57 protein-coding genes (1 of these 57 running past the window's edge) are annotated in these 53,879 nt (G+C 64.8%); 11 read left to right on the forward strand and 46 right to left on the reverse strand.

Features of this window, described 5'->3' with window-relative positions; genetic code table 11:
* Nucleotides 1-56: 56 nt before the first annotated feature.
* From LCH97_RS12690 to LCH97_RS12715, 6 genes are all read right to left on the reverse strand, one after another.
* Nucleotides 57-296, reverse strand: a complete 240-nt coding sequence (locus tag LCH97_RS12690; RefSeq protein WP_144370579.1) for a hypothetical protein — start codon at nt 294-296, stop codon at nt 57-59.
* Between the two features lie 53 nt (nt 297-349).
* Nucleotides 350-1,273 (reverse strand): AbrB family transcriptional regulator, encoded by a 924-nt coding sequence (locus LCH97_RS12695; RefSeq protein WP_255619339.1) that lies wholly within the window; start codon nt 1,271-1,273, stop codon nt 350-352.
* A gap of 168 nt (nt 1,274-1,441) precedes the next feature.
* Complete coding sequence (locus tag LCH97_RS12700) at nt 1,442-2,947, reverse strand: tripartite tricarboxylate transporter permease (protein ID WP_227302010.1); 1,506 nt, start codon at nt 2,945-2,947, stop codon at nt 1,442-1,444.
* On the reverse strand, nt 2,947-3,462 hold the full coding sequence (locus LCH97_RS12705; RefSeq protein WP_147693058.1) for a tripartite tricarboxylate transporter TctB family protein: 516 nt from the start codon (nt 3,460-3,462) through the stop codon (nt 2,947-2,949). Before LCH97_RS12705 ends, LCH97_RS12700 begins: the two co-directional genes overlap by 1 nt.
* Nucleotides 3,463-3,465: 3 nt before the next feature.
* A complete protein-coding gene (locus LCH97_RS12710; RefSeq protein ID WP_017507667.1) occupies nt 3,466-4,419 on the reverse strand; it encodes a tripartite tricarboxylate transporter substrate binding protein in 954 nt (317 codons plus the stop codon).
* Nucleotides 4,420-4,485: 66 nt separating this feature from the next.
* Nucleotides 4,486-5,547 carry an ABC transporter substrate-binding protein gene (locus LCH97_RS12715; protein ID WP_227302011.1) on the reverse strand — a complete coding sequence of 354 codons (1,062 nt, stop codon included), beginning with the start codon at nt 5,545-5,547 and terminating at the stop codon, nt 4,486-4,488.
* A 226-nt stretch (nt 5,548-5,773) separates the two neighbouring features.
* Between LCH97_RS12715 and LCH97_RS12720 the strand changes: the two genes are divergently transcribed.
* Genes LCH97_RS12720 through LCH97_RS12730 form a run of 3 tightly spaced genes read left to right on the forward strand, consistent with a single transcriptional unit; the run spans nt 5,774 to nt 11,025 of the window.
* Entirely contained in the window at nt 5,774-6,442 is a 669-nt protein-coding gene (locus LCH97_RS12720) for a response regulator (RefSeq protein ID WP_227302012.1), read from the forward strand.
* Nucleotides 6,439-7,848 carry a sensor histidine kinase gene (locus LCH97_RS12725; protein WP_227302013.1) on the forward strand — a complete coding sequence of 470 codons (1,410 nt, stop codon included), beginning with the start codon at nt 6,439-6,441 and terminating at the stop codon, nt 7,846-7,848. The genes LCH97_RS12720 and LCH97_RS12725 overlap by 4 nt, the downstream gene beginning before the upstream one ends.
* Nucleotides 7,849-7,869: 21 nt before the next feature.
* On the forward strand, nt 7,870-11,025 hold the full coding sequence (locus LCH97_RS12730; protein ID WP_227302014.1) for an EAL domain-containing protein: 3,156 nt from the start codon (nt 7,870-7,872) through the stop codon (nt 11,023-11,025).
* A gap of 123 nt (nt 11,026-11,148) precedes the next feature.
* On the opposite strand, the gene pyrI is transcribed toward LCH97_RS12730, so the two are convergent.
* The 3 genes from pyrI to LCH97_RS12745 form a co-directional block, all read right to left on the reverse strand.
* On the reverse strand, nt 11,149-11,616 hold the full coding sequence (gene pyrI, locus LCH97_RS12735; protein ID WP_017507672.1) for an aspartate carbamoyltransferase regulatory subunit: 468 nt from the start codon (nt 11,614-11,616) through the stop codon (nt 11,149-11,151).
* Between the two features lie 11 nt (nt 11,617-11,627).
* Nucleotides 11,628-12,548, reverse strand: a complete 921-nt coding sequence (gene pyrB, locus LCH97_RS12740) for an aspartate carbamoyltransferase (protein WP_017507673.1) — start codon at nt 12,546-12,548, stop codon at nt 11,628-11,630.
* Between the two features lie 462 nt (nt 12,549-13,010).
* Complete coding sequence (locus LCH97_RS12745) at nt 13,011-15,089, reverse strand: methyl-accepting chemotaxis protein (protein ID WP_227302015.1); 2,079 nt, start codon at nt 15,087-15,089, stop codon at nt 13,011-13,013.
* A 390-nt stretch (nt 15,090-15,479) separates the two neighbouring features.
* On the opposite strand from LCH97_RS12745, the gene LCH97_RS12750 reads away from it, so the two are divergent.
* On the forward strand, nt 15,480-16,655 hold the full coding sequence (locus tag LCH97_RS12750; RefSeq protein ID WP_255619213.1) for an HD-GYP domain-containing protein: 1,176 nt from the start codon (nt 15,480-15,482) through the stop codon (nt 16,653-16,655).
* Between the two features lie 73 nt (nt 16,656-16,728).
* Here LCH97_RS12750 and LCH97_RS12755 read toward each other — a convergent pair whose 3' ends face one another.
* From LCH97_RS12755 to LCH97_RS12815, 13 genes are all read right to left on the reverse strand, one after another.
* Nucleotides 16,729-17,664, reverse strand: a complete 936-nt coding sequence (locus LCH97_RS12755; protein ID WP_227302017.1) for a sensor domain-containing diguanylate cyclase — start codon at nt 17,662-17,664, stop codon at nt 16,729-16,731.
* Nucleotides 17,665-17,836: 172 nt separating this feature from the next.
* Nucleotides 17,837-19,741, reverse strand: a complete 1,905-nt coding sequence (locus LCH97_RS12760; protein ID WP_227302018.1) for a bifunctional 2',3'-cyclic-nucleotide 2'-phosphodiesterase/3'-nucleotidase — start codon at nt 19,739-19,741, stop codon at nt 17,837-17,839.
* Between the two features lie 86 nt (nt 19,742-19,827).
* Entirely contained in the window at nt 19,828-20,172 is a 345-nt protein-coding gene (locus LCH97_RS12765; protein ID WP_227302019.1) for a nucleotide pyrophosphohydrolase, read from the reverse strand.
* A 79-nt stretch (nt 20,173-20,251) separates the two neighbouring features.
* Nucleotides 20,252-20,860, reverse strand: a complete 609-nt coding sequence (gene gstA, locus LCH97_RS12770) for a glutathione transferase GstA (protein WP_227302020.1) — start codon at nt 20,858-20,860, stop codon at nt 20,252-20,254.
* A 337-nt stretch (nt 20,861-21,197) separates the two neighbouring features.
* Nucleotides 21,198-21,938, reverse strand: a complete 741-nt coding sequence (locus tag LCH97_RS12775; protein WP_227302021.1) for a siderophore-interacting protein — start codon at nt 21,936-21,938, stop codon at nt 21,198-21,200.
* A 33-nt stretch (nt 21,939-21,971) separates the two neighbouring features.
* The gene (locus LCH97_RS12780) at nt 21,972-22,751 is read right to left on the reverse strand and encodes an ABC transporter ATP-binding protein (RefSeq protein ID WP_227302022.1); all 780 of its coding nucleotides are present in this window, start codon (nt 22,749-22,751) and stop codon (nt 21,972-21,974) included.
* Nucleotides 22,748-23,800 (reverse strand): iron ABC transporter permease, encoded by a 1,053-nt coding sequence (locus LCH97_RS12785; RefSeq protein WP_017507683.1) that lies wholly within the window; start codon nt 23,798-23,800, stop codon nt 22,748-22,750. Before LCH97_RS12785 ends, LCH97_RS12780 begins: the two co-directional genes overlap by 4 nt.
* Nucleotides 23,797-24,912 carry an ABC transporter substrate-binding protein gene (locus LCH97_RS12790; protein WP_227302023.1) on the reverse strand — a complete coding sequence of 372 codons (1,116 nt, stop codon included), beginning with the start codon at nt 24,910-24,912 and terminating at the stop codon, nt 23,797-23,799. Before LCH97_RS12790 ends, LCH97_RS12785 begins: the two co-directional genes overlap by 4 nt.
* Before the next feature lie 146 nt (nt 24,913-25,058).
* On the reverse strand, nt 25,059-27,374 hold the full coding sequence (locus tag LCH97_RS12795; protein ID WP_227302024.1) for a TonB-dependent siderophore receptor: 2,316 nt from the start codon (nt 27,372-27,374) through the stop codon (nt 25,059-25,061).
* Nucleotides 27,375-27,483: 109 nt separating this feature from the next.
* Complete coding sequence (locus LCH97_RS12800; protein WP_227302025.1) at nt 27,484-28,410, reverse strand: FecR domain-containing protein; 927 nt, start codon at nt 28,408-28,410, stop codon at nt 27,484-27,486.
* The gene (locus LCH97_RS12805) at nt 28,407-28,931 is read right to left on the reverse strand and encodes an RNA polymerase sigma factor (protein ID WP_227302026.1); all 525 of its coding nucleotides are present in this window, start codon (nt 28,929-28,931) and stop codon (nt 28,407-28,409) included. The genes LCH97_RS12800 and LCH97_RS12805 overlap by 4 nt, the downstream gene beginning before the upstream one ends.
* 128 nt (nt 28,932-29,059) lie before the next feature.
* Nucleotides 29,060-29,365, reverse strand: coding sequence for a VF530 family DNA-binding protein (locus tag LCH97_RS12810; protein ID WP_227302027.1), 306 nt, complete (start codon nt 29,363-29,365; stop codon nt 29,060-29,062).
* Nucleotides 29,365-29,697: a YkgJ family cysteine cluster protein gene (locus LCH97_RS12815; protein ID WP_370630734.1), complete on the reverse strand. Its 333-nt coding sequence runs from the start codon at nt 29,695-29,697 to the stop codon at nt 29,365-29,367. The genes LCH97_RS12810 and LCH97_RS12815 overlap by 1 nt, the downstream gene beginning before the upstream one ends.
* A gap of 333 nt (nt 29,698-30,030) precedes the next feature.
* Here LCH97_RS12815 and LCH97_RS12820 point away from each other — a divergent pair, with 333 nt between their 5' ends.
* Complete coding sequence (locus LCH97_RS12820; protein WP_227302029.1) at nt 30,031-31,635, forward strand: methyl-accepting chemotaxis protein; 1,605 nt, start codon at nt 30,031-30,033, stop codon at nt 31,633-31,635.
* A 54-nt stretch (nt 31,636-31,689) separates the two neighbouring features.
* Here the strand turns inward: LCH97_RS12820 and LCH97_RS12825 are convergent, their stop codons facing one another.
* The 4 genes from LCH97_RS12825 to LCH97_RS12840 form a co-directional block, all read right to left on the reverse strand.
* Complete coding sequence (locus tag LCH97_RS12825; protein ID WP_255619217.1) at nt 31,690-32,118, reverse strand: GNAT family acetyltransferase; 429 nt, start codon at nt 32,116-32,118, stop codon at nt 31,690-31,692.
* Between the two features lie 60 nt (nt 32,119-32,178).
* Nucleotides 32,179-32,628 carry a DUF3291 domain-containing protein gene (locus LCH97_RS12830; protein ID WP_227302030.1) on the reverse strand — a complete coding sequence of 150 codons (450 nt, stop codon included), beginning with the start codon at nt 32,626-32,628 and terminating at the stop codon, nt 32,179-32,181.
* A 123-nt stretch (nt 32,629-32,751) separates the two neighbouring features.
* On the reverse strand, nt 32,752-33,093 hold the full coding sequence (locus LCH97_RS12835) for an FKBP-type peptidyl-prolyl cis-trans isomerase (protein ID WP_227302031.1): 342 nt from the start codon (nt 33,091-33,093) through the stop codon (nt 32,752-32,754).
* A gap of 52 nt (nt 33,094-33,145) precedes the next feature.
* Complete coding sequence (locus LCH97_RS12840) at nt 33,146-33,553, reverse strand: hypothetical protein (protein WP_227302032.1); 408 nt, start codon at nt 33,551-33,553, stop codon at nt 33,146-33,148.
* A gap of 158 nt (nt 33,554-33,711) precedes the next feature.
* On the opposite strand from LCH97_RS12840, the gene LCH97_RS12845 reads away from it, so the two are divergent.
* Nucleotides 33,712-34,716 (forward strand): cytochrome-c peroxidase, encoded by a 1,005-nt coding sequence (locus LCH97_RS12845; RefSeq protein ID WP_227302033.1) that lies wholly within the window; start codon nt 33,712-33,714, stop codon nt 34,714-34,716.
* A 46-nt stretch (nt 34,717-34,762) separates the two neighbouring features.
* Complete coding sequence (locus LCH97_RS12850) at nt 34,763-35,170, forward strand: Fur family transcriptional regulator (protein WP_017507696.1); 408 nt, start codon at nt 34,763-34,765, stop codon at nt 35,168-35,170.
* Nucleotides 35,171-35,608: 438 nt separating this feature from the next.
* On the opposite strand, the gene LCH97_RS12855 is transcribed toward LCH97_RS12850, so the two are convergent.
* The 7 genes from LCH97_RS12855 to LCH97_RS12885 form a co-directional block, all read right to left on the reverse strand.
* Nucleotides 35,609-35,977, reverse strand: a complete 369-nt coding sequence (locus LCH97_RS12855) for a nuclear transport factor 2 family protein (RefSeq protein ID WP_227302034.1) — start codon at nt 35,975-35,977, stop codon at nt 35,609-35,611.
* A gap of 47 nt (nt 35,978-36,024) precedes the next feature.
* On the reverse strand, nt 36,025-36,534 hold the full coding sequence (locus LCH97_RS12860) for a cupin domain-containing protein (protein WP_227302035.1): 510 nt from the start codon (nt 36,532-36,534) through the stop codon (nt 36,025-36,027).
* A 9-nt stretch (nt 36,535-36,543) separates the two neighbouring features.
* On the reverse strand, nt 36,544-36,951 hold the full coding sequence (locus tag LCH97_RS12865) for a DHCW motif cupin fold protein (protein WP_227302036.1): 408 nt from the start codon (nt 36,949-36,951) through the stop codon (nt 36,544-36,546).
* Complete coding sequence (locus LCH97_RS12870; RefSeq protein ID WP_227302037.1) at nt 36,864-37,280, reverse strand: VOC family protein; 417 nt, start codon at nt 37,278-37,280, stop codon at nt 36,864-36,866. Before LCH97_RS12870 ends, LCH97_RS12865 begins: the two co-directional genes overlap by 88 nt.
* An 81-nt stretch (nt 37,281-37,361) precedes the next feature.
* Complete coding sequence (locus LCH97_RS12875) at nt 37,362-37,526, reverse strand: hypothetical protein (protein WP_227302038.1); 165 nt, start codon at nt 37,524-37,526, stop codon at nt 37,362-37,364.
* Nucleotides 37,526-38,539 carry a hypothetical protein gene (locus LCH97_RS12880; RefSeq protein WP_227302039.1) on the reverse strand — a complete coding sequence of 338 codons (1,014 nt, stop codon included), beginning with the start codon at nt 38,537-38,539 and terminating at the stop codon, nt 37,526-37,528. Before LCH97_RS12880 ends, LCH97_RS12875 begins: the two co-directional genes overlap by 1 nt.
* 125 nt (nt 38,540-38,664) lie before the next feature.
* On the reverse strand, nt 38,665-39,306 hold the full coding sequence (locus tag LCH97_RS12885; RefSeq protein ID WP_227302040.1) for a LysE family transporter: 642 nt from the start codon (nt 39,304-39,306) through the stop codon (nt 38,665-38,667).
* Nucleotides 39,307-39,492: 186 nt separating this feature from the next.
* Here LCH97_RS12885 and LCH97_RS12890 point away from each other — a divergent pair, with 186 nt between their 5' ends.
* Nucleotides 39,493-40,041, forward strand: a complete 549-nt coding sequence (locus LCH97_RS12890) for a glycine zipper family protein (protein WP_227302041.1) — start codon at nt 39,493-39,495, stop codon at nt 40,039-40,041.
* Here LCH97_RS12890 and LCH97_RS12895 read toward each other — a convergent pair.
* Together LCH97_RS12895 and kynU are read right to left on the reverse strand one after the other, a co-directional pair.
* A complete protein-coding gene (locus tag LCH97_RS12895; RefSeq protein ID WP_227302042.1) occupies nt 40,038-40,838 on the reverse strand; it encodes an AraC family transcriptional regulator in 801 nt (266 codons plus the stop codon). The genes LCH97_RS12890 and LCH97_RS12895 overlap by 4 nt on opposite strands.
* Before the next feature lie 85 nt (nt 40,839-40,923).
* A complete protein-coding gene (gene kynU, locus LCH97_RS12900) occupies nt 40,924-42,174 on the reverse strand; it encodes a kynureninase (protein WP_227302043.1) in 1,251 nt (416 codons plus the stop codon).
* Between the two features lie 154 nt (nt 42,175-42,328).
* Between kynU and LCH97_RS12905 the strand changes: the two genes are divergently transcribed.
* Nucleotides 42,329-42,793: an Lrp/AsnC family transcriptional regulator gene (locus LCH97_RS12905; RefSeq protein WP_227302044.1), complete on the forward strand. Its 465-nt coding sequence runs from the start codon at nt 42,329-42,331 to the stop codon at nt 42,791-42,793.
* A 4-nt stretch (nt 42,794-42,797) separates the two neighbouring features.
* Here LCH97_RS12905 and LCH97_RS12910 read toward each other — a convergent pair whose 3' ends face one another.
* Nucleotides 42,798-43,565 (reverse strand): sulfite exporter TauE/SafE family protein, encoded by a 768-nt coding sequence (locus LCH97_RS12910; protein ID WP_227302045.1) that lies wholly within the window; start codon nt 43,563-43,565, stop codon nt 42,798-42,800.
* Nucleotides 43,566-43,663: 98 nt separating this feature from the next.
* Between LCH97_RS12910 and LCH97_RS12915 the strand changes: the two genes are divergently transcribed.
* Nucleotides 43,664-44,563 (forward strand): LysR family transcriptional regulator, encoded by a 900-nt coding sequence (locus tag LCH97_RS12915; RefSeq protein ID WP_227302046.1) that lies wholly within the window; start codon nt 43,664-43,666, stop codon nt 44,561-44,563.
* 93 nt (nt 44,564-44,656) lie between these two features.
* Here the strand turns inward: LCH97_RS12915 and LCH97_RS12920 are convergent, their stop codons facing one another.
* The 5 genes from LCH97_RS12920 to LCH97_RS12935 form a co-directional block, all read right to left on the reverse strand.
* Nucleotides 44,657-45,439 carry an alpha/beta fold hydrolase gene (locus tag LCH97_RS12920; RefSeq protein ID WP_227302047.1) on the reverse strand — a complete coding sequence of 261 codons (783 nt, stop codon included), beginning with the start codon at nt 45,437-45,439 and terminating at the stop codon, nt 44,657-44,659.
* Between the two features lie 85 nt (nt 45,440-45,524).
* The gene (locus LCH97_RS12925) at nt 45,525-46,250 is read right to left on the reverse strand and encodes an AAA family ATPase (RefSeq protein WP_227302048.1); all 726 of its coding nucleotides are present in this window, start codon (nt 46,248-46,250) and stop codon (nt 45,525-45,527) included.
* Nucleotides 46,251-46,384: 134 nt separating this feature from the next.
* Entirely contained in the window at nt 46,385-46,513 is a 129-nt protein-coding gene (locus LCH97_RS18735) for a hypothetical protein (protein WP_255619221.1), read from the reverse strand.
* A 261-nt stretch (nt 46,514-46,774) separates the two neighbouring features.
* Nucleotides 46,775-48,763 (reverse strand): U32 family peptidase, encoded by a 1,989-nt coding sequence (locus tag LCH97_RS12930; RefSeq protein ID WP_227302049.1) that lies wholly within the window; start codon nt 48,761-48,763, stop codon nt 46,775-46,777.
* A 73-nt stretch (nt 48,764-48,836) separates the two neighbouring features.
* Nucleotides 48,837-49,070: a DUF2789 domain-containing protein gene (locus LCH97_RS12935; RefSeq protein WP_227302050.1), complete on the reverse strand. Its 234-nt coding sequence runs from the start codon at nt 49,068-49,070 to the stop codon at nt 48,837-48,839.
* A gap of 116 nt (nt 49,071-49,186) precedes the next feature.
* On the opposite strand from LCH97_RS12935, the gene LCH97_RS12940 reads away from it, so the two are divergent.
* Complete coding sequence (locus LCH97_RS12940; RefSeq protein WP_227302051.1) at nt 49,187-49,528, forward strand: hypothetical protein; 342 nt, start codon at nt 49,187-49,189, stop codon at nt 49,526-49,528.
* Nucleotides 49,529-49,695: 167 nt separating this feature from the next.
* On the opposite strand, the gene LCH97_RS12945 is transcribed toward LCH97_RS12940, so the two are convergent.
* From LCH97_RS12945 to LCH97_RS12960, 5 genes are all read right to left on the reverse strand, one after another.
* A complete protein-coding gene (locus tag LCH97_RS12945; RefSeq protein WP_227302052.1) occupies nt 49,696-50,460 on the reverse strand; it encodes an ABC transporter substrate-binding protein in 765 nt (254 codons plus the stop codon).
* A 137-nt stretch (nt 50,461-50,597) separates the two neighbouring features.
* The gene (locus LCH97_RS12950) at nt 50,598-53,396 is read right to left on the reverse strand and encodes a DNA translocase FtsK (protein ID WP_304956715.1); all 2,799 of its coding nucleotides are present in this window, start codon (nt 53,394-53,396) and stop codon (nt 50,598-50,600) included.
* Entirely contained in the window at nt 53,393-53,515 is a 123-nt protein-coding gene (locus LCH97_RS18740) for a hypothetical protein (RefSeq protein WP_255619223.1), read from the reverse strand. Before LCH97_RS18740 ends, LCH97_RS12950 begins: the two co-directional genes overlap by 4 nt.
* Nucleotides 53,516-53,532: 17 nt before the next feature.
* Nucleotides 53,533-53,718 (reverse strand): Lar family restriction alleviation protein, encoded by a 186-nt coding sequence (locus tag LCH97_RS12955; protein WP_026107748.1) that lies wholly within the window; start codon nt 53,716-53,718, stop codon nt 53,533-53,535.
* Nucleotides 53,719-53,860: 142 nt separating this feature from the next.
* On the reverse strand, nt 53,861-53,879 hold the 3' portion of the coding sequence (locus LCH97_RS12960; protein ID WP_227302053.1) for a TonB family protein. 1,085 nt of this gene lie beyond the right edge of the window; 19 of the gene's 1,104 nt are visible here — the last part of the coding sequence; the start codon falls outside the window, past its right edge; the stop codon is at nt 53,861-53,863.

Raw genomic sequence — 53,879 nt, forward strand, 5'->3', positions numbered from 1 at the left:
GCGCCCCTGTGATGCGGCTCTGCGGCCAACGTTAAACCAGTAAAATACCAGTTATTTCACGACACCTTGCGCGCCGGAAACAGGCTGAGACGACGCGCGTCATCGACGGCTTGTTCCATGTCGCTGGTTTCCTGCTGCCATACCCATACCTTGTGCTGCGGGTCGTAGGTTTCCACCAGCCACAGCTTCTTGCCGCTGCCCAGCGCCACCAGGCGGGCACGGGCGGGTTGCTGGTAGTTGAAGATGACGGCGTCGCTGGTGACGGGGGCTTGTGGCTTGGTAAACAGGCTACGCATGGTGGTGTCCGTGATAGAGGGCTGCCTGGCTCTTTGCAAATGCCATGCCAGCTTCAAACGCGCGCTTGAGCCGGCGCCAGCCAGCGCGACAGCGGCTCGGCCAGCAGCAGCACCATCACCAGCCGGCACAGCTGGAAGCCGATGATGGTGGGCACGTCCAGCCCCATCGCCTTGGCGGTCAGGCACATCTCGGTAATGCCGCCGGGGGCCAGTGCCAGGATAGCCAGCGCTGGTGGCAGGCCGGCAAGCCACGCCAGCAGCCAGGCACCACCCACCGCCAGCAGTAGCAGGCAGGCCAGGCTGGCCAGGAACGCGGCCAGAAAGCGCGGTGCGGCCAACATCTGCTGTCTATCGAAGCGCACACCCAGTGCAATGCCGATCAGCAGCTGCGCCAGCTCTACCCAGCCGCCGGGCAGGCTGCCGTTCACCGTACCGCTGCTGGCCAGTAGCAGGCTGATGGTGAGCGGGCCGATAAACCACGGGTTGGGGATACGGCGCCATTGCAGCAGCGCGCCTAGCGCCAGTGCCGGCAGCAGCCACGGCAAGGCGCTGCTGCCCAGTGGTGCAAGCGTGGTGGCAAACGGTGCAGCGCTGTGCCCAAACAGGGCAAAGGCGCCGGGGTACAGCAGCACGACGATCAGCACGCGCAGGCTCTGGCCCAGCACGATCCACTCGCTTCTGGCGCCACGGCGGGCGCCGATGGCGGTCATTTCCGAGGCGCCGCCAGGCAGCGCTACCAGCCAGGCGGTGAGCGGGTCCAGCCCCGGGCACAGCCGGCGCAGCAGCTGCATGGCCACCCAGGCCAGCAGGAAAGCAAACGCCACCGCCACGGCTATCCAGGGTGCCAGCGTGACGGTACGCAACAGGGCGTCGTGGCTGAAGGTCAGCCCCAGCGCCAGGCCGACAATGGCCTGGCCCAGCTCGCGGCTATGGCGAATGCTGGCCAGCGGCAGCCCCAGCAGGCGGCCGCCCAGCATGGCCAGCAAGGGCCCCAGCAGCCAGGGCAGCGGCCCGCCGGCGGCGTGCCAAAAAAAAACGCCAGCTAGACTGATGACGAGTCCACTGGCGTGTGAGAAGTACAACATCGCTTGTACCGGGAGTACGGGGTGAGCGGCCGCTTCTGACGGCGGCCATCAACATGCGGGTCAGGCGGCTTGCAGCATTTTCTGGCGGCGCTTCATCAGCGGCGGCACGATCAGGATGGCGGCAGTCACCACCAGGATGGCCAGCGAGATCGGGTGCGTCAGGAATACGGTCAGGTCGCCCTGGTGGATGGACATGGCGCGGCGGAAGTGTTTTTCTGCCATCGGGCCCACAATCAGGCCTACCACCAGCGGCACCACCGGGAAGTCGAAGCGGCGCATCATGAAACCCAATACACCAATGATGTACAGCAGCATCAGGTCGAACCAGCTCTGGCGCAGCGCATAAGCACCCATGGTAGCCAGTACCACGATGCCGCCGTACAGCAGCGGGCGCGGTACTTTCAGGAACTGTACCCACAGGCCGACCAGCGGCAGGTTCAGCACCAGCAGCATCACGTTGCCGATATACAGCGAGGCGATCAGGCCCCATACCAGCTCGGGGTTGGTATCAAACAGCAGCGGGCCCGGCACGATGTTGTACTGCTGGAAGGCAGACAGCATGATGGCGGCGGTAGCCGAGGTGGGGATGCCCAGCGTCAGCAGCGGGACCAGGGTGCCGGTTACCGCGGCATTGTTGGCCGCTTCCGGGCCGGCTACGCCTTCGATGGCGCCTTTGCCGAACTCTTTTTGCGCTTCCGGGCTGGCCAGCTTGCGCTCGGCCGAGTACGACAGGAAGGTCGGCATTTCGGTGCCGCCGGCTGGCAGGGTGCCAAACGGGAAGCCGATGGCGGTACCACGCAGCCACGGTTTCCACGAGCGCTTCCAGTCTTCCTTGCTCATCCAGAAGCTGCCTTTGAGCGACTCGATACGACCGGCGATCTTGTTTTCGTAGGTGGCGGTGTACAGCGTTTCGCCGATGGCAAACAGGCCCATGGCCACCACCACGATGTCGATACCGTCGATCAGCGGCATCAGGCCAAAGGTAAAGCGGCTCTGGCCAGACTGCGATTCGATGCCGATCAGGCCCATGGACAGGCCCAGCAGCAAGGCGATAAAGCCTTTCAGCGGTGAGTTGCCCAGCACGGCAGATACGGCGGCAAAGGTCAGCATCATCAGGGAAAAGGTTTCTACCGGGCCCAGCTGCAGGGCAAAGCCGGCAATCACCGGGGCCAGCAGGGTGAGCAGTACGGTGGCAATGCTGCCGGCCACAAACGAACCGATGGCGGCGGTAGACAGCGCCGGGCCGGCGCGGCCGGCCTTGGCCATCTTGTTGCCTTCCAGTGCCGACACGATGGAGCCGGCTTCACCCGGGGTATTCAGCAGGATGGAGGTGGTAGAGCCGCCAAACATGGCGCCGTAGTACACGCCGGCCAGCATGATCAGCGCGCCGGTTGGGTCTACGCTTTGCGTTACCGGCAGCAGCAGCGCCACGGTGACAGCCGGGCCCACGCCGGGCAGCACGCCAATGGCGGTACCCAGGGTACAGCCCAGCAGCGCCCACAGCAGGTTGGCCGGGGTCAGTGCGGTAGCAAAGCCCAGACTGAACAGGGCATTCAACGATTCCATTACAGTACTCCCCCCGGGATCAGCGCCGGCAGGTTAAGGCCCAGCGTCTTGAACAGGTGAAACAGGCCCAGGGCCAGAACAAAAGACAACACCAGGTCCAGCGTAGGGCGGCGGGTGTCCAGTGCACGACAAATACCGAAGCACAGCAAGGTGCCAGCCAGGGTGAAACCCACCAGGCCAATGAGCGCCATATGGGCAATCAGGCTGCCGCTGGCGATGGCGAACATGCGCCAGTCGGCGTCGCCACGGGCAAATTCGTCTTCGGCTTCTACTTCAGCCGCGTCGTTCTCGCCATCGCTGAGGATGGTATCCGGCCCGTTACTGTGGCGACGCTGCATCAGCAACGCGCCACCGGCAACGATCAGACCGGTTACCACCAGCGAAGGAAAGAAGCGCGGCCCGATGCCGGCATAACCGGCATCGTTCGGGATGTCCTGCAGCTGCCAGGCCATGAACAGGCCCAGCAGGATGATCCCGAAGGCGAGCCATTGCTCGCCGGATACGCGCTTGATCATGGCTTAGTTACCCAGCTTCAGTTTCTTGACAGTCACAGCGGTACGCTTGATGTCTTCGTTCAGGAAGGTCTGGAAGCTGTCGCCGCTTTGCAGCATGTCCAGCCACTCGAATTTCTCGGCTTTGGCTTTCCAGGCTGGCGATTTCACCGCGGTTTCCACCATTTTGATCAGCTGGGTTTTCTGTGCGGCGTTGATGCCTGGGGGCGCAAACACACCACGCCAGTTGTACACCACCACGTCGGTGCCCTGTTCGCGGATGGTCGGTACCGGGATGTCCGGGTTACGGGTAGCAGCGGAAATGCCCAGCGCGCGTACCTTGCCTGCCTTGATCAGGTCGGCCAGCTCGCCGTAGCCGCTGATGTAGGCGGCAATCTGGTTACCCAGTACGGCAGCCTTGCCCTCGCCACCGCCGGCAAACGGGATGTAGTTCAGTTTGTCCGGGTCCACGCCGGCTTTTTCCGACATCAGGCTGGCCATGATGTGGTCAATACCACCGGCCGAGCCGCCACCGATGCTTACCGCACCCGGGTTGGCTTTGTAGGCGGCCATCAGGTCCTTGATGGATTTGTACGGCGACGCAGTAGGTACCACGATCACGTTGAACTCGCCCATCAGGCGGGAAATCGGCGTCACCATGCCAAAGTTCACTGGCGACTTGTTGGTTTCCAGCGCGCCTACAGTCACGGCACCGGCTACCAGCAGGGCGTTCGGGTTGCCCTTTTCGTTATTCACGAACTGCGCCATGCCGATGGCACCACCGGCACCGGCCTTGTTTTCCACGACCACGCTTTTGACCTGGCCCGACGCTTGCAGCGCCTCGCCCAGGGTACGGGCGATGGTGTCAAAGCCGCCGCCCGGGTTGGCCGGAGCCATGATCTTGAATTGTTCAACTTGTGCCTGTGCGGCCATCGGCGCCAGGGCTACCAGGCAGGAAACCAGCAGGGTTTTCAGTTTCATGAATCTCTCCAGTGTTGTGGTACAGCGAGTAATACGTCCTCGGGGCGGGACGATGTTTAATCTTGTTCAGTGTGTCGGGCGGGTGGCCGCCGGCAGCTGGTCGCGCCAGCGTTTCAGGAACAGGCTCTTTTTGGCCGTATCCAGATACACCAGCAGCCCGCTGCCTACCTGAATCGGCCTCAGGTTGGCCGCATTGCGTTTCAGGTCGATATTGCCCAGCTGCCGCGGCAGGTCTTCGCGTATGGGCGGCAGCCCGCTGCCTTGCGACAGTACGTGCTGGCCGTCGCGCGACAGCACAAAATCGGTCCACAGTTTGGCCGCTGCGGTATGGCGTGCGGCCTTGTGTATCAGCATCAGCCGGGTTACCACCAGCGCGTAGTCTTGCGGCAATACCCAGCGCACCTGGGGCTGGTGGCGGGTAAAACTCACCGCGTAGGGCCCCAGCACGTTATAGGCAATATCCGCCTCGCCTTGTGACAGCCGGCGCAGCAGGGTCAGGCTGTTGCCTTCCTGAAAGCGCACATTGCGGCCCAGCGCGGCGGCCAGGTCCCAGAACTCGGCGTTATGGCGCGAGTCCTGGCTGAAAAACAGGTAACCGGCACCGGAGGCCTCCACGTCGTAGGTGGCGACCCGCAGCTGGCCGGGCTGCGCCCGCAGCATGCGGCGCAGGTCGGTATGCGTGCGCGGCATGTGGGCTACCCGCTGGCTGTGGTAGGCAAATACCACCGGTTCGAAGGTGGTGCCGTACACTTCATCCCGCCACGAGGCCCAGTCGGGTAGCGCATCTTTTTGCGGCGAGCTGTAGCGCAGGGCGTAGCCATCGTTCACCAGCTTGATCTGCAGATCCATCGCCGAGCTCCACAGCACGTCGCCGCTGGCGGCGTTATTACCCAGCGCGCGGCGGTAAATGTCGGCACTGTTCAGCTCCTGGTACTGCACGCGGATAAACGGGTAACGCTGCTGGAAGGCCTGCAGTAGCGGCGCCACTTGCTCGCGGTCTATGGTGGCGTGCACCAGCAAGGTGCCTTCACGTCGTGCCGCCTCGCCCAAACCGCTTTGCATGCCATTTCCCGCCAGCAACAGCGGGCTGATGGCCAGGCAAAGACAGGTGAGCAGAAAACGGCGCATGTACAACTCCTTACGGTTGCACCAAGTCTAGGCAGGGCTAGCTTTCATTTCCCTTTCACTGTCTGACAGGCGGGCAGCAGTGGTGCAAGAAAGCCGCAACCTGCCCCTGACAGGTGCTTGGCAGGCGGCGATCGGGTGATACGATGAAAAGACAACACAGCAATAAATGCGGCCAACTGCGGGCCAGCACCGCGGGCAGGGCCACAGCCCACAGACAGAGAGCACGATGAGACTGCTGCTAGTAGAAGACAACCACGACATTGCCACCTGGCTGCAAAAAGCCCTGAGCGCGGCCGGCCACGCGGTGGATATTGCACCCGACGGCGTGCAGGCCGACCAGCTGCTGGCCTACGAGCCCTATTCGCTGGTGATTCTGGACATCGGCCTGCCGCGTATGGACGGTTTCGAGGTACTGAAGCGCCTGCGCCGCCGTGGCAACCGTGTGCCGGTGCTGGTGCTCACCGCACAGTCCGGCATCGATGCGCGGGTACACGGCCTGGACCTGGGTGCGGACGATTACCTGGGGAAGCCCTTCGAGCTGGCCGAGCTGGAGGCTCGCGTGCGCGCCCTGCTGCGCCGCGCCCAGGGCAGCGAGGGCGGCGTGCTGCAGTGTGGCGAGCTGGTGTTCGAGCCGGCGCACAAGCGCTTTGCCGTGTGCGGCCAACCTTTGGCGCTGACACCGCGCGAAATGGCGGTGCTGGAAGTGTTGCTGTACCGCCAGGGCAAGCCGGTGAGCAAAGAGGTGCTGGCCGACCAGATCGTGCGGCTGGACCAGGACCTGAGCCCGGATGCCATGGAAATCTACGTGCACCGCCTGCGAAAGAAGCTGGCTGGTAGCGGTGTGGCCATCCTTACCCTGCGCGGGCTGGGTTATATGCTGGACGTGGCCAAATGACACTCTCGCTGCGGCGCCAGCTGGTGCAATGGGTGGTGATCCCGCTGATCCCGCTGGCGGCAGCCACAGCCTGGCTGGCGCAGGACAACGCGCGCGAGGCGGCCAACGCGGCCTTCGACCGCACCTTGCAGGCCTCGGCGCGCAGCATTGCCGAGCGCATCGTGGTGCAGGATGGCGAGCTGGTGGTGGATATCCCGGTGGCGGCGCTGGAAATGTTCGACCCGCACTTCCAGGACCGCGTGTTCTACCGCATCGGCTTTGCCGGCGGTTCTACCATTACCGGCGACGCCGACCTGCCGCTGCCGGCCACCCTGCCCGGTGCCGGCGAGCTGCGTTTTTACGATGCCAGCTTTCGCGACGAAGCCATCCGCAGCGTGGCGCTGGCGGTGCCGCTGTACTACGCCGGCAGCCAGCGCCTGCTGCTGGTGCAGGTAGGCGAGACCACGCTGTCGCGCGCCTCGCTGGCGCGGCGGCTGTTTACCGAATCACTGGCGCAGCAATGGCTGATCGGTGCGGTAGCGGCGCTGTTGGTGGCCATTGGCATCAACCGTGCGTTGCGCCCGCTGGGCCGCCTGCGCAGCACGCTCAAGGCGCGCGCCGGTGACCCGTCGCTGCAGCTGGACGTCGGCAGCGTGCAAAAAGAGCTGCAGCCGCTGGTGATGGCGCTGAACACCGCGCTGTCCGAGCTGGAAAACCAGCTGTCCATCCGCCAGCGCTTTATTGCCGACGCCGCCCACCAGCTACGCACACCGCTTACCCTGCTGAAAACCCAGGCCGAATACACCCAGCGCCAGCCCGACCCCGCCGAGCAGCAAGCCGGGCTGGCGGCGCTGGTGCACTCTACCGACCAGGTGATTCGCCTGGCCAACCAGCTGCTGGCGCTGTCGCGGGCAGAGCCCGGCCCGGCGCAGCACGACACCCGCGAGCTGGACGTGGCCGAGCTGGCGCGCGAAGTCACCATGGACTTTGTCATGGTGGCGCTGGATAAGGCGCTGGACTTGGGCTACGAAGGCGACGATAGCGCCCTGCTGTGCGGCCAACCTTTGTTGCTGCGCGAAATGCTGTCCAACCTGATCGACAACGCCGTGCGCTACACGCCGCCCGGGGGCGAGATAACGATATCCGCCTGGCAGCGCGGTGGCGAAGTCGAGCTGGTGATCAGCGATAGCGGCCCCGGCATTCCGCCAGAAGAGCAATCGCTGGTGTTCGAGCGCTTTTACCGCGGCCAGCAGGCGGGTGGCGATGGTTGCGGCCTGGGGCTGGCCATCGTGCGCGAGATCGTGCGTGGCCATGCCGGACAAATAAGGCTGGAGTCTGGCAGCGTGGGCGGTTTGCGCATTGTCATTACCTTGCCACGCCAGCCGCCGCTACCACCCGGTGACACGTTACACTCCGGCCTGCACTGACCCACGGAACCCCTCAATACCATGCCCCTGCGCCCACGATACCTGCTTGCCACCCTGCCCTTGCTGGCGCGCCCCGGCCTGGCGGCAGAGCGGGGTGTGCACCTGCCCGGGCCGTGGCTGCTCAGTGCCGCGCTGGCGGTACTGGCGGGCGGGTTGTTGTGGCTGGCCTGGCGCCGCCACCGCCATGCCCAGGCACTGCAAGCACAGCACCGGCGCATGCAGAACCAGCAGGCCACCTTGTTGCAAAGCCTGGGGGAAGGCGTGTGGGGCTCGGATATGGACGGGCGCTGCATCTTTGTGAACGACGCGGCACTCTCCATGCTGGGCTATACCCGCCAGGAGCTGGCACAGCGCAGCGCCCACGAGCTGGTACACCACCATTACCCGGATGGCCGCCCCTATCCGGTGGCCGACTGCCCGGTGACGCAAACCATGCTGGACGGCCAGCCGCGCTCTTGTGACGAATACCTGATCTGCAAGGACGGCAGCTTTCTGCCGGTGTGGCTGACGGTAACGGCCCTGTGCGAGGAAGGCTGCCAGACCGGCGTGGTGACCACCTTCAAGAATATCCGTGCCCAGAAAGCGGCCACCCAGCAGATTCACCGCCTCAACCAGGCCTACGCGGCCTTGTCGTTTACCAACCAGACCATTGTGCGCGAGCAAGACCCGCAGCGCCTGTTCGAGCGTATCTGCGAGATTGCCGTACAGCACGGCGGCCAGCGCATGGCGTGGATAGGCCGGCACGATGCCGACGGGCAATACCTGCAGCCTCTGGCTGTGTACGGTAGTGGCGCGGCGTACCTGGACGAGATTACCGTGTGGACTCGCCCGGACAAAACCGAAAGCCGCGGCGCGGCCTCGCGCGCGGTACTCGAGCAGCAGCCGGTGGTGATCCCCAGTTTTCGCGAGCTGGCGCGCCAGCTACTGGCCGGGCAGCCAGACCTGGCCGAGCAATGGGCACAGCGTATCGAGCGTTTTGGCTGGGGCGCGACGGCTGCGTTTCCTATCCGCTACGGGGGGGACGCAGAGCTGGTGCTGGCGGTGTACTACGGTGCCGATTTCGAATTTGACCAACAGCTGGTCGACCTGTTTAGCGAAATGGCCAGCGATATTGGCTACGCGCTGGACCGCATCGCCATGCAGCAAGAGCAGGTACGCAGCCGGCGGCTGGAAGAAACCCGCGCCTTTTTGCTGGAGTGCATGAGCAGCGACCCGCCGCTACTGCAGGGCCTGCAACGGGTGGCCAGCTATCTGCAAACCCTGCTACAGCGCCGTTGTACTTTCCGCCTGCCGGATGATACGGCTCCGCCACCGGCAGGCTGTCTATGCCTGCCAGTTCCTGCGCTGGATGGCCATATGCTGGTCGAGCTGTATATCGAAGGCCAGGCCGACGAAGCACTGGACCCGCACGACGAGCATTTGCTGCACAGCGTATGCCATCTGGTGGCGCTGGCCATAGAGCGCAAGCAGGCGGTGACCCGGCTGCAGTTGGCCGCCAGCGTATTCAGCCACTCCAGCGAAGGCATCATGCTCACCACTCCGCAGGGGCAGATCGTGGAGGTAAACCCGGCGTTCTCGCGCATTACCGGCTACCCGCGGGAAGAGGTGCTGGGGCATAACCCGAATATGCTGTCATCCGGGCGGCACGACGATGACTTTTACCAGCAAATGTGGAAAACCCTGCGCGAGCAAGGCTTGTGGCAAGGCGAGATCTGGAACCGCCGCCGCGACGGCAATAGCTACCCCGAGCTGCTGACTGTGTCGGCCGTGTACGATAGTAGCGGCCAACTTAGCCATTACCTGGGCGTGTTCTCCGATATCTCCTTGCTGAAACAACAAGAAGCCCGCTTGCAAAGAATGGCGTACTACGACGCGCTCACCGAGCTGCCCAACCGCGTGCTGCTGGCCGACCGTATGCAGCAGGCGCTGGCATATACGCGGCGTAGCCAGCATCTCTTGGGCGTCTGCTATCTGGACCTGGATGGCTTCAAGCCGGTAAACGACCGCTACGGCCACCAGATGGGCGACCGCGTGCTGGTGGCGCTGGCCGAGCGCCTGCGCCAGCTGGTACACGGCGGCGATACCGTGGCGCGGCTAGGCGGGGACGAGTTCGTGATTCTGCTTACCGAGCTGGCCAGCCCGGCGCAATGCGAGCACGCACTACAAAGCCTGCTGCACGAAATCGCCCGCCCCTTGCAGCTGGGCGAGCTGCAGTTGCAACTGACCGCCAGCATCGGCGCTACGCTATTCCCCTACGACGACTGCGACGCCGATACCCTGCTGCGCCACGCCGACCAGGCCATGTACCAGGCCAAGCAGCAGGGGCGCCACCGTTACCAGCTGTTTGACAGCCAGCAGGCGCGCCAGCAGCGCAACCACAGCGAACAGCAAGCCCGGGTTGGCGATGCGCTGGCGGGGGGCGAGCTGTGCCTGTATTACCAGCCCAAGGTCAATATGCAGGATGGCCGCATCGTGGGCGCCGAGGCGCTGCTGCGCTGGCAGCACCCGGCGCTGGGTCTGTTGCTGCCGGGGGCATTTTTGCCGCTGATCGAGGACAGCCCCCTGATTGTCAGCGTGGGGCAATGGGTGATCGATACCGCGCTGGCCCAGCTGGCCATGTGGCAGCGCGAAGGCCTGCCGCTGACCGTGAGTGTGAATGTGGCCGCCAGCCAGCTGCAACAGCCCGACTTTGCCGCGCAGCTGGCCCACAGTCTGGCGCGCTACCCGGCGCTGTTACCGCAGTATCTGGAGCTGGAAATCCTGGAAAGCGCGGCCTTGCACGATATGGATCAGGTATCCGAGGTGATGCAGGCTTGCCAGGCGCTGGGCGTGAGCTTTGCGCTGGATGACTTTGGCACCGGCTATTCGTCCCTGACTTACTGCAAACGCTTGCCGGCATCGTTGCTGAAGATAGACCAGTCTTTTGTGCGCGACATGCTGGTAAACAGCGAAGACCGCGCGCTGGTAGAAGGCGTGATCAGCCTGGCGCGTGCCTTTGGCCGTGATGTGATTGCCGAAGGCGTGGAAACCATCGCCCATGCCCACGCGCTGCGCAGCCTGGGCTGCCACCTGGGCCAGGGCTACGGTATTGCCCGGCCCATGCCCGCAGCTGACTTGCCCGGCTGGGCGGCGGCGTGGCCGGCATCGGCAGAATGCCACGCCATGCTGCAAGGCTGAACGCTGCCGGGCCAGGGTTGGCCGCAAAACAAAACGCCACTGCCGGCAGGCAGTGGCGTTCGTCATGTTGTCACCGCTACCGCATCGTGGCGGTAGCTGGTTATCTATTTCCCTCTGTACGACTTAGCGCACGGCGACAACAATATCCTTGCTGAACACCTTTTCGCAATACTTGCACTTCATTTTGGTGTCGTGTTCGGTTACGCGCACGCTGAAATGGCTCTGTACCGGCTCCACATGCGACACGCAGTTGGAGTTGGGGCAGGCAAACAGGTCGGTGACTTCGGCCGGTATCGCCAGCTTCTGTTTGCGCACCACCTCGAAGTTTTCGATCACGCTCACCGTGCACTTGGGGGCCAGCAATGCCAGCTCGTTGGCCTGGCCTTCGGTCAGCACCAGGTTTTCCACCTTGATCAGGTCTTTGTTACCCATGTGGCCGCTGGACAGGTTCAGGCCCACGGTGACGCGCTCGCCGTAGCTGGTCAGCTCGAACAGGTCCAGAATGCGCAGGCCCAGGCCGGCGGGGATATGGTCGATCACGGTGCCGTTTTTCAGCGCCTCGACATTACGGGCGTAGACTTTTTCGCTCATGGTTTTTCCTTTCACACCGTTTCGTTCAGTACCAGCGACAGCAGCGCCTGGCGGGCGTACACGCCGTTTTTCGCCTGTTCGAAGTAGTAGGCGTGCGGGGTAGCGTCCACATCGGTGGCGATCTCGTCCACGCGTGGCAGCGGGTGCAGGATCTTCATATTGGGGCGGGCGTGGCGCAGCATGTCGGCGCGCAGCACGAACTGGCCCTGTATCTTCTGGTACTCGGCCTCGTCAAAGCGCTCGCGCTGTACGCGGGTCATGTACAGGATATCGATGTGCGGGATCACTTCTTCGATGGTGCTGGCAATGGTGTAGCTGATGCCGCGCTCGTCCAGCTCTTCGCACAGGTAGTCCGGCATGGCCAGTGCTTCGGGGCCGACAAAGTAGAACTTGGCGCCGAACAGCGACAGCGCTTGCGCCAGCGAGTGCACGGTGCGGCCGTATTTCAGGTCGCCGACAAAGGCCACGGTCAGGTTGTCCAGGCGGCCCTGGGTTTCGCGCAGGGTAAACAGGTCCAGCAGGGTTTGCGACGGGTGCTGGTTGGCACCGTCGCCGCCATTGATGATGGGCACGGCAGAGAATTCGCTGGCCACGCGGGCGGCGCCCTCTTTCGGGTGACGCATCACGATGGCGTCGGTATAGCTGCTGATGATGCGCACGGTGTCGGCTAGGGTTTCACCCTTCTTGGTAGACGTGCTGGCGGCGTCGGAGAAGCCGATCACGGTGCCGCCCAGGCGCTGCACGGCGGTTTCGAACGACAGGCGGGTGCGGGTGGATGGTTCGAAAAAGCAGGTGGCGATCAGGCGGCCCTGCAGCAGGTCGGCGCGCGGGTTGGCTTTCAGGCGCGCGGCGGTTTCCACCACCAGCTCCATTTCAGCCCGGCTGAAGTCCGGGATGGAGATAATGTGCTTGCGATAAAGCGGGTTGGGCATGGCGGGTCGCTCCGGCAGATGACAAAAACAAGGCTGAAAAAAAAGCCCCTGAGCAATCAGGAGCTTTTTTTACAAAAACGGTCGGGCCCGGCGGCATGTCGATCACGGCCGGCAACGGCAACGCCTCGCGCCAGGGCGACAAAAGCGGCAGTACGTGGGCGGGAAGGAATCATGGCGCGGCTCGCGAACGAAACTGCGGGATTATACGAAATCCTGTGCGGCGTGGGTAGGGGTTAGCCTGTCAGCAGCCGTGCGGCCAACAGCACGAAGCCTGCGGCCAACCATGGCCGCCAGCGCGGCTCCAGCAGTGTGGCCGGCGCGCCGAGCAGCAGTCAGGTGGGCGGGTCAGTCCATGGCAGCTTTCTCCCGGTGGGCGCCGTATGATCATGCATGCCGAGGTCATGAAAAAAGCCACCCGTTGCCGGGTGGCTTTTGATCGGGGTGAAACCCTGCTGCTTGCCCTTACAGCCGGAAGTTGCTCACCAGCCGCTCCAGGTTGCCAGACAGCTCGCGCAGCTGTTCTACCTCGCTGCGTACCTCGCGTGCGATGTCGCTGTTGGTATGCGCCATATTGCTGATGCGCTCTACGTTCTGCGCGATTTCGGTGGTCGCGCTGGATTGCTCGCGTGTGGACGAGGCAATGTCGCCAATCGACATCACCAGGGTGTGGCTCTTTTCCTGCACGGTTTGCATGGCCTGGTTGGCCGCATGGGCAATGTCCACGCTGACGGCGACCAGGTCGCGGCTATGTTTTACGTCGGCCACCGCATCACTGGTTTCGCTGCCGATGGCGTTGACGATACGGCTGATTTGTACGGTGGCTTCGGCGGTGCGCCCGGCCAGGTTGCGTACTTCGTCGGCTACCACGGCAAAGCCCCTGCCCTGCTCGCCGGCACGGGCGGCTTCGATGGCGGCGTTCAGCGCCAGCAGGTTGGTCTGGTCGGCAATGTCCTTGATCACGTTGACGATGGTATTGACCTCTTGCGAGCGCTCGCCCAGCGCGCCCATGCGGTCGGCCAGCGCCTGCATGCTGCTGGTCATGCGCTGGATCTCGTCGGTCACCTGGCCCACGGTAGCGACACTCTTCTCGGTAAGCTGGCCGGTTTCGCGCACGATACCTTCGGCGTCGCTGGCCGAGTTGGCGATGTGCTGTACGCTGACGGTGACCTCCTCTACCCCGGCGGCGGTGGCGCTGGCCGCGTCGGATTGCTGCGCCGAGGCCTGTTCCACCTTGATGGCGCTGTCGGCCAGCTGGCCGGCGCTGCGGCTCACGGCCAGGCTCTGCTCGCGAACGTCGATGAACATCTCGCGCAGGCTATCGATAAAGCGGTTGAAGGCGTCGGCGGTGTGGCCGATTTCATCGCGGTTGCTCACATTGATGCGTACGGTCAGGTCGCCCTTGCCGCTGGCCAGCTGCTCCATGGTGTTGGCCAGGGTATTCAGCGGGCGGGTCAGCGCGCGTACGACGGCAGCCAGTACCAAGAGGATGATGACCAGGGCCACCACGCCGATGATGATGGCCACATTGCGCTGGCTGGCCGCCGACTCGGTAATGGCCGCGGTGGGGATAGCAACGCCTGCCGACCAGAACTGGCCGGTTTCACCCACCTTGATCGGGTAGAAAAAGTGGGTGAAGCCGCCGTCTTCATAAACAAAGCTTTCGCCCTTTTTCACTTGTTCGATATGGCTGCTCAGCACGTCTTCCTTGGCTAGCGGTTTACCCACCAGGCCTGCATCTGGGTTCACCACGTACAGCCCGCCTTCGGACACCATGCGCACAAAGCCGGTTTCATACAGTTTCACACTGCCGTATTTCTTCTGCAGGGTGTCCAGTGCCAGGTCGGCCGCTGCCACGCCCAGGAATTTGCCGGATTTATCCTTGATGGCAACGGCCAGCGAGCTTTCCAGTACCTGTTTGCCCTGTACTTCGTAGAAGAAAGGCTCGGTAATGGTGTCGCGGCCACGGGTTTTCGGTACGTAGTAGAAGTCACCCCAGCCTGGCTTGTCGTAGTCGGGCACGTATTCGGTCAGTTTGTCTTTCCACTCGGGGAATTTTTCCACCCGGTCTTTGGACATCATCACGTCTTGTGCCGCTTTGCCATCGCTGCCGCGTGTCATGTACGGGCTGTAACGGCCGGAGGGGTCGTGACGCGGCCAGTCCAGGCGGAAGGCATCGTCTTTGCCGTCCAGGGCATTGGGTTCGTACAGCATCCACATGCCGATGATCTGGGGCTCGGCATCCAGCAGGTTGAGAATGGTGTTGTCGATGACCTTGCGGTCTACCACGCCGGCGCGCTGCATGCCCGCCACCGCATCAGCCAGGTGCTTGGGCGTGGCAAAGCCACGGCTGAGGTCACCCGTTACCGCATCGGCAAAACGCCCGGCCTGCTCTGATGCCAGCTGGTAGCCCTGTTCCTTGGCCGAGTCATAGCTTTGCTTGGCGATCAGGCCGATCATGCTGCTGAATCCCACCGCAATGGCTACGCCAGCCACCACAATAATGCGGTTACCCAGGTGTCCCCACTTGGCTGTTTTTCCCATTTTGCATTCCTTGTGCTGAGTCAGGGCGGTGCTTCGCTTGAAGGATAGAAGCCCGCCATCCGTATTTCTACGTATCGTTTTATTAAAGACATTACGCCCGGCAGGGGCTAATGAATAGAAAATGATCAAACCTGCGGCGCCTTGGGCGGGAGCTGCACGTGAAATACAACAGACCACTTGGCTGGGTACACGAGTGGGTTTACGTTTGGTAATAAATGGGGCTTGGCATTGTGCTGGTATGGCTTCGATAATGAATTGCCAAGATACCTGTGTCCGTTTCGGTTTATTGCCTGTAGCCTTGCTCGTCCGGTTTGTGCGGCGCCACCCCTTTATATAGCTTTCAGTAATTAAATGATTAAGTGTATAGATGTCTCTGATCTAAAAGTCGGCATGTTCGTGCATGACCTGAATTGCGACTGGGCTTCTCACCCGTTCTTTCGCAAGAGCTTCTTGCTGAAGCAAGACAGTGAGATTGCCAAGATTGTCGAGGCCGGCATTCATGAGGTGTACATCGACACCCAGAAGGGGCTGGACGTTCGGCACGCCCGTACCGAACAGGAGGTGAAGGAAACACTGCAGCAAGAGATGCTGGAGATTGCCAGCAAAGAACCCTCGCCCATTATCCAGGTATCGTTTGCCGACGAGATGGGGCGTGCCGCCCGCATCAAGAACCAGGCGCAGACGCTGGTAAAAACCGTGATGCAGGATGTACGGCTGGGCAAGGCGGTAGAGCTGGAGCAGGTGGACCCGATGATCGAGTCCATTACCGAATCGGTGCTGCGCAACGGCGGCGCACTGACCACGCTGCTGCGCATCAAGAACAAGGACGACTATACCTTTTTGCACTCGGTCAGCGTCGGTACGCTGATGATTGCTTTCTGCCGCTCGGTAGGCATGGACCGCGAGGCGATCCGCCAGGCGGGCTTGGGCGGTTTGCTGCACGATACCGGCAAGGCGCTGGTGCCGGACGAGATCCTGAACAAGCCGGGGCGGCTCACTGACGAAGAATTCGACATCATCCGCCGCCACCCTGGCGACGGCCACGAGATTTTGCTGAAAACCCCGGGCATTGGCGAGATCCCGCTGGACATCACCCTGCACCATCACGAGCGCGTGGATGGTAGCGGTTACCCGCACAAGCTGCCGGGCGAGCAGATCACCACCATGGCCAAAATGGCGGCCATTGTGGATGTGTATGACGCCATTACCGCCGACCGTTGCTATCACAAGGGCTTGTCGGCTACCGACGGCCTGCGCAAGCTGTACGAGTGGAGCAAATACCACTTCGACCCCAAGCTGGTACAAGCTTTCATGCGCTGCGTGGGGATTTACCCGGTGGGCACGCTGGTATTGCTGGAGTCGGGCAAGCTGGGCGTGGTGATAGAGCAGAACGAGGGCAACTTGCTACAGCCTACCGTGAAGACGTTTTTCAGTACCAAGAGCGGCGTTTACCTGAGCCCCGAAATCGTCAACCTGGCCAAGCCGCTGGGTTTTGGTGGCGGCGACAAGATTGTCAGCCATGAAGACCCGGCAAAGTGGAAGGTCAACCCGCTGCGTTTCTTGTAAGCGCGAGAATGTTTGCCAAATGAATGCGGCCAACCCTGGTGCCAGGGTTGGCCGCATTGTCTTGGTGCGGTGCTTAGAGTTTAACCAGCTCGCGGTCGTTACCGCCGCGGCGTTTGGCGCGGTACATGGCGCTGTCGGCCTGGGTAAGGATATCGCGAGGCATTACGCTGCCGCTGGTAAACAGGGTAATGCCCACCGAGGCGCTGACGCTGTTGGGCAGGCTCAGCCCGTCTACCGGGCTGGACAGCGTGGCGATGATCTTGTTGGCAACGGCACGGGCACCGCTTTCATTGGTGCTTTCCAGCAGCACGGCAAACTCGTCACCGCCCACGCGGATCAACAGGTCGCTGGTGCGTACCACGCCGCGCAGGCGCGCCGCCATGGTAGACAGTACGCGGTCGCCAATCACATGGCCGTGTACGTCGTTAATGGCCTTGAAACGGTCCAGATCCAGAAACAGCAAGGCACACAGCCGTGCGGTGTTGTCCTTGGCCAGGTTGTCCAGCTTCAGCTCCAGATAGCGGCGGTTGGCCAGGCCGGTCAGCGAGTCGCGGTGCGCCAGCTCGGTAAGGTGGCCTTGCAGCAGCTGCAGGCGCTGCGCTTCCTGGCGGCGGGTGGTGACATCGTGGTGGGTTTCCAGCAGGCCATCCAGCTCGCCCTGGGCGTTGAATAGCGGTGCCAGGGTAATTTCGTAAAAGCGCTGCTGGCCAAAGCTGTCGGTGCAGGTTTGCTCGCTGGTGACGGGCTTGCGCCACTCGATAACCTGCTGCCGCGGGCAGGGTTTGTCGTCTTCGCAAGGCTGGCTGCTGCCGTGGATGTAGTGGTGGCACGGCCCGTGCTTTGGCTCGCCGTACTGGCGGCGCGCTTCGGCATTGGCGTATTCCACGGTATGGTCTGGCCGGAACAACATGACGGGGTGGGGCAGCAAATCCAGGATTTGCTGCAATCGTGCGGCATCCGGGTGTGCGTGGCCGGTTTGCGGGGTAAGCGAGTGGTCAGATAGCGTCATGTCCGCTCAAGTGGCTGTCTACAAAAAGAAATAGGTTAACAGTTGCTTGAAATCGTCATGACTTGTGTTTTAAATTTAATGACAATTAGCAATACAATGCTAATAAGTTAAGGTATGTTTCTATAAAAAAGGCTGGTCAATTGACCAGCCTTTTGTCATTTATGCAACACTGCTATTTGATCAGCTCGATACTGAGCGAGCCGTCGCCGTTATCGCGTACCACGCTAAATTCCGGGTGGCGCGCCAGTACAGAGCGGGCTCCGCTACCGGTGCTGAAGCGCAGGCCGACACCGGCTACCGGCAGGATGCGCCAGTTGTTGTCGCGGCTTGGGTTTACCGAGCCTTTGCTGGCCAGGTAGCGCGCCAGCGCCTCGCGGTTTTCGTCCGGCGCATCGATGACAATCTGCTTGCCATTGAGGCCGGCAAAGTTGCCGCCGCCGCTGGCGCGGTAGTTGTTGGTGGCCACCAGGAAGGTCTGGCTGTCATCCAGCGGTTTGCCGTCGTAACGCAGGTTCACGATGCGGTGCGCGGCCGCGTTGGCCAGCTTGCCGTCCATGTCGTAGCGCGAGGGCTGCGTCACGTCGATGTCGTAGCTGACGCCATCGATGGTGTCGAAGTTGTAGGAGCGGAAGTCGGGGTTGATCAGCTCTTGCGCCGCCGGGCCTTGCGGGTCGATGCGGTTGAACTGGCCGGCCGAGCGTTCCAGCCATTCACGCACGTCGCTGCCTTTTACCTTCACCACTTTCAGGGTGTTGGGGTAGATGTACAGGTCGGCCAGGTTCTTGATGGCCAGCGGGCCGGCCGGAATATCGGTGTAGTAGCCCCAGCCCTGGCGGCCACCAGCCTTGAACGGCGCGGCGGCAGACAGCAGCGGCAGCTTCTCGTATTCGGTGCCGCGCACGGCGTTTTGCACGTACCACAGCTGTGCTTGCGACACGATCTGTACTGACGGGTCATCGGCTACCTGGGCAAAGTAGCTGTAGATCGGCGCGGTGCTTTGCGCTACCTGGCCGCGCACGTAGCTCAGCGTATCGTCGTGTACGTGGCCGATCAGCTCGCGCACCAGCGGGTCGGCGTCCACGGTAGGCTTTTTGGCTTTCTTGTCGAAGATGGGGCGCAGGCTGGCTTGCTGGTCGATTACTTTCCAGCTGCGGCCAACCTTGTCCACCGTCAGGTCGATCACACCCAGGTGGTCGCCCCAGCGGCCGGGCATGGTGGCGGCCACACCGTTGATGGTGCCCTTGTCGATATTCACTTTCGGGTAGTCGGCAAACGCCTTGGACGGAAACTCGGCGTGGGCGTGGCCGAACAGGATGGCGTCAATGCCCGCCACCTCGGCCAGGCCGGCTACCGAGTTTTCGGCAAAGCGCGGCTGTTCGCCCTTCTCGAAGCCGGAGTGCGCCACCGCTACCACGATGTCGGCGCCTTTTTTCTTCATTTCCGGCACGTAGCGGCGGGCGCTTTCCAGGATGTCCTGCGCCTGCACGCGGCCTTCCAGGTTGGCTTTGTCCCACATCAGGATTTGCGGCGGCACGAAGCCGATCACGCCGATGGTGAGCGTGTGCGTCTTGCCGTCTTCGTCCTGCACCTTGCGCTTGAGCAGGGTGTAGGGCTGTACCAGCGGCTTGCCGGTTTTGGCGTCGGTGACGTTGGCCGACACATAAGGGAAGGCGGCACCCTGCAGCGCTTGCTTCAGGAACGGCAGGCCGAAGTTGAATTCGTGGTTGCCGATATTGCCGGCGTCGTAGCGCAGCGCGTTCATCACGGTATAGGCCGGGTGGGTTTCACCCTTTTTCAGCGGTTTTACTTTTGCCACCAGGTCGCCCATCGGGCTGCCTTGCAGCAGGTCGCCGTTATCGATCAGCACGCTGTTTTTGGCTTCGGCGCGGGCGGTCTTGATCAGGCTGACGGTTTTGGCCAGGCCAAAATCATCGGTGGCTTTGTCCTGGTAGTAGTCGTAGTTCACCAGGTTCATGTGGATGTCGCTGGTTTCCAGCAGGCGCAGCTTGACCGGGGCGGCCCAGGCGCTGCTAACGGCAACGGCCAGCAAGCTGGCGGCAAACAGTTGGCGTGTCATGGTGTGCTTACTCGTGTTGGTAGCCGGTCGGGTGCCGGCTGATGGCGCGAGTGTGCAATAAATGCCGCCCGCCTGACAACGCAGGCTTAGCCCAGTGCGCGGCTGCCGTCTGCCGGGTACTTGCGGGCGTTCTTCTGCAGCTTGTCGGCCACGGCGGCGTTCAGGTCCACGCCTGTCACATCGGCCAGTCGCACCAGGTACATCAGCACGTCGGCCAGCTCTTCCTGCAAGTGGGTGTACTCGGCCGGGTTGGCCGCAAGGTTGGCGGCCTCGGCGTCGGTCTTCCACTGGAAGATCTCGGCCAGCTCGCCCACTTCGCCGGTTAGCGCCAGCATCAGGTTGCGCGGGGTGTGAAACGGTTGCCACTGGCGGGCGGCGGCAAATTCGCGCTGGGCGGCGATCAGGCCGTCTACGTTCACAAGGTGGGTCATGCGGTGTCCTTTATCGGGCGGGTACAAGGCAAAACGCCCTGCACAGGCAGGGCGTGGTGGTAGCGGGCAAGTTGGCCGCTTACAGCAGGCCTTCTTCCTTCATGGCCTGTTGCACCGCCGGGCGGGCAAAGATGCGGGTGCTAAAGGCCTGCAGTGCCGGCCAGGCGTCCAGGCTGCGGCCAACGTATTTGCTCCACGACAGGCACACGAACAGGTAGCCGTCGGCCACGGTGTAGCTATCGCCCAGCAGGTAGTCCTGCTGGCCCAGCGTGCTGTTGAGCGCATCAAAGCGCGTGGTCAGGCGCTGCCAGGCGGCGTCTTTTACCGCCTCGTCCTGGCTGTGGAACAGCGGCGAGAAGCCCTTGTGCACTTCGGTGGAGATGAAGTTCAGCGCTTCTTGCAGGCGGTAGCGAGCCAGCGTACCGTTGGCCGGGGCCAGGTTTTTCTCGGGTGCCTGGTCGGCAATGTACTGCACCAGCGCCGGGCCTTCGGTAAGGATCTCGCCGTTATCCAGCTGCAGCGCCGGTACGTAGCCCTTGCTGTTGATGGCGCGGAAGTCGGCGCCGCTTTCGGTGAGGCGCGGCTCGGCGCGCAGGTTCACTTTTTCGAACTGGTACGGCAGGCCGCTTTCTGCCAGGGCAATGTGCGGGGACAGCGAGCAGGCACCGGGGGAGTAGAACAGTTTCATCTTGTATCCTCAACGAAGGGGGCCGTATTGCCAGCCAGGTCGGGCTGGCGATGGACTAGGGCCTGTTAACACTATTTATTGCTGCGGCGCAGGCTCGAGAAGTTTTCCAATGCCAGGCGGAGGGCGATGCGCTGGGTGGTTCCCAGCGCAAGCCTGACAACGCCGCAGTGGGAAGCTTATCGGGCCTGCCCTTCGGGGCGCGCGCCATGCGGGGCACTGCTTTGTCAAACCCTGCTGCGCCCGGTTTTTCGTGCATTGCCGCCGCCTGACAAGCGCCGCCGCATCAAAAATAGCGTTAACAGGCCCTAAGCCATCATGGTGATGGCTGCGGCGGATTTCAAGCCTCGTCCATTTCTACGTGGCGCAGGTCGTGGTACTCGTGCTCGGCCAGGCCCTGTTTCCAGTAGCCCACCAGCCGGGTGCGCGCGCGGCTGCTGCGGCCGGCGGCGATGAAGCGCGCGCGGATGGCTTTTACCACGCCGGACTCGGCGGCGGCCCACAGGTAGGCGTCTTGCCATTGGCTGGCCGGCAGCGCGTCCAGCGCCGGCAGCAAGGCATCCACCGCATCGGCCACTATCCATTGCACGTTGACGCCGGCCGGGTGTTGCAGCGGGATGATTTCGTCGGCCGCCGGCACCGCCAGCAGCGCGTGGCCGCAGGTATCGGCGGGCAGGCTTTCCAGCAGCGCGCTGGCGGCGGGCAGTGCGCACAGGTCGGCCAGCAGCAGTAGCTGCCGTTCGCCGGCCACATCCAGCGGTGCACGCGGGCCCATTACCGCCAGCGGGTCGCCGGGCTGGGCGTGGCGCGCCCACAGCGAGGCGGCGCCGTCCGGCTCGTGCAGCAGGAAGTCGATGTCCAGCTCCAGCGCGTCGCGGCGGAAGTGGCGCACGGTGTAGGCGCGCGAGGCGCGGCCGCCATCGGGCAGCGGAAAGTACAGCTTGATATTGGGGCCGTTTTCCACGTGGAACACGGCAAGCTCGGGGCAGCTCACCGTGATGCGGCGCATGCGCGGGGTGAGCTGGGTGGCGCGAACCACGCGGGTGTCGAAGTGGTACAGGCGGTCGGTGGGGCGGCTCATGGCGGGCTCCTGATGCGTTCTGGGCAGGGTGGTTCAGGCGATGACGCCGTCGATCAGTACATTGAGGCGGCCGCGCGAGCAGGCTTCGACGCGGCTTTGCACGCCGTAGACGCTGGCCAGCGTGGCCGGGGTAATCACGTTGGCAGGTTGGCCGCAGGCCAGCACGGCGCCTTGTTTCAGTAATAGCGCACGGTGGCAGTGGTGCAGGGCAATGTTGAGGTCGTGCAGCACCACCAGCGTCACCATGCGGCGGCGGCGGGTTTCCTCGGCCACCAGCTGCATCACGTGGCACTGGTGGTTGAGGTCCAGCGCCGACAGCGGTTCGTCCAGCAGCAGCACGTCGGGCTGGCGGATCAGCGCCTGCGCCAGGCCTACCAGCTGCTTCTGGCCGCCGGACAGCTCGTCCAGGTAGCGCATGCCCAGCTCGGCAATGCCCAGCCGCGCCAGCAGGGTGTCGATGTCGGCGGCGGCGTGGCGGCTGGCCAGCCCCAGGCCGGTGGCGTTGGCCGCCACCATCACCGATTCCACCACCCGCAGGTGCAGCGCCGGTGGCAGGCTTTGCGGCAGGTACACCACGTGGCGCGCCCGCGCTTCCAGCGGCAGCGCTCCCAGCGCCTGGCCGTCCAGCGTTACGCTGCCGTGCAGCGGCAAGAGGCCGGCCAGCGTTTTCAGCAGCGTGGACTTGCCACAGCCGTTGGGGCCGAGCACCGCGGCCACTTCGCCGCGCAGCAGCGGCGGGCAGCTGATGTCGGCCAGGATCTGGCGGCGGCCGTAGCTGGCGGCCACGCCTTGCAGTAACAGGCCGTCGTTCATGCGCGTTCTCCGTGGCGGAACACCACTGATACGAAAAAGGGAATACCCACCAGCGCGGTGACCACGCCTACCGGGATGATGATGCCGGGCAGCAGGTTTTTCGACGCCAGCGACGCCCACGACAGCACCGCGCCGCCGATCAGCATCGAAGCCGGCAGGTAAAAGCGGTGATCTTCGCCGAACAGGCGGCGGGCGATGTGCGGGGCGATCAGGCCGATAAAGCCGATGGTGCCGGCAAAGGCCACCGCCAGGCCGGTGAGCAGGCTGACGCGCAGCAGGCTGGCCAGGCGCAGGCGGCGCACGTCGATGCCGAAACTCTGCGCCCGGTCTTCGCCCAGCCGCAGCGCGGTCAGGCGCCAGGCGCTACGCAGCGACAGCGGCAGCACCAGCAGCAGCGCGGCGGCCACCAGGCCCAGTACCGGCCAGTTGGCGCGCGACAGGCTGCCCATGGTCCAGAACACCATGCTTTGCAGCGCCTCCGGGCTGGCCACGAACTGCAGCAGCGACACCAGCGCGTTGAAGCTGAACAGCATGGCAATGCCCAGCAGCACCACGCCGTTGCCGGACAGCCGCGCGCGGCGCGCCACCGCGTCCAGCAGCAGTGCGCTGCCCATGGCAAACACGAAGGCGTTGGCCGACACCATCCACGGCCCGCTGACGCCGGGCAGGCTGGCCTGCAGCACGATGGCCAGCGACGCGCCCAGCGCAGCGGCCTGGTCCAGCCCCAGCGTGAACGGGCTGGCCAGCGGGTTGTGCAGCACGGTTTGCGTTTCGGCGCCGGCCAGGCCCAGTGCCATGCCCACCAGTACCGCCATCAGCGCGTACGGCAGGCGGATGTCCCACACGATGATCTGGTTGGTGGCGTCGCCCTGCTGCCACAGCGCCTGCCACAGCTCGCCCAGGCTCAGCGCCGCCGGCCCCAGCGTAAAGTCGGCCAGCAGCGACAGCACGATGACGCCGGCCCAGAGCGCCAGCCACAGCAGGCGCTGCCACTGCAGCGCCTGGTAGGCCGGTGCGTAGCCGGCCAGGCTTGCCTGCCCTGCCCTCATCGGCTGCCCACCCAGTAGGTGCCGGCCGGGGTGAAGGCGGCAAAGCGCTGATGCATGTCCTGCCAGCTACGCGCCGGGTCTACGTCTTTGAACTGCGCCGGGTGCAGCCATTTGGCCATGGCCTCGGCCAGGATGATGTGCTGCGGCATGATGTAGAACATGTGCCAGCCGGCAAAGGTGTTGCTGCCACGCGCGGCAGGCAGGCCCTTGAGCTGTTCGCGCTGGCCCATGGCCGCCAGCGAGGCCAGCGCGTCGGCACGGCTGACGGCCGCGCCGAACTTCACGCCGGTCTTGTCACCGGGGCCGGCCGCGCCGGAGGCAAAGTAATGAGTGGGTTTCTGTACCAGCACGTGCTCGGGGTTTACCTGGCCCAGCGGCGCGTCCAGCAGTGCGCTGCCCAGGTTGCGGCCGCCGGCCAGCTCTACCAGCTCGCCAAAGCTGCCTTTGCCGGCGGTGGTCAGCTCCTCGATGGTACCGGCGCGCACGTCGGCAAATACCAGCGGGCGCTGCGCGGCCGGTACCGCTGCCAGGCGGCGCTGGATGGTGTTGCGTTTGTCTTCATAGAAGCGGATGAAGCTTTCCGCCTGCTGGCTGCGCCCCAGCGCCTTGCCCATCAGGCGCAGACTGGGCACGGTGTGCTCCAGCGGTTTGTCGCGGAAATCGACAAAGATCACCGCCACCCCGGCCTGAGTCAGCTGCTGCACGATGGGGTTGTCCAGGCTTGGGCCGTGGCCGGAGGTACTGAAAATGGCCAGGTCCGGGCGCAGGGTCAGTACTTTTTCCGGGCTGATGCTGGCTTCGCTGGTTTTGCCGATCAGCGGGATCTTGTCGATCTCGGGAAAGTGCTGGCGGTACTCGGCGTAGCCTTGCGGGTCCAGCATGCGGAAGTCGCCCTGCCAGCCGGCTATGCGCGCCAGCGGTTTTTTGCCTTCCAGCAGCGACAGCGCGTAGAACAGCCGCCCTTCGCCCAGCAGCACGCGCTCTACCTTGTCCGGCACGTTGACGCTGCGGCCGGCGATGTCTTTCACCACCACGGCGGCGGCGTGCTGGCTGGCCAGCAAGGCCAGCAGGGAAAGCCCGAGGCGGGCGGTGCGGGGTACGGAGGCGATCATGGCTCGTTCCTGAGAATGATTTGCAACAAAGCGGCAGTATTTCACTGCCGCGGGCAGGGGGCGTTTGCGAAACGCGCAATCTGCTTTGTGGTGGGGGCAAGCTGTGCGGCCAACCTTGCCGTGCTGGCGAAGGTTGGCCGCAGCGCTTACCAGCGGTAGGCCAGCGACGCTTTCATGGCGCGGCCAAAGCCCGGCGCGCAGAAGGTGCCGTCGCACAGCGTCAGGTAGTGCTGGTCGAACACGTTGCTCACGTTCAGCGCGGCGCGCCAGCTGCGGTTTTCCCACGCCAGCATGGCGTCTACCAGGGTGTAGGCGTCGTTGAGGCTGCTGCCGCCGCCTTGCGACGCGGCGGCGTGGCGCACGCCGACGGCGCTGCTGGTACCTTGCAGCGCGCCGGCAAAGCGGTACTTGGCCCACAGTGCGGCTTGCCAGTCGGGCACCATTTCCACCCGGCGGCCTACTTCATTGGCCTTGTTGCTGCGGGTAATGGCGGTATCGGTATGGCTTAGCGCGGCCAGCATGTCCCACTGCCGCGCCAGGCGCAGGCTGGCTTCCAGCTCCACGCCACGGGCGCGCACCTGGCCGGTCTGCACGTTGCCGCTGAACGGTGCCGGCGCGGTGGTGGTGACGTTGTCGCGCAGCAGCTGGTACACGCTGGCTGCCAGCGTGGTGTCGCTGTCTTCCGGCTGGTAGCGCACGCCGGCTTCCCACTGCTCGCCCTGCTCCGGTTTCATGCGCTGGCCGTAGGCGTCGTTGCCGCTGATGGCCTGGAACGAGGTGCTGTAGCTGAGGTACGGCGCCAGGCCGTTAGCGGCCAGGTACACCACGCCCAGGCGACCGGTGGTGGCGCTGCTGCGGTCGGTGGTGGTGAGCTTGGCAGCCAGCTGTTCGTTGGTGTCACGCACCTTGTCGTGGCGCAGGCCGGCGGTGAACGCCCAGCGCTCGCCCAGCTTGACCTGGTCTTGCAGGTAGAGACCCAGTTGGCGCGAGGTGTCCTTGTCGTCCCACAGCAGCGGCAGGTTCTGCCAGGCGGGCACGGTGAACGCCGGGTTGAAAATGTTCACCGCGTTGGCCGCACCGCGATAGGTGGGCTGGCGGAAGGTGCTGTGGCGCCAGTCCACGCCGGCCAGCAGCGTGTGCTGCACGTCGCCGTGCTGCAGCCGGCTTTCCAGCTGGGTGTCGGCCGCCAGCGAGGTTTCCTGGTTCAGGCGGTACCAGGCGCGGCGGCTGAGGGTGCGGCCGTCGGCGGCCAGCGCTAGCGGGCGTACCTCGCGCCGGGTGTTGTCGCCGTCCAGGTAGCGCACGTTCTGGCGCAGCGTCAGCGCCGGGCTGAAGGCGTGGCTGAACTGGTAGCCCAGCATGCTGCCTTTCTTGTCGTGCAGCGTGTCCGGGCCTTGCAGGTTGGTGCTGGCATCCGGTTGGCCGGCGCTGCCGGGTTTCACCAGCTGGTTGGGCACGGCCCAGCCGTTTTCGTCGTGCTGGTACTGCGCCTGCAGCAGCAGGCTGGTGGCGTCGCTGGGTTGCCAGCTCAGTGCGGCCGCCAGGTAGCGGCGGTTGTCGGGCAGGTATTGCCACTGGGTGTCGCTGTCGCGGCCCAGCGCGGTAAGGCGGTAGCGCAGCGTGCCGGCGTCGTCCAGTTGGCCGCCGATGTCAGCGGCCAGCTGGCGGTGGCCGTCGCTGCCGCTTTCTACCACCACTTCGTTCTGCATGCCGGCGCGCGGCTGCTTGCTCACCATGTTCACCATGCCACCGGGGGTGGCGCGGCCGTACAGCACCGACGCCGGGCCGCGCACCACCTCCACCCGCTCCAGGCCGTAGGGCTCGCTGCGGCTGATGAAGGCGTTGTGGTACAGGCGCAGGCCGTCGCGGTACAGGCCGTCTTTGGATACGCCAAAACCGCGCAGGATCACGTCGTCGTCGGTGAGCGCGGTGGGGTACACCGCCACGCCGGGGGTATAGCTCACCGCCTCGGCCACGGTGGCGGCGCGCTGGTCTTGCAGCTGCAGCGCGTTTACCACGCTGACCGCCTGCGGCACTTCTACCAGCGGGGTGCGCGTCTTGCTGCCGCTGCGGGCGGCGCGGTTCTGGTAGCTGGCCGGCAGGCCGGGGTTGGCCGCCGTGTCGGCGGTCACCTGCACCGTGGGCAGCGTGGTGGCGGTTTGTGCGGCGCGGGCGGCGGGCAGAACGGTGACGGTATTGCCGTCTACGCGCAGCTGCAAGCCGCTGCCGGCCAGCAGTTGTTGCAGGGCGGCCTGCCAGCTCATCTGGCCTTTTACGGCCGGGGCTTGCTTGCCGGCCAGCAGGCTGCTGGCCACGATCAGGGTAATGCCGGCCTGGCGCGCCAGTTGCTGCAGGCTGCTGGCCAGCGGCTGGCGGGCTTGGTCCAGCTGCAGCTCGGCGGCCTGCACGCTGGCGAAGGCGGCGGCCAGCGCGGCCGCCAGCAGGGTGTGGCGAGGTGTCATGCGTGTGCTCCATTCAGGGTGGGGGCATCTGATGGCGGCGGCTACAGGTGCTTGTCCTGTGTCTGACGCTTGGGCTGCGCTTTTCCCTGATGTGCAGGCGGCAAAATTTTTAACGGCGCGGGCGCAGCACGGTGGCGCTGTCGGTTTCGGCTACCACTACGGGCAAGGCCTGTGGCAGGCGCTGCAGGAAGGCGGACAGGTCGCGCAGCTGTACCACGGCGGTGAGGCGCAGCGAGGCGTTGCCTTCTACCCGCAGCGGTTTGCGGCGGTACGGCGCTAGCGTGGCGGCTACTTGCTGCAGCGTGGCGTTGTGGAAAGCCAGCGTGCCCTGCGCCCACAGGAAGGGGTCTACCGCCGGCGCCGGCGTGCGCGCGGCACCATCCGGCCCCAGCGTCAGGTAATCGCCGGCTTGCAGTACGGCCAGGCTATCGCCGGCGTGGCGGCCAACCTTTACCCGGCCGCTGGCCACCGCCACGTGCAGCTGCTGGCCGTCCAGCTGCACGGCAAAGCGGGTGCCCAGCACGGTGATCTGGCCTAGCGGGGTGCTGACCACAAACGGCCGCTCGCTGTCGCGCTGCACGTCAAACAGCGCCCGGCCAGCGTCCAGCTGCACGTGGCGCATGGCGGCCAGGTAGCGCACGCTGGCGCGGCTGGCGGCGTTCAGGGTGAGTACGCTGCCGTCGGGCAGGGTTTGCCGCAGCGGCGCCTGCTGGCTGGCGAGCCGGGTTTGCCACTGCGGCTGCGCCTCGCGCCAGGCCCACAGGCGCCAACCGGCCACGCCCAGCAGCAGGCTGGCGGCGCTGCCTTTGAGCAGCTGGCGGCGTTGCTGGCGGCGGGTTTCGGCGGCGCGCGCCAGCTGTTGCAGCGTGTCGGGCCTGTCCAGCCCGTGCCACAGGCTGTCGAACTGGCGGTATTCGTGGCCGTGGCGCGGGTCGGCCAGCAGCCAGGCCTCGAAGCGGGTGCGCAGGCTGTCGTCGTCGGGGCGGTCTTGCAGGCGCAGGAACCAGCGCGCCGCTTCTTCGCGCAGCCGGCTCATGCGCCCTGCTCTTGCAGCGCGCGCAAGTCCAGCATGGCGCGGATCAGGTGGCGCTCCACCATATTGAGGCTGATGCCCAGCGCTGCGGCGACTTCCGGCTGGCTGCCGCCTTCCACCCGCACGCGCCAGAACACTTCGCGGCAGCGCGGTGGCAGGGTGTCGATGATTTGCTGTAGCAGCGCCAGGCGCTGGCGCAGCGCGGCCAGGTCGGCGGTATCGGGGGCGGCGGGGAGCCGTTGTTCGTCCGGCTCGGCTTCGAACACGTAGTGCTGGTCGCGCCGCAGCTGGTCGCAGAGTACGCTTTGCGCCACGCGGCGCAGGTAGGCTTGCGGCTCGGCCACCTTGCTGCGCTGCTGCAGCAGTGCGTAGCGCAGCAAGGCGTCGTGCAGCACGTCTTTGGCGCGCTGCGGGCAGCCGCACTGGCGGCGCAGCGTCGCCAGCAGCTCGGCGTAGGCCCAGCGCAGGTCGATGCCGAACCAGTGTTGTGGCGTGGTGGCAGGCGGTAGCAAGGCGGCAGTCATCGCAATACGCTTATCTATTGATAATGGTTATCAATAGTAATGTATCGGCTGTGTAGCTGTCATGCTAGCGGCGGGCAATATGCCCGCCGTTTGCGCGTGAGTCTGTGGCCAGATACCTGCCGATGCGGCTAGCTGGCGTCCGGCTTGCGTGCAAACAGCACGCGGGGGGCGTTGCCCTGGCTGGTGTGCGAACGCGGCGGGCGTGCCTGCTTGGGGGTTTTCAGCTGGATGTACAGCGCCTCGACCTCGGCGCGCGCCCACGGCGTGCGGCGCAGGAAGGTGAGGCTGGATTTGATGCTGGGGTCGCTGTTGAAGCAGCGGATTTTCACCAGTTGGCCCAGCTGCGGCCAACCATAGTGGGCTACCAGTTCGTTCAGCAGCGCTTCCAGGGTAACGCCTTGCAGTGGGTCTTTGGGGGCGGGTTTGTCGCTCATCAGGTGCTCCGGCGGCCGTGATTGGGGTTCTTGGTGTAAGCGCAGTAGCCCGGGCGCGGCCCCACTTTGGGGTGATTGCGGCAGGTGTTCGGGCGCTGTTCGTAGATGGTGCATAGCCGCGTTTTCTGGTCCAGGTACATGCAGTCGCCGTTGGCGCGGCGGCTGAGGGTGAATACCTCGTACTTGAAGTTGAAGTGCTGGATGATGCGCTGTTTTTCCAGACGTTTGGCGATGTTCTTTACCGGTTCCTGCAATTCGAACTCGTCCACAATGCCCATGCGTACCAGGTCGGGCAGCATTACCTCTACCGGCATGCTGCAACAGGACGCCATGCAGTCGCTGCACAGCCCGTTCTTGTATTTCACCCAGGTATCCAGGCGCTCGATATCAGACACACATCACCCTTAAAGCATTGAATTCAAAAAACAATCCGCCAGGCGGCGAAAGCTGCGCATTCTACGGGCTGGGCCTAGGGGTGGCAAGCGGCCGGGTAAGCCCGGTTTGACACCGGAAATGAACACTTTGCGTTGTGATATATTCTTTTGTTCTCGATCGCAAAGAATTGATATGTCTTTGTGCTGATTTGTAGTGAGTGGCAGCACGCCAGCCAAGAGCGTGACAACACGGCTTCATCCTCTCCTGTCGATATCTCCAAAGGTTGTTCCATGAAGATTGTTTCAAAACTGATCGTGGCTTTTGTCTGTAGTGCAGTGGTAGTGGTGCTGGTGGGCTTGGCAGGTGTGATCAAGCTGAATCAGGCTGACCAGCGTTTCGATGCGTTTACCGGCAACATTCTGCCCAGCGTAGAACTGCTGGCCAAAACACAGAACCAGACCTGGGCTGCCCGTAACGAAGTATGGAAGCACCTGGCACAGCCAGACGCCGCGGGCAAGCAGGCCGCCGAGCAAGCTATCAGCAAGCGGCTGGATGAAGTGGAAAAATCGCTGCAGGCTTACGAGCCCATGGTGGTGGATGCCGAAGAAAAGCGCCTGCTGGAGCAATCCAGACAACGCCTGGCCGAGTATCGTGCCGGGCTGGTTGATACGCTGGCGATGTCGCGTAATGGCGACCAGGCTGGTGCGGTGCAACGCGCGCTGCAAGGCCGTGGCAATGCGCTGGTAGCGGCCATGGACGAGCACGTGCTGTATAACCGCAAACTGGCCCAGAACCTGCAGCAGGCCAATAGCGAGGCGGCACATAGCGCGCTGACCCAGCTGCTGGTGGTGCTGGCAGTGGTTCTGCTGGCAATGGCAGCTGGTGGCACGCAGCTGTGCCGCGCCATTTCGCAAGGCTTGCGCCGCATGCAGCAAGCGATGACCGAGATCAGTCGCGACCTGGACTTTACCCGCCGTGTTGCGGTGCCGCAGCAGGACGAAATCGGCGTGACGGCTACCGCCTTCAATGCCCTGCTGGACAAGCTGCAGCACAGCTTGCAAGACATGAAGCGCGGCATTGTCGAGGTGTCGTCCACCGCACAGCAGCTGCAGCAGGCGTCTGGCAGTGTGGCAGACAGCTCGGCACAGCAAAGCAATGCCTCTGCCCATATGGCGGCGGCGGTCGAGCAGATGACCGTAAGCCTGAGCCACGTGGCAGACCGTGCGCGCGAGGCGCATAGCCTGTCAGCCGAGGGTGCAGATCAGGCAAGCCTGGGGCAACAGGCGATCGGGCAGGTGGTGGCGGACATCGAGGTGATTGCCAGCACGGTGTCGGATACCGCGCACGAGATCGGCCAGCTGGCTGAGCGTAGCCAGAGCATCGAGTCGGTGGTGAATGTGATTCGTGATGTGGCCGAGCAGACCAATCTGCTGGCGCTGAACGCTGCCATCGAAGCGGCGCGCGCCGGCGAAAGCGGCCGCGGCTTTGCCGTGGTGGCCGACGAGGTGCGCAAGCTGGCCGAACGTACCGCCGCCTCCACACAGGAAATCGGCAAGATCATCACCGCCATCCAGCAGGTGACGGGCAATGTGGTCAGCCGCATGGAACAAGCGGTAGGCCAGGTAGAGCGCGGCCAGCAGGGGGTCGGCTCGGCGCAGCAGAATATCGCCCAGCTACTGGCCGGGGCACATGCCAGCGCCCGCGTGGTGCAAGAGATTTCCGAGGCGATCCGCGAACAAAGCATGGCCACCAACAGCATTGCGCAGCAGGTAGAAACCGTGGCGCAAAGTGCCGAGGCCAACAGCAGTGCGGCAGGTCAGGCGGCCAACATTGCCACCGGCCTGCAGCGTGTGGCGGCCGGCATGCAGCAGGAAGTGAGTGCTTACCGCGTGTAAGCGCGCGCAAACGAAACAGCCGGCATGGGATGCCGGCTTTTTTTTGCGTGTCGTCTAGGGCTGGGGGCCGTCGGCAATCAGCCGTTTGCCCAGGCTCACCGCCTCGTCCTGCGCGTAGCCCAGCTGGCGGTAAAAGGCCAATACCGCCGTGTTGCTGCTACGAACCTGCAGGTTGAGTTTGGGGCAGCCACGCGCCAGCAGCGCCGCTTCGATATGCGCCATCATGGCGCGGCCGTAGCCCAGGCCCTGCGCGCCGGGCTGTACTGCCAGGTAGTTCACCCAGCCACGGTGGCCGTCGTAGCCGGCCATGGCGCTGGCTACCAGCTGGCCGTCTGCCTCGCCCACCAGAAACAGCTCGCGCTGCACGGTGAGCTTGCGCTGGATGTCGCGCAGCGGGTCGTTCCACGGCCGTGTCAGGCCACAGGCCTGCCACAGCGCAATCACGGCGCCGGTATCGGCTTCGGTAAACGGGCGTATCTGCATGAGCGTCTTCCTGCACGATTGATACGGCATCATGGCATGCACGGTGGCGTGCGGCCAACCTTAGCCGGCGGGGGCGTCAAAACGGCGGGCAAAGGTAAACGCGCCAGGGCCGGGGCCGTGTTGCGCCAGCTGCGCCAGACGGTCGGCAGCCTCTGCCAGCGTGGGGCGGTGGCCGTGCGGCACCCACCATAGCACCTGGGCGGGGGTATCCATGCGGGCAAACCATTCGCGGCGGCGGCGGAAGAAGTCCACGTGCTCGCTGCGGTAGGCAAAGTCGGCCAGCGTATCGATGTTTTCCCACACCGACATATTCACGATGACGTCGTCGCCAAAGGGGCGAAAGGCGGTGGCGTCGCCCGCCTCGTCTTGCAGCCGCCACACAAAGCCGGGCGAGGCTTCGCCCAGCGCGTTGATGCGCTCAAGGTTGGCCGCAAAGTCGTGCAGCTGCGGCGAATCGAGTGGCGCCAGCAAGGTGGCGATATTGAGCTGGGCGAGCTGGTAAGCGGACATGGCGGCCTTTCGGTAGGGGATGCCAGGCAGATGATGCCGGGCTGGCGGGTTTCAAGTACGCCTGGCCCCTAAAATCAACGCCCTGCGTGGCGTGTTGCCTCTGCAGGGCGTTTGGCTGCGGCTTTAGTCGTCGCGCGTCAGCACGCTCAGCAGTTGGATCTCGAACAGCAGGTTGCTGTTGGGCGGGATCATGTCGCCCACCTGGCGCTCGCCGTAAGCCAGCGCTGCCGGCACCCACAGTTTGCGCTTGCCACCCACGCGCATGCCGGCCAGGCCCTGGATCCAGCCCTGGATCACGCGCTTGTTGCTGAGGATGCATTCGAAGGGCTGGCCCTTGCGCTGCGAGCTGTCGAACTCGGTGCCGTCTTCCAGCCAGCCGGTGTAGTGCGCGGTGATCAGCGCGCCGCGCTCGGCGGCCTTGCCCTCGCCCACGATGATGTCTTCGATTATTACGCTGTCGCTCATGGCGGCCTCCCGCTAAGTGAAGGCGGCATTTTAGGCGTAGTTGGCCGCACTTTCACCTGCGGGTTGCCGTTTCGCCGCGCGCTTCGCGCTCGAACGGGTTGTCCAGATAGGGGCGCCCGCCGCGTAGCCACAGCCACAGGCTGGCCGCCGGGTAGGCCAGCAGTAGCAAGGCGCCCCAGCGCTCGTACTGCCGTACATGAATATGCTCGTGCTGCCGCCAGTGCGCCAGCACGGCCGGGCTGATGCCCAGCACCACGTGCCCCAGTGTGATGGCGCAAAACGGTAGCAGTGACAGGGACGGCCACGGTGGTGCGGCCACCTCCAGCACGCCGTCGCAGCGTTGCGCGCGGCCACCGGCCAGCCATAAGGGCAGCGCCAGCAGCAGGCCGACGGCGCTGGCGGGGGCGGCCCACAGGTAGCGTAATGGCCGCAGTGCGGCCTGAGCGTCACGTTTTTTCATGCAATTCCTGCTTTATAAGGCTACCGCTTCGATACTTGACCCTGATCAAGCCCGCCTTTTACTGCCGCCTTAGACTGGGTTCAGTTTTTAGACACAGTCTAAACCGGAAGCCCCACCCTTCCGCCCTTTCTCTCTCGTCTGCATGAAGGAGCGTCATCATGAAAAAGATCGTACTGGCCATCAGTGCCTGTTTCGCCCTGGGTGGGGGTATTGCCCTGGTTCAGGCTGCTGCACCGGCCAATGAGCCTATCCAGCCCATCAAGGCGGCAAAGGTGAAAAACCCGGCCATGGCCGAGCTGGGCAAGAAACTGTACTTTGATGTGCGGCTGTCGCGCTCGGGTTTCATTTCCTGTAACTCCTGCCACAACCTGTCCATGGGTGGCACCGACAACCTGAAAACGTCCATCGGCCATAACTGGCAAAAAGGCCCGATCAACTCGCCCACGGTGCTGAACTCCAGCCTTAACTTGGCGCAGTTCTGGGATGGCCGCGCCAAAGACCTGAAAGAACAGGCGGGTGGCCCCATTGCCAACCCTGGCGAGATGGCGTTTACCCACGAGCTGGCGGTAGACGTACTGGCGTCGATTCCGCAATACGTTACCGAGTTCAAGCAGGTATTTGGCGATGGCAAGGTCAATATCGACCGCGTAACGCAGTCCATTGCCGCCTTTGAAGACACGCTGGTTACGCCCGACTCGCGCTTTGACCAATGGCTGAAGGGCAACAAGAAGGCGCTGAGCGCGCAAGAGCTGCGCGGCTACCAGACCTTCAAGACTGCTGGCTGTGTGGCCTGCCACAACGGCCCGGCGGTGGGCGGCAACTCGTTCCAGAAAATGGGCCTGGTCAAACCCTACATCACCACCAATACCGCCGAGGGCCGGGTAGCGGTAACCGGTAAAGACGCCGACCGCATGAATTTCAAGGTGCCCACGCTGCGTAACGTGGCGCTGACCTATCCGTACTTCCACGATGGCGAGGCCGCCACGCTGCACCAGGCGGTGGATACCATGGGCAAGCTGCAGCTGGGCCGCGAGTTCAGCAAACAGGAGCTGGACGATGTGGTGTCCTTCCTGCATACGCTGACCGGCAAGCAGCCCGACTTCAAGCTGCCTATCCTGCCGCCATCCAGCGACAAAACCCCGGCACCTAAGCCGTTCAACTAACCCTTTCCCCAGCGGCAGGCCGGGTGCAAGCCCGGCCTGATACACCATGACCCTGCACCACGATATTGCCCGCAAGCTGGCCGACGCCGGCATTCCGCTCACCAGCCAGCGCTTGCTGATTGCCTGCGAGCTGTTTGCCGAGCACTGCCACCTGAGCGCCGACGAGCTGCTGCTGCGTGTGGGCAGCCTCACGCCGGACATCTCGCGCGCCACGGTGTACAACACGCTGAAACTGTTCAGCCAGAAAGGACTGGTGCAGGAGCTGGTGGTGGAAAACGGCAAGCGCGTGTACGACTCCAACACCGCGCCGCACCCGCACTGCTACAACGCCGATACCGGCGAGCTGACCGACGTGCACCAGCAGCTGCAACTGGCCGGCCCCTTGCCCGAGCTGCCGCCTGGTACGGCGCTGGAGCGGGTGGACATTATCGTGCGGGTGCGCAACGTGGCTTGAGTGCGCGCCGTGTATGCAACACAAAACCGCCCTTTCTGGGTAATGCCAGTCAGTTAACGCTGACTGGCGTTTTTTTTTGACTAAGGGGTTGCTGCGTTCAGGGGTGCTTTTGTGTCCGCGATGCGGACGATAATTAGATGCCGGTTCCGCCCGGCAGACGGGTAAGGGGGCGGATTGCCGCCCCCTTTTCATTCCCCCGCAACCCGGGGCTGCTCGAAACCCCGTTCAAAATGGCACGCCCCAGGCGCCGCCGAACTCGCCCCTCGCTAACGGCTCGGGGCTCAAACAAATCGGCGTCTTAAAACCTGGGGCGTACCATTTTGACCGGCTCGCGCCAACGGGATGGGGCGCTTCACTCACGTCCTGCTACTTGAAAACCAAGCATATTCGCCTAACTGACTGGCATTACCCTTTCGGGCGGTTTTTGCATGTGGCGCTTTAGTAGCGCTCTACCGCCACCAGCCGTGGCGGCGGGCTGTAGTCTTCCGGCCACCAGTCGTTGATACGCCAGATCAGGCCGTCTTTCAGCGTGAAGAAGGCGATGCCGGTCAGCGTGTGTTGTTCCACGTGGAACGCGGTGCTGGTGACGGCGCTGTCGCCGTCGGCGATCAGCCGGGTGATGGTGACCGTCCAGTCGCCCGGGTAGGTGGCGTAAAAGGCCACAAAGGCGTCGATGCCGCGAATCAGCTCGCGCGTTTGCGGCACGCGGTATTCGATGCCGGGGTGCAGCGTGCTGGCAAACGCCGGCCAGTCGCGGGCATTGGCCAGCGCCCAGTGGCGGGTGATCAGGTCGTGGGTGCGACTCATCTGTTCATCAGTGCTCCGTGAAGATTGGCCGCAGCGGGCGGCGTGGTTCAGCTGGCGGTGTCGTCGCTGCCGGCCTGGCCGTCCCAGTAGGCCAGGGTGGCCTTGCTGTCGAAGCCCTGCCCCAGGCTGCGCACGCCAACGCGGCCGCTTTCCGGGTACACCACCACCTCGTGCGGGTTGCGCTCGCCAATGATCAGGTAACGGCAAGGCGCGTCGCTGTGGTTGTACAGCGCGTGGCCTACCTGCTGGCCGGCGGGAAAGCACACGTAGTCGCCGCTTTGCATGCGGTAGCGCTGTTCGCCCAGCTGCAGGGTGAGCTCGCCGTCCAGGATCAGCAGGTGTTCTTCTTCCTGCATGTGGTAGTGCAGCGGGCAGGCTTGCTTGCCCGGCGCCAGCTCTTCGCGGCAGACGCCCACGTGCTGCGCGCCGCCAAAGTTGCCCAGCTGTTGATAACGCACGCCGAAGCGGCTGCCCTGTTGATAACTTTCCCAGGGTACGCTGTCGGCGGCAAACGGTTCACAGGCGCCGTCGGTGTTGCTTGTAGTACGGGGATCCATGTGCTGTTCCTAATCGACAATAAACAGCGTGGCGCCCACCGGGGTGGACGAGCGGTGTGGCTCGGCGTGGTCGGCCACCTGGTAGCTGGTGCCTGGCGTCAGCACGAAGCGGCGGCCGTCGGCCAGCTCGGTATGCAGCTCGCCGCTGAGGCACAGCAGGATGTGGCCCTTTTGGCACCAGTGGTCGGCAAGGTAGCCGGGGCTGTATTCCACCATGCGTACGCGGATGGTGCCGAACTGGCAGGTGCGCCACCACGCGGTGCCGCTGTCGCCGGGGTGTTCGGTACGCGGGATGGCGGCCCAGTCTGTTGTGCCAAAAGGGATATCGTTTAGTTGTATATCGGCTCCTGGCTGGCTTGCGCGGCGTGGTTTTCGCGCAGGTGGAAGATATTGCCTTCCGGGTCGTGGCCGTTGCACACGGTAAAGCCCGGCCCCTGGTAGCGTTCGCGGTACAGCGCCCCGCCCTGCGCCGCTATCAACTGGGCGGCGTCGGCCAGGCTGGGTACGGTAAAGAACAGCTTGATGGCTTGTTCGCTACGCGGTTGCGGCGGGGTGTCGATGTGCACGTTGGCCGCAATATGTGGCGGCATGGCGTGCACGATCAGCTGGAAGTCGGCGTTGCTCAGCACCTGGTGTTCGGCATCGCCGTGCAGTAGCTGCATGCCCAGCAGCTGCTGGTAGAAGGCGGCCAACTGTGGCAGATGGCGGGCGTAGATCAGCGCGCCGGCGCGGGCGGGTTGTGGCATGGCAAGCTCCTGTCATGGGCAGGCTTGTACCCTACCGCAGTTGCACCGGCTTTGTCGCGTGGCTTGCCCGGGTGGGCAGGCTCAGGCTGCCACACTGCCTTTGACCGGCAGCGGTAGCTGGTAGCCCACTGGTGTGTCCAGGTCGAACAGCCACACCGCCAGCATCAACAGCAGCAGTACGATCAGCACCTGCAAGGGCCAGCGCGTGGCCGGGTCACGCCACAGTCGTTGCCAGCGCTTGCGCATTACGGCACCTGTTTCAATGGTGGCAGGCCCGCCTGCCAGCGCGCCGGCAAACGCGGCAGCAAGGCGCGGCGGCAGTGTTGCCAAAAAGCAGACAAGGTCAGCAGGCCGCCACCGATCAGCAGGCCGGCCACGGCAAAGCCATCGGCCGCCAGGCCGGCGGTTTGCAGCAGGTGGCTAAAGGCGTACAGCACGTAGGCCAGCGCCGACACCATCAGTGCGCGGCGGTCTATGGCCAGCGATACCACGGCAAACAGCCCGTACAGCCCCAGCACGGCCACCAGCGCCGGCGGGCCGGCAGTGCCTTGCAAAATGCCCAGCATGTCAAAAAACGAGTGCACCATCAGCGGCGCGGCCAGCAGGTGCAGCCAGAAGGCCACGTCCGACTGGCGCTGCAGGCGCGCCGGGTCTTGTTTGTCCCAGTACATGGCTAGCGCAAACGTGGCCACGCCACCGGCCAGAATCATCGGTGCGGCGTACAGCCGCAGGCCGGGTATGGCGCTGATCAGCAAACCCAGCACCATCGCCAGCAGTGCGCCGGTACCGGCGGCTACGGTCAGCGGCACACGGAAGCGCCGCCAGTGCAGCCAGGCGGCCAGCGCGGCACTGCCGCCGCCGGCCAGCACCATCAGCTCGTCCGGCCGGTTGTCTTGCCCCAGTAGTGCGAGCAGGGCTACCGGGCAGGCCACCACAAACGCCCCCAGCAGCGCAATGGCCGGCAGCGCCATGCGGCGGCGGCGGACAAAGTACTCGGCCAGCCCCCAGGCCACGGCGGCTACTGCCGCGGCGCCGACTGCCGGTGCCAGCAGGCTGCCCAGCCACGCTACCGAGCCCAGCAGCAGGGTGCAGGCTATCACCACAAAAATATCGTTAAAGCCGGACAGCAGGCGGAAGTGTTCCTCATCTGCCAGCGCAGTGTGCTGGCGCCGTGCTACCAGGGCGCGAAAATCGCGCACGGCATCCTGGCTGAAGATGCCGGCGTTTACCGCGGCGTTCAGGTCGTCATCGCTATACATGGTGGGGCCCGGGTGGCGTGATGGTGGGCAACCATTATTTGCCTTGCATGGCCGGACGGCAAGCCGCTGCCACGGTTCGATAGCTGCCGCTTGTTATTGCAACGGTTGGCCGCAAGGGTGCTGGTTTACGCCAGCCCCGGCAGGCCACCTGCCAGCTCCAGCAGGATGGCTGCACTCACCAGGCCAAACAGCAGCGCCGTTACCATGTTCACGGCGCGCTGGCTGCGTGCCAGCACAGCCTGCGCCCGGCCGGTGGACAAGCACAGCGCCAGCGCGCCAAACCACAGCAGCGACAGCAGGCATAGCTCGGCTGCCAGCAGCGCGCGGCTGGCCAGGCCTACCTGGGGTGCCACCATGGCGGCCAGCAAACCCATGAAATACACCAGGGCTTTCGGGTTTAGCAGATTGGTGGCCAGCCCCATGCGCACCCCCTGCGCCAGGCTGCCCTGGCTACGTTGGCCGCCATGCCGGGCGCTACCTGCCCCGGCGCGTACGGCCTGCAGTGCCCCCCAGGCTAGCCAGCCCAGGTATAGCGCGCCCGCCAGCTTGATGGCGTTGAACAGCCAGGGCGCACTGGCCACCAGCAGGCTAATGCCGGTAAGGCTGAGCAAGCTATGCAGCAAGATCGCCAGCGCAATGCCCAGCGCGGCACCCAGCGCCAGGGTGCGGTCGTGGCAGGTGCGCAGCATCAGCGCAAAGTCGGGGCCGGGGCTGGCCAGCATCACCAGGTGCAGCGCACCCAGGGTAAAAAACAGTTCGGCAGGCATGGTGTGTTCCACGGTTCAGTCAGGCCGGCCAGTGTGCAAGCGGTACCGGGTGGCTGGCTTGTAAACCATTGCACACCTGCAGCAGGATTTTGTTGCCGAGTGTTTCCGGGTGTATGCCAGGCAGACAAACCGCCGATATACGGGCGCAGCACACTACCTGGCTGGTTATGCCGCAGGAGACACACCATGAACGCCGTTTTACCTATGCTCTGGCCGGTAGCGCTGCTGGCTGCCTGCGCTGTCACGGTACCGCCACCGGCACGGGTACCTACGGTAAGCGTGATGCCGGGCAAGCGCCAAAGCTTTGAGACATTCTTGCTGGATGAGCAACGCTGCCGGCGCCACGCAGCCAGCCAAGGTGGCCATGTGGCGGGTGGGTCTGTGCTGGCCAATAGCGTGGTCGCTGGCGTACTGACCGGGGCGGCCGCGGGCGCCTTGTTAGGCGGCCACCGGCAAGCTGCGGCCAACGGTGCGGCGGCCGGCTTGCTGGCTGGGGTGGTATCCGGCCAGCAGGCTAGCCAGGACGACGAGGCGCGACAGCAGTACCAGTACAACCTGGCATACCAGCAGTGCATGGTGGCCAAAGGCCATATCGCAGAAACCGCCTCGTCGGCGGCCTGGCGCAGTGGCCATGCCCCGCCGTGGTATGTCGTGCCCGCCCCAGCCCCGCCGCCCGCGCAGGGCTGGGTGGTGGTGCCGGTGATTCCGGGCCGCCCGCTACCCGGGCCGCATTAGGGGCCCGCCATCTGCAGGCGGAACTGCGCCGGGGTCAGGCCGTAAGCCTGGCGAAAACCGTGGTGAAAATGGCTCTGGTCGAAAAAGCCCACCGCCAGTGCCACCTCGCTGACCGGCAGGCCGCTGGCCAGCAGCTTCTTGCCCTGCTCCAGCCGCAGGCGCTTGAGCCAGGCGTAGGGGGTGATGCCGGTGCGCTGCTTGAACTGGCGCAGGAAGGCAAAGCGCGTCAGCCCCAGCTGGGCGGCGAGGTCTTCCAGCGTGTGGCGGGCGTCCAGCTGCGCCATCAGGTAGTCGCGCAGGTGTTGCAGCTGCGGCGTGGACAGGCTGTGCGGCTGGCCCGGCAGGCTGAACAGCGTGGCCAGCAGGCGCAGCGTTTCTTCTTCTATCAGTAGCGGGTCGATGGCCGGCTGTTCCAGCCACGCGTGCAGGCGGGCAAAGCCGGCGTACAGGTCGGGCCGCGCCAGCAAGGGCGTGGCAAAGAAACGGCCATCGGCCTGCGGCAACAATGCGGCCAACTGTGCCGGTGGCAGCGAGAACACGCGCACCTCGTAGCCTTCCGGCAGCAGGCTCAGGCCGTCGTGTACCTCGTCCGGGTTTACCGTGGACAGCGTGCCGGCCACCAGCGCGTGGCTGCTACCCTTGTGGATAAAGCGCTGGCCGCCGTGCTGCACCAGGCCGATGTGGTAGTCCAGGTGCACGTGGCGGCCGTAGCTGAAATCCAGATGGCGCGCACGGCACAGCTCCACGCCGGGTAACAGCGGGGTTTGCCAGTAGCGGATGGTGGAGGCGGCGCTCATGCCTTACTGATAGCGCAAATCGCCGCCGCGTGCTTGTAGATTATTGCGGCCAACCCGGCTGCCAGGGTTGGCCGCACGTGCAGGCTCAGGTCACGGCGGTACGTTGCTGGTATTGCGGCTGGCGCCAGCTTTCGCTGTCCAGGATGTCTTGCAGAATGGCGACCGCGTCCCAGATATCGGTGTGGCTCAGGTACAGCGGCGTCAGGCCGAAGCGCAGTACCGCCGGCTCGCGGTAGTCGCCGATGACGCCGCGGGCAATCAGCGCCTGCATGATCTCGTAGCCGTGCGGGTGGCAGAAGCTGACGTGGCTGCCGCGCGCCGCGTGCTCGCGCGGGGTAATCAGCGTGAGCGGGTGCTGGCCACACTGCTGCGCCACCAGGGTGATGAACAGGTCGCCCAGCGCCAGCGATTTGGCGCGGATATCGCGCATATCGGCCTGTAGCGCGATGTCCAGCCCGCACTCCACCATGGCCATGGCGCTGATCGGCTGGGTGCCGCACAGGAAGCGGCGAATGCCGCTGGCCGCTTGGTACGCCGGCTGCATGGCAAACGGCTGCTGGTGGCCCCACCAGCCCGACAGCGGCTGCCAGAAACGGTCCTGATGCGCTGGCGCTACCCAGATAAAAGCCGGCGAGCCGGGGCCGCCGTTCAGGTATTTGTAGGTGCAGCCTACGGCGAAGTCGGCACCGTTGGCGTTCAGGTCTACCGGCACCGCCCCGGCGGCGTGCGCCAGGTCCCACAGCGTCAGCGTGCCGTTGGCGCGGGCGCGGGTGCTTACAGCGGCCATATCGTACATGGCGCCGGTGCGGTAGTTCACGTGCGATAGCAGCAGCACGGCCACGTCAGCATCCAGCGCGACATCCAGCGGCAGCTGCTCGTCTACCAGGCGCAGGCTGTAGCCCTGCTGCAGCAAGTCCATCAGCCCTTCGATCATGTACAGGTCGGTGGGGAAATTGTCGCGTTCGGACACGATCACACGCCGCGTGGGGCGGTCTTGCTGCTGGATGCGCAGCGCGGCGGCCAGTGCCTTGAACAGGTTCAGCGAGGTGGTGTCGGTGACCACGGTTTCGCCCGGCGCCGCGCCGATCAGCTGGCCCAGCTTGTCGCCCAGGCGGGCTGGCAGGTCAAACCAGCCGGCGTCGTTCCAGCTGCGTATCAGGCCGTCGCCCCATTCTTGTGCCACCACCTGCTGGCTGCGCTGCAGGGCACTGTGCGGGCGGGCGCCCAGAGAGTTGCCATCCAGGTAGATCACGCCCGGTGGCAGGGCGAAATGCTGGCGAAAACCGGCCAGCGTATCCAGGGCGTCGGCTGCCTGGCAGTGTGCTCGGGTAATCATGCGGGTACTCGCTTGCCGGCAAGGCCGGCGTGGGTGGAAGACCTTTTTATGCTAGGCCCCGCGCTGGTACATAAAATGGCAAACACGGGTACTTGCCGGCCGGGTTTTCGCAGGATAGTGTGTAAATAGCACCATTTCTCGCAGGAAATTCACCATGCAACTGGATACTCTGGATTGGCGCATTCTGACTGCGCTGCAGGACAACGGCCGCCTCAGCAACCAGGACCTGGCCGAGCGCGTGGCGCTGTCGCCATCGGCCTGCCTGCGCCGTGTGCGCGCGCTGGAAGACGCCGGCCTGATTGCCGGCTACCACGCCCGGCTGGACGCGGTGCGCCTGGGCTTCGAGCTCAATGCCATCGTGCACGTTACGCTGGACCACAGCCAGCAGGGTTGGCATGAAACCTTCCAGGCCGAGGTGATGGCGTTTGACGAAGTGAGCGCCGCCCACGTGGTCACCGGCAGCTGCAACTACATACTGCAGATACGTGCGGCCAACCTGGCGGCGTTTTCCGACTTTATGGTGAACCGCCTCAACAAGCTGCCCGGCATGCGCGACATGTGTTCCTACATCATCATGAAAACGCTGAAAGACCACGGCGGCAGGCTGCCGCTGCGCTAGCGGTTTAGGCCAGCCACAGCGTTAGCCCCGCCGTGAGCCACAACATCAGCGCAAACAGCCGGCGCAGCAGCGCCGCTGGCAGGCGGTAGGCCAGCGCCACGCCGGGCGATACGGTCATCACGCCGCCCAGCGCCAGTGCCAGGCCCAGCGGCCAGTCCACCTGCCCGGCCTGGCCATAGCTGCCCAGCGCCACCAGCGCCGCCGGTATCACCAGCGCCAGTGCCAGGCCCTGGGCCTCGGCTTGGCTTTTGCCAAAGCCGCGTACCAGAATGGGCGCCGCCACAATGCCCGAACCCACGCCAAAAAAGCCGCCGCACGCGCCGCCGACCAGCCCTACCCCCGGCAGATAGCGCGCCGGCCACGGCGTGCTGTTGGCCGCCGCCGTCTGCGCCGCCGCCCGCCAGAAGTACGCCCCCAGCAGCAGCATGAAGGCGGCAAATACCTGCCGCAGCAGCGCTTTGTCCAGCCCCAGCGCCAGCTGGGCGGCCAACCAGGTCGCCACAATGGACAGCGCGCCAATACGCACCGCTAGCAGCAGCGGAAACGGGCTGCGCTGGCGGTAGCGCCAGAAACCCAGCATCACATTGGGCACCATCATCACCAGTGCCGTCCCCTGCGCCAGCGTCTGGTTCATGCCGAACAGCCCGCCCAGCAGCGGTATGGCCAGAATGCCGCCACCGATACCCAGCAGGCCACCCAGCCCACCCAGCACGGCGCCCAACAGCACCCCTTCTGCCAGTGCCCCCAGCAGGGTAAAGACATCCATATGCATGACAACGCCGCCCGATAGCCCGAAAGCAGGCAGTGTATACCCGCCATGGCTGGCTATAATTTCGCCACCAACAAGCCATTATTAAACCGAGCGCACGAATGGACCCCATCGCCGACCTGGCGTTTTTTTGCCGCCTGATGCAGTGCGGCAGCCTTACCGCCACCGCGCAGCAGCTGGGCATTACCCCGCCAGCGGCCAGCCGCCGCCTGGCCGCCCTGGAGCGCCGCCTGGGCGTGCGCCTGCTTAACCGCACCACGCGCAGCCTGGCGCTCACGCCGGAGGGCGAGCGCTACCTGGCGCGCGGCCAACCTTTGCTGGCGGAGCTGGCCGAGCTGGAAGGCGAGCTGATGGCCAGCAGCGGCGCGCCGCAGGGCCTGCTGCGCGTGAACGCCACACTGGGTTTTGGCCGCCGCCACATTGCGCCGCTGGTGTCGGCTTTTGTGCGCCGTTATCCGCAGGTAGACGTGCAGCTGCACCTGAGCGACCGCATGCCGGCGCTGAGCGAGGGCAGCTTTGACGTAAGCATCCGTTTTGGCCCACCGCCTGATGCCCGCATCCACGCCCGGCGCATTGCGGCCAACCGCCGCATCCTGTGCGCCTCGCCGCTGTACCTGGCGCAGCACCCCGCCCCGCAGCACCCTGCCGATTTGCGCCAGCACCAGTGCATCGTGGTGCGCGAAAACGACGACATCTGGGGCAACTGGGTGCTGCATAGCGGCAGCCAGGCGCAGACCGTGAAAGTGGCTGGCGCGCTATCCAGTAACGATGGCGAAACGGCGGTGAACTGGGCGCTGGATGGCCACGGCGTGCTGCTGCGCTCGCTGTGGGACGTTACGCCCTACCTGCACAGCGGCCGCCTGCAGCGCCTGCTGCCTGCCTGGCACGGCGCGCCGGCCGATATCTGGGCGCTGTACCCGCAGCGGCTGGGGCTGTCGGCCAAGGTGCGCTGCTTTGTGGATTTTCTGGGCGAGCACTTTGCCGACGGAGCCGGCTGGTAGCACGCGTGCTGGCATGGCTTGATGCGGCCTGCGGCGTGGCGCATTGGCCTTGCCCCCGTCTGGCTGGCGGTAGTAAAGCGCGGTAACGCGGTGTCAGCAGACGCCGTACTGCTGCAGAAAGCCGCACACGCCGGCCAGTACCGCCGGCGGCAGCTCGCGGTGCGGCACGTGGCCGCAGTTATCCAGCAACAGCAGCTGCGACGGCCCGGTCACCTCGGCGGCGATGCGGCGCGGGAAAGCATGCGAGCCGAACTCGTCCAGATCGCCGTGTATTGCCAGCACCGGGCAGCGCACCCGCGCCAGCCACGGCGATAGCGACCAGTGGTCAAATACCGGCAGCCGCCAGGTTTCCGTCCACGCGTCCAGCACCCAGCGCGCCCGCTCGCCGTGCCAGCGCGTCAGCCGTGCAAACTGCACCGGCTCGGCAAAGCCCGCCTTGGCCGCCACAATGCCCTCGCGCGTGCGCGGCTCCACAAAGGCCTGTGCCGATTCCGACACCACGGCCACACAGCCCGCCGCCTGCGCCGCGTGCGTCAGCGCCATGCCGCCGCCCACGCTGTGGCCAAACAGCACGTAGCGCGTCAGCCCCAGCGCGGCCAACAGCGCCGGCAGCAGCGTGTTTGCCTCTTGCTCGATGAAGTCCGGCTGCGCTGGCGTATGGCGCGGGCTGGACTGGCCGTAGCCCAGGCGGTCGTAAGCGATGACGTCGCGCCCGCTGGCCGCCGCCAGCTGCGCGGGGAAATCGCGCCACAGTGCCACGCAGCCCAGCGAATCGTGCAACAGCACAATCGGCGCCAGCGTGTTGCCGGCTACCGGCCAGTGGCGGACAAAAACCTGGCCGTCGGCCAGCGCAATCAGGCGATCGATAGGTGTCATGCGGCGTTAGCGTATGAAGGAAAGCGACGCGGCATGGTAGCAGCTTGCCGTGCGGCCAAGGTTGGCCGCTGGGGCAGGCTGTGGGTTACCACCCCAGGTGGTGGCGCAGGTAGGCGTCGGTATCACTGTAAAAGCGCTTCATCACGATGTAGTGCTCGGTGTCCTGATAGGCAACCGGCTGGATGCTGTCGCGTTGCAGTTGCAGCAGGCTGGCGTCGGGGATGGCCATCAGAACGGGGGAGTGGGTCACGATGATGAACTGTGCCCCTTGGCAGGCTAACTCGTAAATCAGCCTGGCGGCAGCTAGCTGCAGCATGGGTGACAAGGCGGCTTCGGGTTCATCCAGCAGGTACAGGCCGTCTGCGTTGAATTTGTGCTGCAACAGGGTCATGAAGGCCTGGCCATGCGATAGCCGGTGCAAGGGTACGCCGCCATAGCCGCCCAGATAGCCGGTGTCGTCAATGTAGCTGGCCAGCTGGTGGAAGGTTTCCGCCCGGAAAAAATAGCTTGATTTGGGGCGATGGAAATGGCGGATAACGCGCAATTCGTCTTCGAAGAAGATATCCTGCGGCAGCGTACGCTGCGGGTTCACCGATAGCGGCCCACCGGCGGCGTCAAAGCCCAGGCATCGGGCCAGCCCTTCCAGCAGCACGGATTTGCCGACACCGTTATCGCCAATCAGGCAGGTAACCGGCCGGGTGAACGGCAGGGTCCAGTCGGTAAGATAAAGCGGCAGATCATAGGCGGTGGCCTGCTGTTGCAGCCGCGGGCTGCTGCGGATAGTGGCTTGGCGGAGGAAGCGTGGTTGCATGATGGCGAGGCTCTGTGGTTAGCCAGCTGCGCAGAGGACGACAGCGCAGCTGGCCGGATAACGGTAAAGCGCCATCATTGCGGGAACCGTGCTGGCGATAAAAATGGGTGTGGGATCCACACCGTGCGCGGCACCTAGTCGCCGCCACAACTGCTACAGCTGCTGCCGCTATCGCCACTGTTCTCTGCGCGGCCATACAGGCTATCGCTGGCGAGCACCAGCGGTGGCTGCAGTGCGAACAGGCAGGCGAGCGGGTGCTTCATGACAGGGCTCCGGGTTGGCCGAGCCGGCAGCATGGCGCAATGAAAATGGAATTGTGCCAGCCGTGAGCAGGGTGGGCAAAGCGCAGCGTGCCCACTGCACCTCGCTCGGTTTGGTGGGCACGGCCTGCGGCCTTTGCCCACCCTACCCCAGCCGCTTCAGCGGATAGTCACATGCAACAAGGGCAAGCCATTCGGCTTGCCCTTGTACGTTGGTGATGTGCTAGCGCCCTGCCCTGCGGCCAACGTTGGCCGCGGGCCTGCTTACGATGCCGGTCGCTGCTTGAAGAAGGTGATCGGCGTGGTGGCGGGGATGTCGCTTGGCGGCGGGGTTTTCAGGATGTGCTTTTTCATCTTGCCCATCACGTGCATTTCGCACGGGCGGCACTCGAATTTCAGCGTGTAGGTGTCGTCGCCGGATTTCAGCACCATCGGGTCGGCGCGTACCTGGCCCATCACGCCTTTCACGCCCTTGGCCTGCTTGGGGCACAGGTTGTACGAGAAGCGCAGGCAGTGCTTGGTAATCATCAGGCTGACTTCGCCTTCTTCCTGATGCGCTTCGTAAGCCGGCTCGATCACTTCCACGCCGTGCTTTTTGTAGAAGTCCCACGCCAGCGCGTTGTACACGTTGGCCAGGTAGCTCAGGTTTTGCTCGGGGAAGCGCGGGGCCGGTTGCAGCTCGGCTTTGCGCTGCGGGCGGGTCCATGCGGCCAACCTGGCAGCTTCCAGTTGCGCTACCGCGTCGCGGCGCAGGCCGTTGATGACCGAGGCGGGGACGAACCACGGCTGTGCCAGCTGCAGCGCCACGTCGTGGGCGTAGAACAGGGTGTTGCCCAGCTTGGCCACGGCGTCGCGCAGGCTGCTTTCGGCGCGGGCGGCGTCTTTGGCTGGCTCCAGCGCTACGTTGGCCGCAGCCGTGGCGCTACAGCCGTCGGCGTCGGTGAGTGTCAGCGTCAGGCCGCTGGCGGTGTCGGCCAGTGTGGCCCATACGCCGATGCGGCGCTCGGCGGATTTTTTCAGCAGCGCCAGCTCCCAGGCGTGGTCGCGGTTGCGGCTGATGTCGGTGCCGGGTTTCAGGCCGGTAAGCGTAGCCGGGTCGTTGGGCACGCAGCGCCACAGCAGCTGGCCGCCGGGTACGTGGCCCACTTGCTTGACGGTGTTGAGCTGCATGCCCACCACCTCGCGCTTCTTCATGAAGTTGATGCCGTCGCCGTTGGCCATCTGCTCGGGGGTGGCGATGTCCACCCAGCCGTCGCCCACTTTGTGCACGGTACCCAGCTGCACGCCCACGAATTTGGGCGAGTCAAACGCGCCGATGTCGATTTTGCGGCCGGTGGCAAAGTAGTCGGTGGCGCCACGGTGGAAGGTTTTGTCCGGGTCGGGCGTAAAGAAGATTTCGCTGCTGCCGCTGGCGGCCGGGGCCAGCTCGGGGCGGCGCTCGAAGATTTCGTCCAGCAGCAGGCGGTAGTGGGCGGTGATGTTCTTCACGTAGCTCACGTCCTTGTAGCGGCCTTCGATCTTGAGCGAGCGTACGCCGGCGTCCAGCAGTGCTTCCAGGTTGGCGCTCTGGTTGTTGTCTTTCATCGACAGCAGGTGCTTGTCGAAGGCCACCACGCCGCCTTTTTCGTCGGTTAGCGTGTACGGCAGGCGACAGGCTTGCGAGCAGTCGCCACGGTTGGCGCTGCGGCCGGTATCGGCGTGGCTGATGTAGCACTGGCCGGAAAACGCCACGCACAGCGCGCCGTGGATGAAGTATTCGATGGCGGCCGGGTCGGCGCCTTCGTTTACTACCTGCGAGATCTTGGCGATCTGGGGAATGGTCAGCTCGCGCGCCAGCACGATCTGGCTGAAGCCGGCGTCGGACAGGAAGCGGGCCTTGTCGGCGTCGCGGATGTCGCACTGGGTGGACGCGTGCAGCTGGATCGGCGGCAGGTCCATCTGCAGGATGCCCATATCCTGCACGATCAGCGCGTCCACGCCGGCGTCGTACAGCTGCCAGATCAGCGTGCGGGCGGCGTCCAGCTCGGCGTCGTGCAAAATGGTGTTCAGCGTGGTGAAGATGCGCGCGTGGTAGCGGTGGGCAAACTGCACCAGCTGGGCAATGTCGGCCACGCTGTTACAGGCGTTGTGCCGCGCGCCAAAGCTGGGGCCGCCGATGTACACGGCGTCGGCGCCGTGCAGGATGGCTTCGCGGCCGATGTCGATGTTTTTGGCGGGCGAGAGCAGCTCGACCTGGTGCGGCAACAGACTCATCTGGTACTTCCTGCGGTGGGTGGTGTGGCAAGGGGCGGAAGTATAGCGGAATCAGTCACTTGCGCAAATGCACTCAGGCCTGCTGCAGGCGGGTGGCCAGCGTGTCCACCAGCTCGGCCCAGTCGGCGTCGTCGTCCAGCGCCTGCTTGAGGAAAGCGGCCTGGGCGGCGTTCCAGAACGGCGCGTCCTCGATGGCGGTATCGGCCGGCAAGGGGTGGCTGGCAATGAAGGCGCGGATGTCGGCCGGGCTGTCCGGCAGGCCCAGCTGGGCAAACAGGGCGCACAGGGTGTGAAGGCTGGTGTCCATGGGTAATACTCCGGCGGGTGGAATTTCAGCATACACGCTGCCGGCCGGAACTGTGGCGGGCAGGCGCTACTCTATGCAGCGCTGCACGTGCAGCTTTTGATAAACGGGAGACAGCAATGCGCAAGGTTTGGATTGTGCTGGCAGCCAGTGCCGGCTTGGTGGCGTGTAGTGCCGAGCAGGCCAGCAAGCTGCAGGAGCAGGCGTCGGCGGCTATCGGCACCGCGCATCAGGTGGTACAGGACAGCAGCGCGCCGCTGGGCGAGCTGAAGCAGCAGGCTAGCGCGGCGGTAGGCAGTGCCGGCAAGCTGAAAGAACAAGCCAGTGCCGCGCTGGGTGTGGCGCAGCGCGTGGGCGCCGCCGCGGCCATTCTGAACCCGGAGCTGGGGCAGCAGATAGACGAGGCCAAACAGCAGGTGGACGCGGTAAAACAGGCGGCGGATGCGCTGCAGGGCAAGTAAGCGCGGCTCGCCAACACGCTGATCCGGCGCCGCCTTGCCCTACGGCTGGCGCGCGGTTCGCCGATACGCCTTGGCCCGGATGCGCGGCAAACTTTAGTGAATGGTGCCCGGTTTCTGGCCAGCCCACGCCCCTGCCATCGCCTGGCCGGGGCGTTTTGCTGCGGGTGTTACGGTGTTTTGCCCGCGTGGGGTAGCAGCTGTAGCTCCAGCTGGGCGTAGCGGCCAGTTTGCCGCAGCTGCTGCAGGCCGCGGTTGAATGCGGCCAACTGTGCGGTCGCTTGCGGGCGCGCGCGCGACAGCATCAGGCGGAAGGGGACGGTTTCGATGGGGGTGGGCAGCGTGGCCAGCTGGCTGCGTTCCTGTGCTGTCAGCTTGTCCTGGCGCAGGCTCTGGTACACGCTGTGGGCCATGGTCATGGCGGTCATGCGCCCGGCCAGGATCATGCGCAGGCCATTTTCGGGGTTTTCTACGCGGTGGTATGCCACCTTGCCTTCGCGCTCTAGCCGTACCAGCTCGTGAAAGGTACGCGACCCCAGCGGCAGGGCCAGGTGTACGCCCTGCCACTGCTGGCGTAGCGGCCAGTCTGGCAGGGGTTTGCCAGCGTGATGGATGATGATTTCGCGGTCCTGGATGATGGGTTCGCTGAACAAGGCAAAGCTGTCGCGTAGCGGGGTCTGGCTCCAGACCAGCGAGCCGTCGATATGGCCACCGCGTACCATTTCTTCGGCGCGTTTCCACGGGTAGAAGCCGTAGCGTACTTGCAGGCCGCCCAGCGCTGCTGCTTCGCTGACGACGGCGGAGGCGAAACCGTAACGTGGCAGGCTGGCGGATTGGTAGGGCGGCCATTCGCCATTGGCGAGCTGCAGGGTTTGTGCGTGGCTGACGCAGAGGGTGTTGATGAGTATCGCGAGTGCGAAAACAATCGATTTCATATTGTCTGACAATTTTAAGATCGCGCCAGTATAAGCATGTTTTTGTTTGTTTTCAGCTAGTTACATGTGAAATATACCAGTAAAAAGCGCTAGCTTGGCAGCTAGCGCTTTTTTTACAGGGCGGTGCTATCGAAAGGTTAGTAATCCCGATCTGGTACCAGTACGGTGCGGTTGCCGTTACTTTCCATGGCCGACACGATGCCGGCGGTTTCCATGTCTTCGATCAGCCGTGCCGCGCGGTTGTAGCCGATGCGCAGCTGGCGCTGCACCGACGAAATGGACGCCTTGCGCGTTTTCAGCACAATGGCCACCGCCTCGTCGTACAGCGGGTCGGCTTCGCTGCCGGCAGCGGCGCGGCCTTTGGCGTCGGCTTGCTCGTCGTCGGCTACCGATTCGCCGGTGAGCAGGCCTTCCACGTAGTCCGGCTCGCCCCACTGTTTCAGGTCTTCCACGATGGCGTGCACTTCCTCGTCGGTGACAAACGCGCCGTGCACGCGCTGCGGGTAGCCGGTGCCCGGCGGCAGGAACAGCATGTCGCCCTGCCCCAGCAGGCTTTCGGCGCCCATCTGGTCGAGGATGGTGCGGCTATCGATCTTGCTGGATACCTGGAACGCGATACGGGTGGGGATGTTGGCCTTGATCAGGCCGGTAATCACGTCCACCGACGGCCGCTGCGTGGCCAGGATCAAATGGATGCCGGCGGCGCGGGCCTTCTGCGCCAGGCGGGCGATCAGCTCTTCGATCTTCTTGCCGGCCACCATCATCAGGTCGGCAAACTCGTCTACCACCACCACGATGAACGGCAGCGTGGACAGCGGTTCCGGCGTTTCCGGCGTCAGGCTGAACGGGTTGCCCAAACGTTGGCCGCGTGCTTCGGCGGCGCGCACCTTGTCGTTGTAACCGGCCAGGTTGCGCACGCCCAGGTGGCTCATCAGGCGGTAGCGTTTTTCCATTTCGCCCACGCACCAGTTCAGCGCGTTGGCGGCCAGCTTCATGTCGGTAACCACCGGTGCCAAGAGGTGCGGGATGTCGTTGTACACCGACAGCTCCAGCATCTTGGGGTCGATCATGATGAAGCGCACTTCGTCCGGCGTGGCCTTGTACAGCATGGACAGGATCATGGCGTTGACGCCCACCGACTTGCCCGAGCCGGTGGTACCGGCCACCAGCAGGTGCGGTGCCTTGGCCAGGTCCATCACCACGGGCGCACCGCTGATGTCCTGCCCCAGTGCCAGCGTGAGCTTGGAGGCGTTTTGCTGGAACACGTCGGCGCTGAAGATTTCCGACAGGCGGATCATCTGGCGCTGCGGGTTGGGTAGCTCCAGCCCCATGCAGGTCTTGCCGGGGATGGTTTCCACCACGCGGATGGACGCCAGGCCCAGCGCGCGTGACAGGTCTTTGGCCAGGTTCACTACCTGGCTGCCGCGTACGCCGACGGCGGGTTCCACTTCGTAGCGCGTAATCACCGGGCCGGCGTAGGCGTCTACCACCGCCACTTTTACCTTGAACTCGGCGCATTTTTCTTCGATCAGAATGCCGCGTTCGATCAGGTAGTCTTCGCTCTGCACCGCCTTGTGTGTTTCGGGCGGGCGCAGCAGGTCCAGCGAGGGCAGGCAGGCGTCGCCGTATACCACGGGGATGGCGTGTGGCTTGGGCTGCGCGGCGGCGGCCAGGGTGTGCAGCGCCTGGCTGATCTGCGCGGCGGGCACGGGGCTAGCTGCCGCAGGCTGGGCTGGCGCGGCCTGCGGGGCATCGTCCAGCAGCTGCCATACCAGGCCAGGGTTGGCCGCAGCGGGCGCCACGGCGGGTTCGTTGTCGGCCTCGTCGTCCAGCAGGTGCCACACGATATCGCCGTGCTGGGTGCTGTGGTAGCCGGCCTGAGCAGCCGGGCTGCTGGCCGTGGTGAGCGGCGCACTGGCAGCCTGCTGCGGCATGGCGGCGGGCTCGGCGCTGGCGGGGGTGCCGACGGCCTGGCGCAGGCGAACGCCCTGCCAGACTGGCGGGGCTGCCGGTACTGCTACGGGTTGGCGCAGCTGTTGCCAGCGCGTGCCCGGCGGTGTGCTGGCGCTGCCGGGCTCGGCCACGGGTGCTGCTGCCGGTGTGGGCGCGTCTGTGGGCTCATCGCTGGCTGCCGCGGCGTCGCAGACCTCGTCGGGCAGGGCAAACTCGTCGTCCAGCACGAAGTCGTCTTGCTGCGGGTACGCGGTGGCACTGTCGGGCGGGGTATAGGCATCGGTGTCGCTGCTGGCCGGCTCGAACACGGGCTCGACAGGCGCCTGCGGCGGCAGGGGGATGCCGGCGGCGCGGGCTTCTGCCGCGTGGCTGGCGCCGCGCCAGTCGGCCTGGATCTCGGCAGGCGCAGTGCTGGCTGGCCGTGGTGCCTGGGCCTCGGCTTTGCTAAAGCTGGATTGCGGGCCAAACAGCGCGGCAGCGGCGCGTTCGCGTTCTTGCTGGGCCAGCGGTGATGGCGGCAGCGGTGTGGACGCGCTGGCTTTTTTCATCACCGGGGTGGGCTGCAGGATCACGGGCGGCAGCGGTGCGGGCTTGGCCGGCTGGCGGCCGCTATGCAGCTGTTGCACGTTGGCGCGCACTTCGCGCGGGTCGATCAGCGGCAGGTCGCGTGGCTGGGGGATGGGCTTGCCGTCGTAGGCGGCGATCTTTTCGCGGCGGGTCAGGTCGCGGCGCAGGTTGCGCTGCACGTCGTCCAGACCGATGACCGGCAGCTTGGCCGTGGCGGCTTTGTTACCGGCGGGCGCGGCCTTGGGCTTGCGCTGGTAGCGTGGCAGCTCGCGCGGCAGCTTGTCGATAATTTCGGCGGGTGCGCTGGCGGGCGGGCGCGGTGGCGGTGCGGCCTCGGGGGTGATGCCAGGGTTGGCCGCAAGCGGTGGTGGCGCTAGCGGCGCACCCAGCGTGCGTCGCGGCGGCCGGGGCGTCATGGCTTCGGGGGGGCGTCGTGTGGCAAGGGGGCGTGGTGCCCGTGCGCGGCGCTATCGGCCGCGTCGTCTTCTTGCAGCACATGCTTGAGCTTGGTCAGCAGTTTGGAAAACTTCTCCATGGCATCACTCTTCCGCTTTAGCGGGTCTTGTTCCAGCCGGCGATGGCGTCTTTCTTGTTGTCGGCTTGCGGGCCGATGGCGCTGCAGGTGCCTTGCCCTGCGTAGCGGGTGCACTGTACCCAGAAGCGGCGCGAGCCTGCCTTGACCACTTCGGCCGGGGCGCCGCACTTGTTGCAGGGTTTCAGGCTGGTGGTATCGCTCATCATGGTATTCCGGCAGGGTTAATCACCGGATGATACCGCAATTGCGGTGGCCAGCCGCTGGCCCTAGTCCAGAAAGAATTCTACCGGCAGGGTGAGGCTCAGCTCGTCATGATACCGCAATTGCGGTGGCCAGCCGCTGGCCCTAGTCCAGAAAGAATTCT

The sequence above is a fragment of the Vogesella sp. XCS3 genome (assembly GCF_020616155.1).
Taxonomy (GTDB): domain Bacteria; phylum Pseudomonadota; class Gammaproteobacteria; order Burkholderiales; family Chromobacteriaceae; genus Vogesella.

Excerpts from the sequence above, each read along its gene's own strand:
- LCH97_RS12690 (WP_144370579.1), bottom strand. The coding sequence starts at position 296 with ATGCGTAGCCTGTTTACCAAGCCACAAGCCCCCGTCACCAGCGACGCC.
- LCH97_RS12695 (WP_255619339.1), bottom strand. The coding sequence starts at position 1,273 with ATGCTGGGCGGCCGCCTGCTGGGGCTGCCGCTGGCCAGCATTCGCCAT.
- LCH97_RS12700 (WP_227302010.1), bottom strand. The coding sequence starts at position 2,947 with ATGGAATCGTTGAATGCCCTGTTCAGTCTGGGCTTTGCTACCGCACTG.
- LCH97_RS12705 (WP_147693058.1), bottom strand. The coding sequence starts at position 3,462 with ATGATCAAGCGCGTATCCGGCGAGCAATGGCTCGCCTTCGGGATCATC.
- LCH97_RS12710 (WP_017507667.1), bottom strand. The coding sequence starts at position 4,419 with ATGAAACTGAAAACCCTGCTGGTTTCCTGCCTGGTAGCCCTGGCGCCG.
- LCH97_RS12715 (WP_227302011.1), bottom strand. The coding sequence starts at position 5,547 with ATGCGCCGTTTTCTGCTCACCTGTCTTTGCCTGGCCATCAGCCCGCTG.
- LCH97_RS12720 (WP_227302012.1), top strand. The coding sequence starts at position 5,774 with ATGAGACTGCTGCTAGTAGAAGACAACCACGACATTGCCACCTGGCTG.
- LCH97_RS12725 (WP_227302013.1), top strand. The coding sequence starts at position 6,439 with ATGACACTCTCGCTGCGGCGCCAGCTGGTGCAATGGGTGGTGATCCCG.
- LCH97_RS12730 (WP_227302014.1), top strand. The coding sequence starts at position 7,870 with ATGCCCCTGCGCCCACGATACCTGCTTGCCACCCTGCCCTTGCTGGCG.
- pyrI (WP_017507672.1), bottom strand. The coding sequence starts at position 11,616 with ATGAGCGAAAAAGTCTACGCCCGTAATGTCGAGGCGCTGAAAAACGGC.
- pyrB (WP_017507673.1), bottom strand. The coding sequence starts at position 12,548 with ATGCCCAACCCGCTTTATCGCAAGCACATTATCTCCATCCCGGACTTC.
- LCH97_RS12745 (WP_227302015.1), bottom strand. The coding sequence starts at position 15,089 with ATGGGAAAAACAGCCAAGTGGGGACACCTGGGTAACCGCATTATTGTG.
- LCH97_RS12750 (WP_255619213.1), top strand. The coding sequence starts at position 15,480 with ATGTTCGTGCATGACCTGAATTGCGACTGGGCTTCTCACCCGTTCTTT.
- LCH97_RS12755 (WP_227302017.1), bottom strand. The coding sequence starts at position 17,664 with ATGACGCTATCTGACCACTCGCTTACCCCGCAAACCGGCCACGCACAC.
- LCH97_RS12760 (WP_227302018.1), bottom strand. The coding sequence starts at position 19,741 with ATGACACGCCAACTGTTTGCCGCCAGCTTGCTGGCCGTTGCCGTTAGC.
- LCH97_RS12765 (WP_227302019.1), bottom strand. The coding sequence starts at position 20,172 with ATGACCCACCTTGTGAACGTAGACGGCCTGATCGCCGCCCAGCGCGAA.
- gstA (WP_227302020.1), bottom strand. The coding sequence starts at position 20,860 with ATGAAACTGTTCTACTCCCCCGGTGCCTGCTCGCTGTCCCCGCACATT.
- LCH97_RS12775 (WP_227302021.1), bottom strand. The coding sequence starts at position 21,938 with ATGAGCCGCCCCACCGACCGCCTGTACCACTTCGACACCCGCGTGGTT.
- LCH97_RS12780 (WP_227302022.1), bottom strand. The coding sequence starts at position 22,751 with ATGAACGACGGCCTGTTACTGCAAGGCGTGGCCGCCAGCTACGGCCGC.
- LCH97_RS12785 (WP_017507683.1), bottom strand. The coding sequence starts at position 23,800 with ATGAGGGCAGGGCAGGCAAGCCTGGCCGGCTACGCACCGGCCTACCAG.
- LCH97_RS12790 (WP_227302023.1), bottom strand. The coding sequence starts at position 24,912 with ATGATCGCCTCCGTACCCCGCACCGCCCGCCTCGGGCTTTCCCTGCTG.
- LCH97_RS12795 (WP_227302024.1), bottom strand. The coding sequence starts at position 27,374 with ATGACACCTCGCCACACCCTGCTGGCGGCCGCGCTGGCCGCCGCCTTC.
- LCH97_RS12800 (WP_227302025.1), bottom strand. The coding sequence starts at position 28,410 with ATGAGCCGGCTGCGCGAAGAAGCGGCGCGCTGGTTCCTGCGCCTGCAA.
- LCH97_RS12805 (WP_227302026.1), bottom strand. The coding sequence starts at position 28,931 with ATGACTGCCGCCTTGCTACCGCCTGCCACCACGCCACAACACTGGTTC.
- LCH97_RS12810 (WP_227302027.1), bottom strand. The coding sequence starts at position 29,365 with ATGAGCGACAAACCCGCCCCCAAAGACCCACTGCAAGGCGTTACCCTG.
- LCH97_RS12815 (WP_370630734.1), bottom strand. The coding sequence starts at position 29,697 with ATGGCGTCCTGTTGCAGCATGCCGGTAGAGGTAATGCTGCCCGACCTG.
- LCH97_RS12820 (WP_227302029.1), top strand. The coding sequence starts at position 30,031 with ATGAAGATTGTTTCAAAACTGATCGTGGCTTTTGTCTGTAGTGCAGTG.
- LCH97_RS12825 (WP_255619217.1), bottom strand. The coding sequence starts at position 32,118 with ATGCAGATACGCCCGTTTACCGAAGCCGATACCGGCGCCGTGATTGCG.
- LCH97_RS12830 (WP_227302030.1), bottom strand. The coding sequence starts at position 32,628 with ATGTCCGCTTACCAGCTCGCCCAGCTCAATATCGCCACCTTGCTGGCG.
- LCH97_RS12835 (WP_227302031.1), bottom strand. The coding sequence starts at position 33,093 with ATGAGCGACAGCGTAATAATCGAAGACATCATCGTGGGCGAGGGCAAG.
- LCH97_RS12840 (WP_227302032.1), bottom strand. The coding sequence starts at position 33,553 with ATGAAAAAACGTGACGCTCAGGCCGCACTGCGGCCATTACGCTACCTG.
- LCH97_RS12845 (WP_227302033.1), top strand. The coding sequence starts at position 33,712 with ATGAAAAAGATCGTACTGGCCATCAGTGCCTGTTTCGCCCTGGGTGGG.
- LCH97_RS12850 (WP_017507696.1), top strand. The coding sequence starts at position 34,763 with ATGACCCTGCACCACGATATTGCCCGCAAGCTGGCCGACGCCGGCATT.
- LCH97_RS12855 (WP_227302034.1), bottom strand. The coding sequence starts at position 35,977 with ATGAGTCGCACCCACGACCTGATCACCCGCCACTGGGCGCTGGCCAAT.
- LCH97_RS12860 (WP_227302035.1), bottom strand. The coding sequence starts at position 36,534 with ATGGATCCCCGTACTACAAGCAACACCGACGGCGCCTGTGAACCGTTT.
- LCH97_RS12870 (WP_227302037.1), bottom strand. The coding sequence starts at position 37,280 with ATGCCACAACCCGCCCGCGCCGGCGCGCTGATCTACGCCCGCCATCTG.
- LCH97_RS12875 (WP_227302038.1), bottom strand. The coding sequence starts at position 37,526 with ATGCGCAAGCGCTGGCAACGACTGTGGCGTGACCCGGCCACGCGCTGG.
- LCH97_RS12880 (WP_227302039.1), bottom strand. The coding sequence starts at position 38,539 with ATGTATAGCGATGACGACCTGAACGCCGCGGTAAACGCCGGCATCTTC.
- LCH97_RS12885 (WP_227302040.1), bottom strand. The coding sequence starts at position 39,306 with ATGCCTGCCGAACTGTTTTTTACCCTGGGTGCGCTGCACCTGGTGATG.
- LCH97_RS12890 (WP_227302041.1), top strand. The coding sequence starts at position 39,493 with ATGAACGCCGTTTTACCTATGCTCTGGCCGGTAGCGCTGCTGGCTGCC.
- LCH97_RS12895 (WP_227302042.1), bottom strand. The coding sequence starts at position 40,838 with ATGAGCGCCGCCTCCACCATCCGCTACTGGCAAACCCCGCTGTTACCC.
- kynU (WP_227302043.1), bottom strand. The coding sequence starts at position 42,174 with ATGATTACCCGAGCACACTGCCAGGCAGCCGACGCCCTGGATACGCTG.
- LCH97_RS12905 (WP_227302044.1), top strand. The coding sequence starts at position 42,329 with ATGCAACTGGATACTCTGGATTGGCGCATTCTGACTGCGCTGCAGGAC.
- LCH97_RS12910 (WP_227302045.1), bottom strand. The coding sequence starts at position 43,565 with ATGCATATGGATGTCTTTACCCTGCTGGGGGCACTGGCAGAAGGGGTG.
- LCH97_RS12915 (WP_227302046.1), top strand. The coding sequence starts at position 43,664 with ATGGACCCCATCGCCGACCTGGCGTTTTTTTGCCGCCTGATGCAGTGC.
- LCH97_RS12920 (WP_227302047.1), bottom strand. The coding sequence starts at position 45,439 with ATGACACCTATCGATCGCCTGATTGCGCTGGCCGACGGCCAGGTTTTT.
- LCH97_RS12925 (WP_227302048.1), bottom strand. The coding sequence starts at position 46,250 with ATGCAACCACGCTTCCTCCGCCAAGCCACTATCCGCAGCAGCCCGCGG.
- LCH97_RS18735 (WP_255619221.1), bottom strand. The coding sequence starts at position 46,513 with ATGAAGCACCCGCTCGCCTGCCTGTTCGCACTGCAGCCACCGCTGGTG.
- LCH97_RS12930 (WP_227302049.1), bottom strand. The coding sequence starts at position 48,763 with ATGAGTCTGTTGCCGCACCAGGTCGAGCTGCTCTCGCCCGCCAAAAAC.
- LCH97_RS12935 (WP_227302050.1), bottom strand. The coding sequence starts at position 49,070 with ATGGACACCAGCCTTCACACCCTGTGCGCCCTGTTTGCCCAGCTGGGC.
- LCH97_RS12940 (WP_227302051.1), top strand. The coding sequence starts at position 49,187 with ATGCGCAAGGTTTGGATTGTGCTGGCAGCCAGTGCCGGCTTGGTGGCG.
- LCH97_RS12945 (WP_227302052.1), bottom strand. The coding sequence starts at position 50,460 with ATGAAATCGATTGTTTTCGCACTCGCGATACTCATCAACACCCTCTGC.
- LCH97_RS12950 (WP_304956715.1), bottom strand. The coding sequence starts at position 53,396 with ATGACGCCCCGGCCGCCGCGACGCACGCTGGGTGCGCCGCTAGCGCCA.
- LCH97_RS18740 (WP_255619223.1), bottom strand. The coding sequence starts at position 53,515 with ATGGAGAAGTTTTCCAAACTGCTGACCAAGCTCAAGCATGTGCTGCAA.
- LCH97_RS12955 (WP_026107748.1), bottom strand. The coding sequence starts at position 53,718 with ATGAGCGATACCACCAGCCTGAAACCCTGCAACAAGTGCGGCGCCCCG.